Below are 55978 nucleotides of genomic sequence, written 5' to 3' on the forward strand. Positions count from 1 at the left end.
TCGAGGAGAACGCCGCCGCCCGGCACCGGGGACCGCTCGCCCCCGACCACTTCGCCGAGGTCGAACGCCAGCTGGCGGCGCTGCGCACCGCCGCCCGCCGCGACGCCGACCGCCCCCACCGGCCGATGCCCCCGGTCCCGGCCGTCCGCCCCTGACGGGAGTGGTCGGAGCCCTGGTCAGGGGTGGGTGGCGTGTTCCTTGCGGGCCTGGTCGACCAGGTGGGCGGGCATGGGGTCGTAGCGGGCGAACTCGCGGCGGAAGGTGCCGGTGCCGGCGGTCATCGAGCGCAGCTCCACCGCGTAGCGGACCAGCTCGGTGGCGGGCACCTCGGCCCGGACCAGGGTGCGGCCCTCGGCGTCCGCGTCGGGCTCGGTGCCGAGCACCCGGCCACGCCGGCCGGAGAGGTCACCCAGCACCGCGCCGACCGAGGAGTCGGGCACCCGGATGGTCACCTCGTCGACCGGCTCCAACAGCGCCGGCTGCCCCTTCTCGGCGGCGTCGCGCAGGGCGAGGGCGCCGGCGGTCTGGAACGCCGCGTCGGAGGAGTCGACGCTGTGCGCCTTGCCGTCGAAGAGGGTCACCCGCAGGTCCACCACCGGGAACCCGGCGACCAGGCCGCGTTCCATCTGCGCCCGGACGCCCTTCTCCACCGACGGGATGTAGTTGTGCGGGACGGCCCCGCCGACCACCTTGTCGACGAACTCGAAGCCGGCGCCCCGGGGCAGCGGCGCCACCTCGATGTCGCAGACCGCGTACTGGCCGTGCCCGCCGGACTGCTTGACGTGCCGGCCGTGGCCCCGGGCGCCGGCGGTCAGCGTCTCGCGCAGCGCCACCCGCACCGGCTCGGTCTCCAACTCGACGCCGCCCGCGCGCAGCCGGTCCAGCACCACGTCGGCGTGCGCCTCGCCCATGCACCAGAGCACCAGCTGGTGGGTCTCGGCGTTGCGCTCCAGCCGCAGCGTCGGGTCGCCGGCGACCAGCCGGGCCAGGTTCCGGGCCAGCGCGTCCTCGTCGGCCCGGCTCTTCGCCACGATCGCCACCGGCAGCAGCGGCTCGGGCATCTCCCAGGGCGCGATGAGCAGCGGCTCCTCCTTGGCGGAGATGGTGTCGCCGGTCTCCGCGCTGCCCGACTTGGTCAGCGCGCAGAGGTCGCCGGCGACGCACGCGGTGACCTCGCGCAGCTGGGCGCCGAGCGGGCTGTAGATGTGCCCGACCCGCTCGTCGGCGTCGTGATCCGGGTGCCCCCGCTCGGCCATCCCGTGCCCGGAGACGTGCACCACCTGGTCGGGGCGGAGCGTGCCGGAGAAGACCCGGACCAGGGACACCCGCCCGACGTGCCGGTCGACGGTGGTCTTGACCACCTCGGCGACCAGTGGACCGTCCGGGTCGCAGGTCAGCGGCGGTCGGGGCGAGCCGTCCACCCCGGTGACCGCCGGCAGCTCGTGCTCCAGCGGCGACGGGAACGCCGCCACCAGCCCGTCGAGCAGCGCGTCCAGCCCGACCCCGGTCTCCGCGCAGACCGGCACCACCGGGTAGAAGTGCCCCCGGACGACCGCCTTCTCCAGGTCGGTGATGAGCACCTCGGTGTCGATCTCCTCGCCGCCGAGGTAGCGGTCCATCAGGGTCTCGTCCTCGCTCTCCGCGATGATCCCCTCGATCAGCTCGTTGCGGGACTCCACGATCGCCGGCAGGTGCTCCGGGTCCGGCTCGCGCACCGCCGCCGGCAGCCCGGCGGTGTAGTCGAAGACCCGGCGGGTGATCAGCCCGAGCAGGCCGACGACGGACACCCCGTCGTCGCCGAGCATCGGCAGGTACAGCGGGAGCACGTTGTCGCCGAAGACCCGCTGGCAGAGCGCCACCGCCTCGTCGAAGTCGGCGCGCGGGTGATCCAGCCGGGTCACCGCGACCGCGCGCGGCATGTCCACCGCCGCGCACTCCTCCCACAGGGCGGCGGTGGCCGCGTCCATGCCGTCGACGGCGGAGACCACGAAGAGCGCCGCGTCGGCGGCGCGCAGACCGGCCCGCAGCTCGCCGACGAAGTCCCCGTACCCGGGGGTGTCCAGGAGGTTGACCTTGACATCGCGGTGCATCAGTGGGGCACACGCCAGGCTCACCGAGCGCTGCTGGCGGACCGCTGCCGGGTCGTGGTCGCAGACGGTGGTGCCGTCGGTGACGGTGCCGGCGCGACCGATCGTGCCGCTCGCCGCGAGCAGCGCCTCGACCAGGGTGGTCTTGCCCGCGCCGGAGTGCCCCACGAGCACCACGTTGCGAACCCTGGCGGGCTCGGTCACCACCGGCACGCCGCCGGTGACACCCTTCTCCTGATTTTTCTGCGCCATCGCGGCGCACCTCCCTCAGCCGGTGGTGGTGGCGACCGCCGCGCGCGACGGGGAAGCGGGCCCGAACGGGTGCCGCGGCGATATCCTCCGGTGGTCTCCTGGACGACGGGTACTCAACGGGCGGGTCGGTGAGCTCGCTCACCTCCCATACCCGATCTCACACCCGTCATGGACCCGACACAAGACTCCGTCGGGCGGGTCGGACGACCGGCCGTATCGCCGCACGCCGCGGGCCGTTATCGTGGGACCGCCATGGCGAAGATCTTCCAAGTGACGGCCCGCGCGGGGATGACCCGCGTCGTGGAGCCGATCGCGCGCGGCCTGCTCCGCGCCGGCGTGTCCCCCAACGCGGTCACCGTGACCGGCACCCTCGGCGTGCTCGTCGGCGCCCTCGGCTTCGGCGCCCGCGGCCAGCTGGTCGCCGGCGCGCTGATCGTGACGTTCTTCGCGCTCACCGACCTGCTCGACGGGACGATGGCCCGGATGGGCGGCGGGTCCACCCGGTTCGGGGCGTTTCTCGACTCGAGCATGGACCGGATCGCCGACAGCGCCGTGTTCGGCGCGGTCGCGTACTGGCTGGCCACGCAGGGTGACCACGCCGGGACGGCCGCCGCGCTGATCTGCCTGGCCGCCGGCGCGCTGGTCTCCTACGTGAAGGCCCGCGCGGAGGGGCTCGGGATGACCGCCAACGTGGGCGTGGCCGAGCGCACCGAGCGGCTGTTGATCGTCGGGGTGGGCGGGCTGCTCACCGGCATCGGCGTGCCGCTGGCCCTGGAGATCGCGCTGTGGCTGCTGGCCGCCGTCTCGATCTTCACGGTCGGGCAGCGGATGGCCCACGTGTACCGGCAGGCCCAGCGGATCGGCCAGGAGTGAACCTCACCGAGCTCGGCTACGTCGCCGGCTGGCGCCTGGTCCGCGCCCTGCCCCGGCCCGTCGTGGCCGCGGCCTTCCGGGTGGGCGCCGACCGCGCCGCCCGCAACCCCGGCGGCGGTACGGCCCGACTCCGCGCCAACCTGCGCCGGGTGGTCGGCCCCGACGTGCCCGAGGCCGAGCTGGACGACCTGGTCCGGCGCGGCCGGCGCTCGTACGCCCGGTACTGGATGGAGGCGTTCCGGCTGCCCGCCCTGAGCCGGGCCCAGATCCTCGCCGGGTTCCGTCTCGACGGGGCGGAGAAGCTGGCCGCCGACGTGGCCGCCCGCCGGGGTGCGGTGGTGGCGCTGCCGCACGCCGGCAACTGGGACGCGGCCGGCGCCTGGGTGGCGGCGACCGGCTGGCCGATCACCACCGTCGCCGAGCGACTCAAGCCGGAGAGCGTGTTCGAGCGGTTCGTCGCCTTCCGGGAGGGCCTGGGCATGGAGATCCTGCCCACCCACGGCGGCGCCCGGCCGGCCTTCGACGTGCTGGAGGACCGGGTCCGGGCCGGCGCGGTGGTGCCGCTGCTGGCCGACCGGGACCTGTCCGCCCGGGGGGTGGAGGTCGACTTCTTCGGCGGCCGTACCCGGATGCCGGCCGGGCCGGCCCTGCTGGCGATCCGCACCGGCGCGCCGCTCTACGTCGCCTCGCTGTGGTACGAGTCGGACGCCGCGTGCGCCGCCATCGAGGGACCGCTGGCGCTGCCCGACCCGGACAGCGCGCCGCTGGACGAGCGGGTCCGGCTCGTCACCCAGCGGATTGCCGACGGTCTGGCGGCGGGCATCGCCCGGCATCCGGAAGACTGGCACATGTTGCAGCGGATGTGGCTGGACCCGAGGGCGACGACCGACGGCGGGACCGCGGCGGCGCCGCCGGCCACCACCGGGACGATCTGAGGAGGGCGCCGCGGTGACCGCGAGGAGTGCAGCGCAGCCGAGCCCCGCAGGCGCGAACGAAGGACACTGACGTGCGGATCGGCATCGTGTGCCCGTACTCCTTCGACGTTCCAGGCGGGGTGCAGAACCATGTCATGGACCTGGCCGAGGCGCTGATCGGGCTGGGGCACCAGGTGAGCGTGCTCGCCCCGGCGGACGAGGACTCGCCCCTGCCGCCGTACGTGGTCTCGGCGGGCCGGGCGGTGCCGCTGCCGTACAACGGGTCGGTGGCCCGGATCGCGTTCGGGCCGGTCTCCACCACTCGGGTGCGGCGGTGGATCAACCGGGGCGACTTCGACGTGCTGCACGTGCACGAGCCGCTGACCCCCAGCCTGTCCATGCTCGCCGTGCTCTGCGCGCGCGGCCCGGTGGTGGCCACCTTCCACACCGCGATGACCCGCTCGCGGGTGCTCTCCGCCGCGCAGGGGGTGCTGCAGATCCTGCTGGAGCGGATCACCGCCCGGATCGCGGTCAGCGCCCTCGCGCGGAAGGTGCAGGTCGAGCACATGGACGGCGGCGCGGTGGAGATTCCCAACGGGGTCGCCGTGGCGAAGTTCGCCGGGGTCGACCCGTTGCCCGGCTGGCCGGGGGAGTGCGGTCCGGGCACCGGCGGCGCGCTCGGTTTCCTGGGCCGGTTCACCGAGCCCCGCAAGGGCTTCCCGATCCTGCGCGACGCGTTCGTCGCGCTGGCCCGGCACCGCCCCGGGCTGCGCCTGCTGGTGGCCGGTCCGGGCGACCGGGACGACCTGTACGAGCGGTTCCCGGCCGAGCTGCGCGACCGGATCACCTTTCTCGGCCTGGTCTCCGAGGCGGACAAGGCGCGCATGCTGCGCTCCGTGCACCTCTACGTCGCGCCGAACACCGGCGGGGAATCCTTCGGGATGATCCTCACCGAGGCCCTCGCGGCCGGCACCACGGTGGTGGCCAGCGACCTGGACGCGTTCCGCCGGGTGCTGGACGGTGGCCGGGCCGGCCGGCTCTTCCCGACCGGCGATTCCGTCGGGCTGCACGCCGCCCTGGCCGAGCTGCTCGACGACGCCGACGGGCGGGCCGCCCTGACCGCCTGCGGCGACCAGGTGGTGGCGAATTTCGACTGGCCCGTGGTTGCCCGCCGCGTTCAGGAGGTATACGCAGCGGCGATCGAGGCCACCGACGGTCGGGTCATCGACCAGGAATGGGCGGAGATGGGCTGAACTGTGGGGCCGGCGGGGCCGGTGTGACCAGCGTGGCGGCCGCGGCCGCGCCGAACCGGGCGGGAACGGAGCAGCACTACGATGCCGGGCATGTGGTGGGTGGTGGGCACGGCCCTGGTCGTCGGGCTCGTCGCGGCGTACCTGATCTGGACGGCCGGCCGGGTGGAGCGCTTGCAGGCCCGCGCGGAGTCGGCGGCCCGGGCGCTCGACGCGCACCTGCTGCGCCGCGCGGCGGCCGCGGCGGTCCTGGCCGAGCAACGGTTCGGCGTCGAGCTGTACGCGGCCGCCCGGATCGCCCTGGACGCGCCGCCCGAGGAACGGGAGGCGGCGGAGAACGACCTCACCCGGCAGCTGCGCGCGGTCGTCCTGGACCCGACCGACCCCGCCTGCGCGGCCGTGGTGGCGGCCAGCCGGCGGCTGGCGCTGGCCCGGCAGGTGCACACCGACCTGGTGCGGGACGCCCGGACGGCGCGCGGCCGTCCGCTGGTGCGTCTGTTGCGGATGGGACGCCGGCACGAGTGGCCGCGCTACTTCGACGTCGACGACCCCACCCTCGCCGTCCCGGCGGACGTCACCACCGGCTGACCGGTCGTGGACGCGCACAGCGGCCATGATCAGGGGTGATGGGGGCCACAATGCAGGCCACCGTGGGTCTGATTGGCTGTCGGACCGCCGTTGACCCCGTCGTAACATTTCTGCCAGCCACCCCCGAGCACGTCCAAGGAGCGATGACCCGTGCCCGAATCCACCTCCCCGAACGCCAACGCCACGCCCGTCGTCGGCACCGCCCGCGTCAAGCGGGGCATGGCCGAGATGCTCAAGGGCGGCGTGATCATGGACGTGGTCACCGCCGAGCAGGCCAAGATCGCCGAGGATGCCGGCGCCGTCGCCGTCATGGCGCTGGAGCGGGTGCCCGCCGACATCCGCGCCCAGGGCGGGGTGTCCCGGATGAGCGACCCCGACATGATCGACAGCATCATCAACGCCGTCTCCATCCCGGTGATGGCCAAGGTCCGGATCGGCCACTTCGTCGAGGCGCAGATCCTCCAGTCGCTCGGCGTCGACTACATCGACGAGTCCGAGGTGCTGACCCCGGCCGACTACGCCAACCACATCGACAAGTGGGCCTACACCGTCCCCTTCGTCTGCGGGGCGACCAACCTGGGCGAGGCGCTGCGCCGGATCACCGAGGGCGCGGCGATGATCCGCTCCAAGGGCGAGGCCGGCACCGGTGACGTCTCCAACGCCACCACCCACATGCGCAAGATCCGGCAGGAGATCCGCCGGCTGAGCTCGCTGCCGGAGGACGAGCTGTTCGTCGCCGCCAAGGAGCTCCAGGCGCCGTACGAGCTGGTCAAGGAGGTCGCCGCGACCGGCAAGCTGCCGGTGGTGCTCTTCACCGCGGGCGGCATCGCCACCCCGGCCGACGCCGCCATGATGATGCAGCTCGGCGCGGAGGGCGTCTTCGTCGGCTCCGGCATCTTCAAGTCGGGCAACCCGGCCCAGCGCGCCGCCGCGATCGTCAAGGCCACCACCTTCCACGACGACCCGGACGTGCTGGCCAAGGTCTCCCGCGGCCTGGGCGAGGCGATGGTCGGCATCAACGTCGACGAGATCCCGCAGCCGCACCGGCTGGCCGAGCGCGGTTGGTGAGCGCATGAGCGACACGCCGACGATCGGGGTGCTGGCGCTCCAGGGCGACGTGCGCGAGCACGTGGCGGCCCTGGCCGGGGCCGGCGCCGACGCCCGCCCGGTACGCCGTCCGGCCGAGCTGGACGCCGTCGACGGGCTGGTCATCCCCGGCGGCGAGTCCACCACCATCAGCAAGCTCGCCGACATCTTCGAGATGCGCGAGCCGATCGACAAGCGGATCGCCGGCGGCATGCCGGTCTACGGGTCCTGCGCCGGCATGATCATGTTGGCCACCGAGGTCCTGGACGGCCGGCCCGACCAGCGCGGTTTCGCCGGCATCGAGATGACGGTGCGGCGCAACGCGTTCGGCCGGCAGGTCGACTCGTTCGAGGCGCCGGTGGCGATCACCGGGGTCGAGGGCGAACCGTTCCACGCCGTGTTCATCCGGGCCCCGTGGGTCGAGCGGATCGGTGCGGGCGTCGAGGTGCTGGGCCGGGTCACCGACGGGCCGGCCGCCGACCGGATCGTCGCGGTCCGGCAGGGCAACCTGGTCGCCACCTCGTTCCACCCGGAGCTCACCGGTGACCTGCGGCTGCACCGCTACTTCGTGGAGCTGGTCCGCGCCGCCTGAGGGGTCCGGACGGGCCCTCCTCCTGTTGGGAGGAGGGCCCACTCCACGTTCGGTCGGTGCGCGTGTGACACCGCCGGCCGGGACCTCGGTAGGATTGCCGCGGTTCGGCAGGGCCCCTGGCCCGCCGCAGCCCTCCATCCGACCGGCCGCCGGTCCAGGCGGTGGAGCTGGCGCGGACAGTCGACGCAGGGCGTGAGTCAACAGACGGAGGTATGAGATGTCCGGCCACTCAAAGTGGGCGACCACCAAGCACAAGAAGGCCGTCATCGACGCCAAGCGCGGCAAGATGTTCGCCAAGCTGATCAAGAACGTCGAGGTCGCGGCGCGAACCGGCGGCGGCGACCCGGCCGGCAACCCGACGCTCTACGACGCCATCCAGAAGGCCAAGAAGAGCTCCGTCCCGAACGACAACATCGACCGCGCGGTCAAGCGGGGCTCCGGCCTGGAGGCCGGCGGCGCCGACTGGCAGACGATCATGTACGAGGGCTACGGCCCGAACGGCGTGGCGATGCTGATCGAGTGCCTGACCGACAACCGCAACCGGGCGGCGACCGAGGTCCGGACCGCGCTGACCCGCAACGGCGGCTCGCTCGCCGACGCCGGTTCGGTGTCGTACATGTTCTCCCGCAAGGGCGTGGTGATCGTCCCCAAGCCGGGCACCACCGAGGACGACGTGATGATGGCGGTCCTCGACGCGGGTGCCGAGGAGGTCAACGACCTCGGTGAGGCGTACGAGGTGGTCTCCGAGCCGACCGACCTGATCCCGGTCCGCACCGCCCTGCAGGACGCCGGCATCGAGTACGAGTCGGCCGAGTCGTCCCTCCTCCCCAGCATGAACGTGCCGCTCGACGAGGAGGGCGCGCGGAAGATCTTCAAGCTGATCGACGCGCTCGAGGACTGCGACGACGTGCAGAACGTCTACGCGAACTTCGACGTCAGCGACGAGATCATGGCCGCTGTCGGCTGAGGCCGCCTCGCCCCGTCGAGCCGATCAAGGCATTGGCTCGGCGGCGCGCATCCGTATCTGTGCGCCTCGTCGCCGGTCCTACTGAACCAACCCCGCGCGATCAGTCGCGTTTCGCGCGCTCGGCGACGGCTGGCAGGGCCCGCACGAACGAGGCGAGGCTCTTGTACGGTTCACCGCCTAGGACCCGCGCGGCCAGCCCGAACGGGAACGCGGTCACCCGGAGCGCCGAGACCGCCGGGACCCCGGGTGACGTTTCATGTTCGACCCACTCGCCACGATAGGCCCGGATGACCACTTTTCCGATGTAGGCGCCGATCAACTGGGGCGGTCAGGGGCCGCGTTCCACCTTCAACCACCAGTCCGCCTTCCCGAGCAGGCCGACGACCACGACGCTGGACTCGCGGCCGGCGTCCACCGAGACGCAGCGGCTGCCGTAATCGAAATCGGCGACGGCGGTCAGGATGCCGGTCACCGGCCGGCAGTCCGCGCTCCAGCCGTGCGACCGCAGCACCGACCTGACCTCCTCCGGTGACCGGGCCGTCCGGATGACGACCTGCCGGTCGCACAGTGCCCCGTTCGTGCCGCAGTCGGTCCGGCCCCCGTCGGCGACGCGCAGTCCGGACGTCAGCGGGGCGGCGTCGCCGATCGGGATCTGCACCTGGTTGCCGATCAGATTCCGCTGGAAGGCGCCGTAGCCGAGGGAGACGGCCAGGAGTGCCGAGAGCCCTCCGACCACCTGCCACCGCCAGGCGCGGGCCAGGCCCGTCGCCGCGAGGCACATGGCGACGCCGACCGTGACGTACGGCAGCAGCCAGTCGACGGCCGGTGCCGCCGGCCCGTGGCCGAGGACCACCCGCGAGGTCACCAGGCTGGCGAGCAGCACGGCCAGCAGCAGCGCCGAGACCGCCCAGCCCCAGGTGGGCGTGGGCGCGGCGGACGCCCAGAGCAGCGGCGCGGCGAGTACGACGCCGGCGATCACCAGGGCCTAGGGCCTGCTGTCGCTGGGCCACCGGTCCACCAGAGTCAGTACGACCACGACGGAGATGTCCGCCAGGGCAAGGTTGTACCGCCACCTCATCGCCTCACCCCCGATCCGTGCGAGGCATGGTAGCGACCGCCGATTTAACGCCGCCGATGGTAGGGCCGTTTCCCGGCAGTTGTCACTGTCCCCACTTCGACGTCTCCGACGACGTGATGCCCGCCGTCGACGCCTGATCCGGCCGCCCGCTCACCGCTGTGGCGGCCGGGTGTGCGTCACGGACGCTGTGGAGCTGATGTCGTAGCCGAATCACCCGGTACCGCCGGCTGATTCGTTCACGACATCAGCTCCACAGCGTCTGGTGCGAGCATCCACTCCCGCCACCGCGCAGCACCGCCACCAGGCCGTAGCCCGCGGCGCCTCGGCAGCCCGCGGCGCCTCGGCAGCCCGCGGCGCCTCGGCGGCATCGCGGCGAAACCGGGCTGACCGGCCGCCTCGGGTGGCCGTACCCTGCCGGGATGCTCCTGCCCGACCTCCCGCTCCGGACCGACCGCCTCGACCTGCGGCTCTTCACCGCCGACGACTTCGCCGCCCTGCACGCCTACCAGTCCCGTGCCGACGTCACCCGCTACCTCTACTTCCCGCCGAACGACGAGGCGGCCAGCCGGGAGGCGCTGGCCCGCAAGCGCGCTCGCGTGGCGCTGCGCGCGCCGGGCGACGTGCTCAACCTGGCCATCGTGGTCCGGGCGACCGGCGAGCTGGTCGGCGACGTGCTGCTGATCTGGACCAGCGCCGAGCACCGGCAGGGCGAGATCGGGTACGTGCTGCACCCGGACCACACCGGCCACGGGTACGCCACCGAGGCGGCCCGGGAGCTGCTGCGGCTCGGCTTCGACGGGCTCGGCCTGCATCGGATCGTCGGCCGGCTGGACGCCCGCAACGCCGCCTCGGCCCGGGTGCTGACCCGGCTCGGCATGCGCCACGAGGCCCACCTGGTGCAGAACGAGTTCGTCAAGGGGGAGTGGGTCGACGAGGCGGTGTACGCGCTGCTGGCCCAGGAGTGGCGGGTGGGCCGGACCGCCGGCTGACCGGCCGGTCCGGCCCGGCGCCCCGTGCGCGCCGGGCCGGACCGAGACTGCGTCAGGCGTGGTGGCGCCGGGCCTTCACGATGCTGTCGGCGACGTCCCAGACCGTGATCGCGGCGACGACCACGACCGTGACCCGGGCGACGGTGTCGAGGTGTCCGTCCATGCGCAGCCACTCGAACCGCTGCACCAGCTCCCGGTTGAGCAGCCGGTCGGTGAGCAGCAGGACGATGACCGGCACCGCGAACGCCAGGTCGAGGGCGGCGTTCACCGCCACGAGCGGCCAGGTCCATCGCCCGGCCCGGTACTTGGCGACCTCCAGCACCAGGCTGGCCACGAGCACGGCCGCGAGGACCGGCAGCCACGAGCTCCAGAGCGCCGGGTCGAGGAGCGGGACGCGGTCGCCGTCGGTGTCGGAGACCCAGGGCTGGAAGTGTTGCCAGGGCAGGAAGGCGAGGGTGAGCAGCAGCATCGCCACCGACGCGCAGGTGTCGATGAGCCGCACGTCCCGCTCCGCCGGACCCTCCGGGAGTTGGTCGACGCTCCACTCGGGCAGGTTGAGCGAGGTGTCGGTCCGTTCCAGGACCGCGAAGCCCAGGGTGACCCAGAAGGCGATCTGCACCGCCGTCTGGAACGCGCTGCTGATGCCCACGCCGACCGCCCGGCCGGGGTCGTCGCCGACGGTCGCCTCGAGCACGCCCACCACGACGCCGACGGTGCCGGGCACGGTAGCCAGCATCAGCCGCAGCAACCGCTGCCAGACCAGGTAGTACGTCGGGCCGATGAGCTGGAGCCGGCGGTCGGCGTACCGGGCGGCCAGCCGCTCCGGCTGGCCCAGGTCGGTGAGCACCTCGCGTTCGGCGGCCTCGGCGTCCTGCCCGGCGCCGGTCCGGTCGTCGATCATGTCCTCGATGGCGGCGCGCAGCTCGGAGGCGAGCTCGGCGCGGCGGGGCGCCGGCACCGCCCGCAGGGTGGCGGCGAGGTAGCGGTCGGTCAGGGAACTCATCGGTCGTCTCCTTCGATCAGCCCGGCGACGGAGGTCTGCACGGCGGCGAGGTCGTCGAGGAGGCGGGCCAGCACCGTCTCACCCTCGTCACTGATGCGGTAGAACTTGCGCGGCCGGCTCTCCTCGGTGTTCCACTCGCTGGTCAGCAGCCCCTGCTCCTCCAGCCGCCGGAGCAGGGGATAGAGCGTGTTGGCGTCGACCGGGAAGCCGTGCGCCGCGAGGCGTTGCAGCAGCGCGTAGCCGTAGTCGGGGCGGCGCAGGGCGACCAGGCTCGCCACCACCACCGTGCCGCGGCGCAACTCCTGGAGATGGGTCCGCAGGATCTCCTCGCTCACCATGACCCACACGATACTGTGTGGCGCACACTAGTGGCTAACGCTACATCATTGTGCCACTAGACGGCTCTGTGGACGGTCGCGCGCGGCAGGTCCGCCGGGCGGCCCCCGCCGTCTACCGTCGAAGCGGGGACGGGGGTGAGGCGATGGACAGTCCGGGGTGGATCGGCCCGTACCGCATCGAGCGGCTGCTCGGGACGGGGTCCTTCGCGACCGTCTGGCTGGGCCACGACCCGGTCCTCGACTCCCGGGTGGCGATCAAGGTGCTGGCTGAGAACTGGAGCCACGACCTGCGAGTGCGGGAACGGTTCCTGGACGAGGCCCGCCTGCTGCGGCGACTCGACCACCAGCGGCTGGTCCCCGTGCACAGCGTGGGCGAACTGCCCGACGGTCGACCGTACGCGGTGTTGGCCTGGGCGGACGGCGGCAGCCTGCGGGAGCGGCTGGCGCGCGGCCCGATGCCCTTGGCGCCGGCCCTGGACCTGTTGGTGGAGATCGCCGCCGGAGTCGCGGTCCTGCACCGCAACGGTGTCGTGCATCGCGACCTCACACCGGGCAACATCCTCTTCCGCTCGGGCACGAGCGGCGAACGGGTACTGATCGCCGATCTGGGGCTGGCCAAGGCGGTCGCCGCCGCGTCCGGCCTCACCGTCAGGGCGGGCACCCCCGGCTACATGGCGCCGGAGCAGGACGATCCGTTCGGGGTGGTGGACATCCGCGCCGACGTGTTCGGCCTGGGTCGGCTCGCCGTCCGACTTCTCGGCGTCGAGGTGGCGCGGCCGGGCGCGGCGAGCCGGCTACGGGAGGAGGTTCCGCCGACGGTGGCGGCGGTGCTTCGCCGGGCGACCGCACCCCGCCCGGCAGACCGTTACCTCGACGCGGCGGCCTTCGGGTCGGCACTGCGGCGGGCGGCGACGCCCACGGGCGGGTCCGCCGGTGCGGGCCGGTCGACCGGGTGGCAGCCCGTCCGCCGGCACCGGCTCGGCGTCGCCGCCGCGGCGGCCATGGTGCTCGTCGGGCTGGCCGGCACGGCCGGCGACGCCGCGATCGTGCAACGGCCGCGTGCCACCTGGACGAGCGGCCCGCTCACCGTCGCGCTCCCGGCAGGGTGGCGGGCGGCGGGCACCGGCTGGGCGGGCCAGTTCGGCGACGACGGTCGGCTCGAACCGGCGCTGGTGATGTCGCCCGACCCGCAGCGGTGGGCGGCCCACGCCAGCCTGCCGGGTGCCTTCGTCGGTCTCTCCGCCAGCATCGCCGCGCGTACCGGCCCCGAGGGCTTTCTCGCCGAACGCCCGCACGCGACCTGCGCTGCCGCGCCGGTGCGCAGGACCCGTCAGGCGGGAGTTGACTGGGTGGTGGCCCGGTTCGGCTGCGAGCGCGGCAGGCCGGAAATCGTCGAGGCGGCGGGCCTCGGACCGGGCCGCAGCGGGCTGATCTACGTGCAGATCGCACCGCCGGGGGGCAGCGGCGACGACTTCGTCGACACGCTGCTCGCCGGGCTGCGGGTGCGGTAGGCCCGGCGGGCTACCGCACCACCACCGTCACCGTGTACGTCCGGCCGCCGTGCGGGATCGTGACCGCGACCGTCCCGCGACGCAGGAAGCGTACGTTCACGACTCCCGCCTCGTAGCTGGTCGACGCCAGGTCCTTCCGGTCCACGGCGACCTGACCGGGTCCGATCCCCTCGATGCGGAGGACTCCGCCGGTGGCCAGGCAGAGCGAAGTGAGCAGCGCCAGCTCCTGCTCGTCCACCTTGAGGTCGTAGCGGGTCGCCCCGAGACAGGCGGGCGCGCCGGTCGCCGACGGCGTGGCTCGGGGAGTGCCCCGGGTCGCGGACGGCGGGGAGGCGACCGAAGCGGGTCGCGAGGTCGTCGGCGTGCCGGGTGGTCCGGTCGGAGTGACCCCGGTCGCCGCGGTGGGCGGCTGGACCGGAAGTGGCGAGACCGCTTCCTCCCCGCACGCCCCGATGACAGCGATCAGCGCAACGGCCGTGGCCGCGGCCGAGAGCCGGCGTCCAGGGGTGCTGCTTCTCATGGCGGTCCTCCTTCGGTGACTGTGCCCTTCACCGTGTCTGTCGCCGCCACGGCCTGTTCGGTTCGAGGAATCGTGGGTTCATGTCCGGTCGCCTGCCAGCCGTTGGCGGAGCTGCTGGCGGGCCACGTGGATCCGGGACTTCACGGTCCCCTCCGGCAGGTCCAGCAGGGCGGCGATCTCGCGGTAGCTCAGGCCGAGGATGTCGCGCAGGGTCACCGCCTCGGCGAGTTCGGGGCGGACCGAGTCGAGCGCGTCGAGCAGGTCGAGCCGGGTTCCGGCGACCACGCTGGTCCGCCGGGGATCGGGTGGGTCGGGCAGCGGCACGCCACCGGCCTCGACCATCCAGCGCCGGCGCAGTACGCGGTAGGTCGACCGGGCCCGGTTCGCGGTGAGCTGGTACAGCCAGGTGTGGAACGACGACCGCCCCTCGAACCGCGTGATCCCCCTGGCCAGCGCGAGCAGCGCGTCCTGGCACGCTTCCTCGGCGTCCTCTCGGCTGGGCAGCAGGCGGGCGCAGAGCCGCAGCACCTCCGGGCGGACGGCCGCCAGCAGCACGTCGAGAGCTCCGGGGTCGCCGCGCGCGGCGGACCTGGCCAGGTCGTCGATACCCTCCGCGAGGGGCATGACTGCCTCCCGTGCTCGCCCGAGGTGCCGTGCCGTCCAGGCTACGACCGGTCCCGCGGCCTCGGCCCGGCCGAGTCCGGCAGCCGACTCACCGGGCGCGCAGGTCGGTGCGGGAGATCCACGCCACCCTGACGGTGATCTGCCCGCGCGGCTGCTGGAGGTGCCTCGGACGCCGGGGATAGGGTGGGCCGACCGACTTCTCACCACCCATGAACCGACCCGGGGGGGCGCCACGCATGGGCGATTCGTTCGCGCATCTGCACGTGCACACTGAGTACTCGATGCTCGACGGGGCGGCCCGGCTCAAGGACCTCTTCGCCGAGGCCAACCGGCTCGGCATGCCGGCGGTGGCGATCACCGACCACGGCAACATGCACGGCGCGAACGACTTCTACAAGCAGGCGATGGCCGCCGGGATCACCCCGATCCTCGGCGTCGAGGCGTACGTGGCGCCGGAGTCGCGCTTCCACAAGGCGCGGGTGAAGTGGGGCCGGCCGGAGCAGAAGAGCGACGACGTCTCCGGTAACGGCGCGATCACCCACAAGACCATGTGGGCGCGGAACGCCGCCGGGCTGAAGAACCTGTTCACGCTGAACTCGCGCGCCTCCATGGAGGGCCACTACGTCAAGTGGCCCCGGATGGACATGGAGCTGATCGCCGAGCACGCCGAGGGAATCATGGCCACCACCGGCTGCCCCTCAGGCGCGGTGCAGACCCGGCTGCGGCTGGGCCAGTTCGACGAGGCGCTCAAGGTCGCCGCCAGCTACCAGGACATCTTCGGCAAGGAGAACTACTTCCTGGAGATCATGGACCACGGTCTCGACATCGAGCGCCGGGTCCGCGACGGGCTCACCGAGATCGCCCGCAAGCTCGACATCCCGCCGGTGGTCACCAACGACTCGCACTACACCCACGAGGCGCAGGCCACCGCGCACGACGTGCTGCTCTGCGTGCAGACCGGCAGCAACATCGACGACCCCAACCGGTTCCGGTTCGAGGGCGGCGGCTACTTCATCAAGTCGGCCGAGCAGATGCGCGCGGTCGACTCCTCGGAGCTGTGGCAGCAGGGCTGCCGCAACACCCTGCTGGTCGCTGAGAAGGTCGACCCGACCGGGATGTTCGAGTTCCGCAACCTGATGCCGCGCTTCCCGGTGCCCGAGGGGGAGACCGAGGAGTCCTGGTTCCGCAAGGAGACCTTCCGCGGGCTGGCCCGCCGGTTCCCCAACGGCGTCCCGGAGGGCCACGTCGTCCAGGCGGAGTACGAGCTCGGGATCATCATCCAGATGGGCTTCCCGTCGTACTTCCTCGTGGTCGCCGACTTCATCCAGTGGGCGAAGAGCCAGGGCATCGCGGTGGGCCCGGGTCGTGGCTCGGCCGCCGGCTCGCTCGTCGCGTACGCCCTGGGCATCACCGACCTCGACCCGATCCCGCACGGGCTGATCTTCGAGCGGTTCCTCAACCCGGAGCGGGTCTCCATGCCGGATGTCGACATCGACTTCGACGAGCGTCGGCGCGGCGAGGTGATCAAGTACGTCACCGAGAAGTGGGGCGAGGACAAGGTCGCGCAGATCGCGACGTTCGGCACGATCAAGGCCAAGGCCGCGATCAAGGACTCGGCCCGGGTGCTGGGATTCCCGTACGCGGTGGGCGACCGGATCACCAAGGCGATGCCACCGGCGGTGATGGGCAAGGACATCCCGCTCACCGGCATCTTCGACCCGAAGCACCCCCGGTACGCCGAGGCCGGCGAGATCCGGGGCCTCTACGAGTCGGATCCGGACGTGCGCAAGGTGATCGACACTGCCAAGGGCATCGAGGGGCTGATCCGGCAGACGGGTGTGCACGCCGCTGGCGTCATCATGTCCGCCGAGCCGATCATCGAGCACATCCCGCTGATGCGCCGGGACGCCGACGGGGCGATCATCACCCAGTTCGACTACCCGACGTGCGAGTCGCTCGGGCTGTTGAAGATGGACTTCCTCGGCCTGCGCAACCTGACGATCATCGATGACGCGCTGAAGAACATCGAGCTCAACCACGGGCGCAAGGTCGACCTGCTGACCCTGCCGCTGGACGACAAGCCGACCTACGAGCTGCTGGCCCGGGGCGACACCCTCGGCGTCTTCCAGCTCGACGGCGGGCCGATGCGCTCGCTGCTGCGGCTGATGAAGCCGGACAACTTCGAGGACATCTCCGCCGTCCTGGCGCTCTACCGGCCCGGCCCGATGGGCGCCAACTCGCACACCAACTACGCGCTGCGCAAGAACGGCCAGCAGGAGATCACCCCGATCCACCCGGAGCTGGCCGAGCCGCTGGAGGAGATCCTCGGCCCCACCCACGGCCTGATCGTCTACCAGGAGCAGGTGCAGCGCGCCGCGCAGAAGCTCGCCGGCTACAGCCTCGGCCAGGCCGACCTGCTCCGCCGGGCGATGGGCAAGAAGAAGAAGGAGGTCCTCGACAAGGAGTTCATCCCGTTCCGCGACGGCATGCGGAACAACGGCTACTCCGACGAGGCCATCCAGACCCTGTGGGACATCCTCGTCCCGTTCGCCGACTACGCCTTCAACAAGGCGCACACCGCCGGCTACGGCCTGGTGTCGTACTGGACCGGCTACCTGAAGGCGAACTACCCGGCCGAGTACATGGCCGGGCTGCTCACCTCCGTCGGTGACGACAAGGACAAGATGGCGCTCTACCTGTCGGAGTGCCGGCGGATGGGCATCCAGGTCCTGCCGCCCGACGTCAACACCTCGGCCGGGCCGTTCACCCCGGTCGGCCGGGACATCCGCTTCGGCCTCGCCGCGATCCGCAACGTCGGCGCGAACGTGGTCGCCTCGATCATGCGCTGCCGCGAGGAGAAGGGCGACTACGCCGACTTCTACGACTTCCTGTCCAAGGTGGACGCGGTGGTCTGCAACAAGAAGACCATCGAATCGCTGATCAAGGCGGGCGCGTTCGACTCGCTGGGGCATCCGCGAAAGGGCCTGCTCGCCGTGCACGCCGACGCCATCGACGCGTACGCCGACGTCAAGCGCAAGGAGGCCGTCGGTCAGTACGACCTGTTCGGCGCCGGTTTCGGCGACGCCGACACCGGTGGCAGCACCACGGTGATGCCGACCATCGGCGACAGCGAGTGGGACAAGCGGGACAAGCTGGCCTTCGAGCGGGAGATGCTCGGCCTCTACGTCTCCGACCACCCGCTCTTCGGCCTGGAGCACGTCCTGGGCGCGGCGGCCGACACCACCATCGCCGCGCTCGCCGAGGAGGGCGGGGTGCCGGACGGTGCGGTGGTCACCCTGGCCGGCATCCTCTCAGGGGTGCAGCGCCGGGTCACCAAGCAGGGCCGGGCCTGGGCCTCGGCCACCCTGGAGGATCTGGCCGGCGGGGTGGAGACGCTGTTCTTCCCCAACACCTACGAGGTGATCGGGCAGTACATCGCCGAGGACGCGATCGTGGTGGTCAAGGGTCGGGTGGACCGCCGCGACGACACCCCGCGGATCATGGCGATGGACATGTCCATGCCGGACGTCACCAGCAACCCGGCGAACAAGCCGGTCACCCTCACCATCCCGGTGCACCGCTGCACGCCGCCGCTGGTGGAGCGGCTCAAGGAGACCCTGGTGCTGCACCCCGGCGACACCGAGGTGCACGTCAAGCTGCTCAACGGCGGCAAGGTCACCACGCTGCGGCTCGGCCCGTTCCGGGTGGCGGCCACCACCGCGCTGATGGGTGACCTGAAGAGCGTCCTGGGCCCCGCCAACGTCAGCTGACCGGGGGCGGGGCGGTCAGGGCCGGTGCCCGCCCAGCACGTCCCCGGCGGCCTCCGCGGTCTCCAGCACCACCGTGTGGTAGCTCTCGATCCGGGAGAGGATCGCCTCCCGCGGCCCGTCCCGCCAGGCCGCGCTGCCGTAGAACGCCGCCTCCCGCACGTCGCGCTCGGCGAGCGAGGAGAAGGCCCGGATCAGGTACGCCTCCTCGTGGCCGTCCTCGCGGACCAGGGACGGCCCGGCGGCCACCACCCGGATGCCGGCGCTCGCCAGCAGCGGGGCCGCCTCCTCCCGCATCACCCGGACGAACTCGTCGATCGTGCCGGGCCTCAGACGGTAGGTGCGGATCTCGAGAATCATCGCCAACCTCCCGGAATGGGTGTGCGGCCGACGCTATCCCGCACCGGCCGCCGTCACCACGCGGAGCGGGAGCCACCACCGCGGGATTGGCGACTGACGGGCCGTCCGCCCCCGCACTAGCGTCGGCGTCATGGACTGGGACGTCGCGAAGAAGCTGTGGCAGCCGGAGCCGGGCTGGCTGAACACCGCCAGCTACGGCCTGCCGCCCGATCCGGCCTGGGCGGCACTGGAGGAGGCTCTGGCGGACTGGCGAGTGGGCCGGATCTCCTGGGAGGTGTGGGGTGGGTCCGTTGAACGGTCCCGGGCCGCCTTCGCCGCCCTGGTCGGGGTGGCGGCGGCGGATGTGGCGATCGGCAGCACGGCGTCGCAGCTGCTCGCCCCGGTGGCGGCCGCCCTGCCGCCGGGAGCCACGGTGGTCGTCCCGGAGGTGGAGTTCACCTCGAACCTCTTCCCCTGGCTGGTGCAGGAGGAGCGGGGCGTCACGGTACGCACGGTCCCGCTGGCCGGGCTGGTGGACGCGATCGACGCCGACACCGACCTGGTCGCGTTCAGCCTGGTGCAGTCGGCCGACGGCGCGGTCGCCCCGTACGACGAGATCGTCGCCGCGGCCCGGGCGCACGGCGCGCTCGTCGCGGTGGACGCCACCCAGGCCTGCGGCTGGCTGCCCTTCGACGCGGGCCGGGCCGACGTGGTGGCGGTCGCGGCGTACAAGTGGCTGATGGCGCCGCGCGGTGCGGCCTTCGCCTACCTGGCCCCGGCGCTGCGCGACCGGCTGCGTCCGGACGCCGCCGGCTGGTACGCGGGCGCCGACCCGCACGCCTCCTACTACGGTCCGCCGCTGCGGCTGGCCGGCGACGCCCGGCGCTTCGACATCTCCCCGGCCTGGTTCTCCTACGTGGGCGCGGCGCCCGCCCTGGAGCTGCTCGTCGAGATCGGGCTGCCCACGATCCGGGACCACGACGTCGCGCTGGCCAACCGGTTCCTCGCCGGCCTGGGCCGGCCGCCGGGTGACAGCGCGATCGTGACCGTCGAGGTGCCCGACGCGGAGGAGAAGCTGGCGCGGGCCGGGGTGCGGGCGGCGGTGCGCGCCGGTCGGGTCCGGGCCTCCTTCCACCTCTACTCCACTGAGGCCGATGTGGACACCGCCCTCGCGGCGCTGACCGGCTGAGCCGACTCAGGTGAAGCCCGAGCCGGATCAGGCGTCGGTCCGCGCTCAGGCCAGGTGGCCGCCGATCTTCGTGTAGCCGCGCAGCAGGTCGCGGGAGATGATCAGCCGCTGCATCTCGTCGGTGCCCTCGAAGATCCGGTAGAGCCGCACCTGCCGGTACCAGCGCTCGATCGGCAGCTCCCGGGTGTAGCCCATGCCGCCGTGGATCTGGAGCACCCGGTCCACCACCCGGTTGACCATGCCGGCGCCGTAGAGCTTGCCCATCGAGGAGGCGTGCCGCGGGTCCAGGCCCTGGTCGACCGTCCAGGCGGAGCGCAGCACAAGCCAGCGGGCCGCCTCCAGCTCGGTCTCCGAGTCGGCGATCATCCACTGGATGGCCTGGTTGGTGCCGATCTTCGCGCCGAAGGTCTCCCGGGTGTTGGCCTGGTCGATCGCCATCTGCAGGGCCCGCTCGGCGATGCCGATGGCGTGCGAGGGGATGGTGTAGCGCCCCTTGCCGATCCACTGCATGCCCAGCGCGAAGCCCTGCCCGACCTCGCCGAGGATGTTGCGGTGCGGCACCCGGACGCCGTCGAAGATCAGCGAGGCCGGCCCGCCCTCGCCCATGGTCTGGATGAACTCCGAGCGCCAGCCCATCGCCCGGTCCACCAGGAACGCGGTGGCGCCGCCGTTGCGGGCGCCCTTCTCCCGGTCGGTTACCGCCACCACGATGGCGAAGTCGGCGTCGTTGCCTCCTGTAATGAAGGTCTTCTCGCCGTCGAGGATCCAGTCGTCGCCGTCCCGCCGGGCCGACAGCCGGATGTTGGCCGCGTCGGAGCCGGCGCCCGGCTCGGTGATCGCGAAGCAGGAGATCCGTTCCCCCTCGATGGTGGGGATGAGGAACTCCCGCTTCTGCTCCTCGGTGGCGTGGAACAGGATGTTGTCCGCCTCGCCGCCGAAGCGGAACGGCACGAAGGTACGCCCGAGCTCGGTCCAGATCAGCGACTGCAGGACCGCGGGCAGGTCCATCCCGCCGTACTCCTCCGGGGTGGCCAGCCCCCAGAAGCCGAACTTCTTCGCCTTGAGCTGGAGTTCCCGCAGCTCGGAGCGGTCGAGCCCGGGCCGGTGGGCGCGCTCGCGGCGCAGCACCTCCTGCTCCAGCGGCATCACCTCCCGGCTGATGAACGACCGGACGGTGTCCCGGACCGCCCGTTCCTCGTCGGTGAGTGAGAAATCCACGGTGGTCCCCCTGCGTCGGCGCGGCGTTGGATCGCCCTCAAACTAGCGGTGTAAGTTTTCATCCGTCCAGACCCCGCGGCCACCCGCCCGGGGACGGCCCGTCCGGCGCCGGCGCGGCTAGGGTGCACGGGGACCGCCGGCCGACCGGCGACGGCCACGAGGGAGAGACACCGGTGCCCCGACCCCGCCAGGCGCTGCTCACCCGGGACCGGATCGTGGCCACGGCGCTCGCGCTGATCGACGCCGACGGGCTCGCCGCCCTCTCCACCCGCCGGCTGGCCGCCGCGCTCGGCGTCCAGGGGCCGTCGCTCTACAACCACTTCGCCACCAAGGACGCCATCCTCGACGCGGTGGCCGACAGCGTCACCGCCACCGTGGACACCGGCTGGTTCGCCCGGCACGACTGGCGGGAGGCGCTGCGCCGGTGGGCCTGGTCGTACCGGGAGGCCCTGGCCGCGCACCCGAACGTCGTGCCGTACCTGGCGCAGGGACCCGGCCGGCGGCCCGCCGCGCTGGCCATGGCCGACGCGGTCTACGGCGGTCTGGTCCGGGCCGGCTGGCCGCCCGCCCGCGCCACCCACATCGGCGCGGCGCTGCGCTACTTCGTCGCCGGCTCCGCGCTCGGCTCGTTCGCCCGCGGCTTCGTCGAGGACCCCGAGCTGTACGCCGCGCACTACCCGCACCTCACCCAGGCGCACCGGCTCGCCGGACGCCAGCGCAGCGTCGACGAGGGCGCCTTCGCCCTCGGCCTGGACGCGCTCCTGCACGGTCTGGCCGCCGAGTACCAGCGGACCGTCGGACCGCTCGCTCCGCTGGAGCCGGCCGGAGGTTCGGAGTAGCGTCCAAACTCCCAGCGCTAGTTTCCCCGCCTCCCCACGAAGGACGCCATGGATCTCGCCGCCGCGCCGCCCGCCCTCCTGGTCCGTCGCCACCTGCACGTCGGCGGCGAATGGGTCGACCCCGCCGACGATGACGTCATCCCGGTCGAGAACCCGGCCACCGGTGACATCGTCGGGCAGGTCCCCGGCGGCACCCCGGCCGACGTCGACCGGGCCGTCGCCGCCGCCCGGGCCGCCTTCCCCGGCTGGGCGGCCACCGCCCCCGCCGAACGCGCCGCCCACCTGGACCGGCTGCACGCCGCGCTCGCCGCCCGCGCCGACGAGATCGCCCGCACCGTCACCCTCGAACTCGGCACCCCGCTCAAGCTCGCCGCGCGGGTGCAGACCGGCCTGCCGCTCACCGTGCTGCGGAGCATGGTCGACCTCGCCGCCCGGCCGGCCGCCGAGGAGACCGTCGGCAATTCCCTGGTGGTCCGCGAACCGGTCGGCGTGGTCGGTGCCATCACCCCGTGGAACTATCCGCTGCACCAGGTCGTCGCCAAGGTCGCCCCCGCCCTGGCGGCCGGCTGCACGGTGGTGCTCAAACCGAGCGAGCTGACCCCGCTGACCGCGTACCTGCTCTTCGACGCGATCACCGAGGCGGGGCTGCCGGCCGGGGTGGTCAACCTGGTTCCCGGCACCGGCCCGGTCGTCGGCGAGGCGCTCGCCGCCCACCCGGACGTGGACCTGGTCTCGTTCACCGGCTCCACCGCCACCGGCCGCCGGATCGCCCACCTCGCCGCCGACCGGATCGCCCGGGTGGCCCTGGAGCTCGGCGGCAAGTCGGCCAACCTGATCCTCGCCGACGCCGACCTCGCCACCGCGGTGAAGGTCGGTCTCGGCAACGCCCTGCTCAACTCCGGGCAGACCTGCACCGCGTGGACCCGGATGCTGGTGCACCGGGACCGTTACGCCGAGGCGCTCGACCTGCTCGCGGCGGCGGTCGGGGCGTACCGGCCGGGGGATCCGTTCGACTCGGCGACCCGGCTCGGCCCGCTGGTCTCCGCCGCCCAGGCCGCGCGGGTCCGCAGGCACGTCGAGCGGGCCCTCGCCGACGGGGCACGACTCGTCGCCGGTGGCCCGGACATCCCGCTCCCGCCGCGCGGCCACTTCGTCGCCCCGACCGTCCTCGCCGACGTGCATCCGGACAGCGCGCTCGCCCAGGAGGAGGTGTTCGGGCCGGTCCTCGCGGTCATCCCGTTCGCCGACACCGACGAGGCGGTGGCGATCGCCAACAACTCCCGCTACGGGCTGGCCGGCGCGGTCTGGTCCGCCGACGAGGAGGTGGCCCTCGCGGTCGCCCGGCGGCTGCGCACCGGCCAGGTGGACGTCAACGGCGGCGGGTTCAACCCGCTCGCCCCGTTCGGCGGCTACAAGCAGTCCGGCCTCGGCCGGGAGTTGGGCGCGTACGGCATCGACGAGTTCCGCGAGATCAAGGCGATCCAGCGGTGAGGGCGCTGGTCGCCCGCGGCCCCGGTGCGCCGCTGCGCGTGGAGGAGGTTCGCCTGCCCGCCCCCGGTCCCGGCCAGCTGCGGATCCGGATCCGGGCCGCCGGCATCTGCCACTCCGACCTGTCCATGGTCAACGGCACCCTCGCGCCCGCGTACCCGCTGGTGCTGGGGCATGAGGCGGCCGGCGTGGTCGCCGAGGCCGGCCCCGGGACCCGGCTGCCGGTCGGCGCCCCGGTGGTGCTCAACTGGGCGCCCGCCTGCCGGGACTGCTGGTTCTGCCGCCACGACGAGCCGTGGCTCTGCGCCGCGAACACCGCCCCGGCGGTGGCCCGGGGCGAGACCGCCGACGGCGTTCCGCTGCACGTCACCCTCGGGCTCGGCGCCCTCGCCGAGGAGGTGGTGGTGCCCGAGCACGCCGCCGTCGCGGTCCCCGCCGGGCTCCCGCCGGCGCAGGCCGCGCTGCTCGGCTGCGCGGTGCTCACCGGCACCGGCGCGGTCCGCAACACCGCCCGGGTGCGCGCCGGCGAGTCGGTCGCGGTGATCGGCCTCGGTGGGGTCGGGCTCGCCGTGCTCATCGCGGCCCGGGCCGCCGGCGCCGCACCGGTGGTCGCGGTCGACGTGGCCGAGGCCAAGCGGGAGCTGGCCCTCGCGGCCGGCGCCACCGACTTCCTGCTGGCCGACGACCGGCTGACGAAGGAGGTCCGGGCGCGTACCGAGGGCCGGGGCGTCGACCACGCCTTCGAGTGCGTGGGCCGCTCGGCCACCATCGGATCGGCCTGGCGGCTCGCCCGGCGCGGGGGAGCGGTCACCGTGGTCGGCATGGGCGGCAAGGACGACCTGGTCAGCCTCGCCGCGCTGGACATCTTCCACTCCGCCCGCACGCTGCGCTCCTCGGTCTACGGCTCGTCCGACCCCGACCGGGAGGTGCCCGAGCTGGCCCGGTCGCTCGCCGCCGGCACGCTGGACCTGCGCCCGCTGGTCAGCGGCACCCTCGCGCTGGACGACGCGCCGGCCGCGTTCGACCGGCTGGCCGGGGGCGAGGGCGCCCGCTGGGTGGTCACCTTCCCCGACTGAGCCCGTCGAGCAGCGTGGCGTAGCCGTCCAGCATGCTGCGCAGGCCGAACTCGAAGACGGTGTCCAGTTCGAGGTCCACCGCCCCCTCGGCCTGCAGCGCCGCCAGGCTGGGATGGCGGCCATTGGTGATCAACTGCTGGAAGGCGGCCATCTGGCGGGCCACCCACTGCTCGTCGGTGAGGCCGGTGTCCTGCTCGGCCTGGGCCCGCATCTCCAGGTTGGTGGCGATGCCGCGCACGTACGCGATCAGGGTGAGCGCGAGGTGCCAGCGCAGGTGCCGGTCGAGGCCCAGGCCGGCGGTGGCCCGCACCGCCCACTCGGTGTGCGCCATGCCGCGCGGCATCGGCTGGGGTCGGGAGATCGAGATGACGTGCGGCAGCCAGCGGTGTCGCCGGTAGACCGCCCACTGGGCCCGGGCGAGCAGCTCCAGCCGGGGCCGCCAGCCGTCCGGCGGCAGCGCCGGCAGCGGGGCCTCGGCCAGCGCCTCGTCCGCCATCGCCAGGATCAGCTCGTCCCGGCCGCGCACGTGCCGGTACAGCGACATGGTGGCCACCCCCAGCTCGGCGGCGAGCTGCCGCAGGGAGACCGCGGCCAGGCCGCCGGCGTCGGCGAGCGCCATCGCCGTCCGGATCACCCGGTCCCGGCTCAGCTCGGCGTCCGCGCCGGCCGGGCGCGCCGCGGGGGCCGGCGCGCGGTCGCCGGCGACCACCGTGCCCGCCCCGGGCCGGGTCAGCACCAGCCCCTCCTCGCGCAGCAGCGCCAGCACCCGGGTCGCGGTGGCGATCGCCACGCCGTGCTCGCGGGTGATCTGCCGGGCCGACGGCACGGCGTCACCGGGCCGCAGCTCTCCGAGGTCGATCCGGCGCCGGATCTCCGCGGCGATCCGCCGGTACGGCGGCGGCGAGTTCTCGCGGGCCACGGGGCGCCTCCCGGCCGAGCGTACTAGTACGAGGCGTCGCCGACGGCGTCCGCGCGCGCAGCGTACTAGTTCGCCGCGGGCGCGGGGAGCGCCGCGCGCCCTACCGTCGCGGCGCGGGACGCACCTGCCGGCCCGCGCCCGGCGCCGCCGGGCTCGACGGTGTACGCACGACCACGGGAGCACTGCGGTGACCAACAGGACTGTTCTCATCTCCGGCGCCGGCATCGCCGGTCCCGCCCTCGCCTTCTGGCTGCATCGGCACGGCTTCGCCGTCACGGTGGTGGAGCGCGCCCCCGCGGTCCGGCCGGGCGGGCAGGCCGTCGACATCCGGGGCACCGCCCGCGAGGTGGTCGGGCGGATGGGGCTGACCGCGCGGATCCGCGCCGAGTGCGTGGCCGAACACGGCATGGCGTACGTCGACGACGACGGCCGGGTCCGGGCCCGGATGCCGGTGCACGCCTTTGGCGGCGAGGGCATCGTCGCGGACATCGAGATCGAGCGGGGTGACCTGGCCCGGCTGCTGTACGAGGCGACCCGCGACGACGTGGCGTACGTCTTCGACGACTCGATCGAGACGCTGACCGAGACCCCCGACGGGGTACGGGTCACCTTCGCGCGGTCCGCCCCGCGCACCGTCGACCTGGTGGTGGGCGCCGACGGGATGCACTCGCGGACCCGGGCGCTGGCGTTCGGGCCGGAGTCGGCGTACGTCCGGCCGCTCGGGGCGTACGTGGCGTACTTCAGCACGCCGTACCCGGACGACGAGGGCTGGTTCCTGCTGCACAACGCCCCCGGTGGCCGGGTGGTGGGCACCCGGCCGACCCGCCACGGCCGCACCAGCGCGCTGTTCAGCTTCCTCTCCCCGCCGCTGGACGTGGACCGGCGGGACGTCGCCGCCCAGCAGCGCCTGCTCGCCGCGCGCTTCGCCGACGTCGGCTGGCGCACCCGGGAACTGCTGGCTGCCATGCCCGACGCGGCCGACTTCTACTTCGACCTGTACGGCCAGGTGCGCACGGACCGGTGGAGCCGGGGCCGGGTGGCGCTGCTCGGCGACGCGGCGTGGTGCCCCTCTCCGATCACCGGCCAGGGCACCAGCCTCTCCCTGGTCGGTGCGTACGTGCTCGCCGGTGAGCTGGCCGCCGCCGACGGTGACCACGCCCGCGCCTTCCCGCGATACGAGGCGGCGTTGCGCGCGCATGTGCAGAAGGGCCAGGAGTTGCCCGGCGGCGGGCTCTCCGGCTTCCTGCCGGCCAGCCGGGCGGCGATCCGGCTGCGCGACGCGTCGATGCGGGCGATGACCTCCCGCCCGCTGCGGCGGCTGACCACCCGGCTGTTCTTCTCCCAGGCCGACGGCCTGGCCCTGCCGGAGTACGCCGCCACCCGCTGAGGTCCGGTGGGGCCACCACATGTCGTCGCTGGTCGGTGGTCACCGATTCCGTACGGTGACCCCCGGCGGGGGCTGGCGGACCCGCCCCTATGGGGGGCGGGCCCGCCCGACCCGAGGCGAATGTGTGGGGTACCGACATGGTTGCACTCCGGCGGTGCGCCGTAGGTTTCCTCCACGCGACGGCCCTGTGACCACAGTCACCGACCGGTCGTCGCCGGTGACCTACGGAGGATGTGGCGATGGCCGGGCAAGCGCTCCTGTCGGCCCGCGGGCTGACCCGCGACTTCCGGGGCTTCCGGGCGGTCGACGGCGTCGACCTCGACGTGGCACCGGAGACCGTGCACGCCCTGGTCGGCCCGAACGGCGCCGGCAAGACGACGCTGTTCAACCTGCTCACCGGGTTCCTGCCGCCCACCGCCGGGCGGATCGAGCTGGCCGGCCGGGACATCACCGGACTGCCGCCGGAACAGGTCGCCCGGCTCGGCGTGGCCCGGTCGTTCCAGATCACCAGCCTCTTCCCGCAGCTCGGCGCCCGCGAGCACGTCGAGCTGGCGTTGCAGTCGCCGAGCGGCCTGGGCTGGCGGTTCTGGCGGTCGGCGAAGCTGATGGGCCGCTACCGGGAGCGCGCCGACGAACTGCTGGCCATGGTCGGCCTCGCCGAGCTGGCCGAGGCGCCCGCCGAGGCCCTCGCCTACGGGCGCAAGCGGGCCCTGGAGCTGGCCATCGCCCTCGCCCTGGACCCTAAGGTGCTGCTGCTCGACGAGCCCACCGCGGGGATGGGGCTGGAGGACGTCGACCGCACCGTCGACCTGATCGCGAAGGTCCGCAAGGGCCGGACCGTGGTGATGGTCGAGCACAACATGAGCGTCGTCGGCCGGCTCGCCGACACCGTCACCGTGCTCCAGGCCGGCAAGGTCCTGGTCGAGGGGCCGTACGAGCAGGTCCGCGCCGACGAGCGGGTCATCACCGCCTACCTGGGAGCCGCTGATGCTGCGCATTGAGAACCTCTCCGCCTTCTACGGCGAGGCGCAGGTGCTGCGGGAGGTGAGCCTGGAGGTCGCCGCCGGCGAGGTGGTCACCCTGGTCGGCCGCAACGGCGCCGGCAAGTCCACCCTGCTGCGCTGCGTGATGGGGCTGCATCCCGGGCAGCGCGGCACGGTCAGCCTGGACGGCCGGGACCTGACGAAGCTGCCGGCGTACAAGCGGGCGCGGCTCGGGCTCGGCTGGGTCCCCGACGACCGTGGCGCGTACGCCACCCTCACCGTCACCGAGAACCTGACCCTGCCGCCCCGGGTCGGCCCCGACCCGTGGCCGCTGGAGCGGGTGTACGAGGCGTTCCCCGCCCTGTACGCCCGGCGTGACTCGGCGGCCACCATGCTCTCCGGCGGCGAGCAGCAGATGCTCGCTCTGGCCCGGGTGCTGCGGATGGGCGCTCGGCTGCTGCTCTGCGACGAGCCCACCGAAGGGCTCTCCCCACTGCTCGTGCAGCAGGTCGGCGACCTGCTGCGGGAGGCCAAGCAGCACGGCGTGACCGTGCTGCTGGTCGAACAGAACCTGCACTTCGCCACCGGCGTCGCCGACCGGCACTACCTGCTGGCCGAGGGACGCATCGCGGAGGCGATGGACAACTCCGAGGTGCGCTCGCGGGAGCGCGAGCTGCTGGCGTACCTGGGGATCTGAATGTCATCGACGGCTGACCCGCGCGAACCGCGCGGTACGAAAGGGATGGACATGCGTAGGAGCGTGGGTGTGGCCGCCGCCTCGGCGGCGGTGCTGTTGGCGGCCGGCTGCGGCGGCGGTGGGCCGGCCTCGGGCGGCGACGAGAAGCTGACCGGCGACAAGATCGTGCTCGGGGTGCTCAACGACCAGTCGGGGGCCTACTCGGAGCTGTCCGGCAAGAACTCGGTCAAGGCCGTGGAGATGGCCATCGCCGACTTCAAGGCCAAGTACGGCGACAAGGCGGTGACCAAGGACATCACCGTGGAGACCGCCGACCACCAGAACAAGCCGGATGTGGCCAACAGCAAGGCCGCCGAGATGTACGACCGCAAGGGCGCCGACATCATCCTCGACGTGCCGACCTCCTCGGCGGCGCTCAAGGTCGCCGACGTGGCGAAGGAGAAGAAGAAGCTCTACTTCAACATCGGCGCGGCGACCACCGACCTGACCGGCAAGAGCTGCAACAAGTACACGTTCCACTACGCGTACGACACGTACATGCTGGCCAACGGCACCGGGAAGACCACCACCGAGCAGGTGGGCAAGAACTGGTACATCCTCTACCCGAACTACGCCTTCGGTCAGGACATGGAGAAGAGCTTCTCCGCCGCGATCACCAAGGCCGGTGGCCAGGTGGTCGGCAAGGACGGCGCGCCGTTCCCGAACACCAGCGGTGACTACTCCACCTTCCTGCTCAAGGCGCCGACGCTGAACCCGAAGCCGCAGGTGCTCGGCACCATGCAGGCCGGCGCGGAGCTGGTCAACGTGGTCAAGCAGTACAACGAGTTCAAGCTCCGGGACAAGGGCATCGGCCTCGCGGTGGGCCTGATGTTCATCACCGACATCCACTCGCTCACCCCGGCGGCGCTGGCCGGCACCACCTACACCGACGCCTGGTACTGGAACTTCGACCAGCAGAACCGGGCGTTCGCCGACCGGTTCCAGAAGGAGACCGGCACCCGGCCCTCGTTCGCCCACGCGGCCAACTACTCCGCGGCGATGCAGTACCTGGAGGCCGTGCAGGCCGCCGGCACCGACGACGCGGACACCGTGGTCAAGGGGCTGGAGGGCAAGGAGATCAACGACGTCTTCCTGCGCAACGGCAAGATCCGCGCCGAGGACCACCGGGTCATCCACGACGCGTACCTGGCCCAGGTCAAGCCGCAGGCCGAGGTCACCGAGCCGTGGGACTACGTGAAGGTCCTCAAGACCATCCCGGCCGCCGAGGCGTTCCGCGCCCCGTCGGCCGACTGCAAGATGTGACGGGACGATGTCTGGTTTTGCGCAGAACACGTTCAACGGGCTGGTGAGCGGGGCGTTCTACGCCCTGCTCGCCCTCGGGCTCGCGGTCATCTTCGGCATGCTCCGGGTGGTGAACTTCGCCCACGGCGCCTTCTACATGCTCGGCGCCTTCGGGGCGTACGTGCTGCTCACCGAGGCGGGGGTGCCGTTCTGGGCGGCGCTGGTGATCATGCCGCTGGCCCTCGGCCTGCTCGGCATGGCCCTGGAGCGGGCGGTGATCCACCGGCTGACCCGGCTCGACCCGCTCTACAACTTCCTGCTCACCTTCGGCCTCACCCTGATCCTGCAGGACCTGGTGAAGACCCGGTACGGCGTGCAGTCCAGCCCGTACGCCACCCCGGCGGCGCTCAGCGGCTCGGTCGACTTCGGGCTGTTCGACTTCCCGACCTACCGGGTCTTCATCCTCGGCTTCACCGTGCTGCTCTGCGTCGGGGTGTGGTGGGTGCTGAGCCGGACCCGGATCGGCATGGTGGTCCGGGCGGCCACCGAGCGGCCGGAGCTGACCCGGGCGTTCGGCATCGACGTGGGGCGGTGGGTGACCCCGGTCTTCGGCTTCGGGATCGGGCTGGCCGGACTGGCCGGCGTGCTGGCCGCGCCGATGCGGGCGGTGAACCCGCTGATGGGCGCCGACCTGATCATCGTGGTCTTCGCGGTGGTGGTGATCGGCGGCCTCGGCTCGATCTTCGGCTCGGTCGCCGCCGGCTTCGGCATCGGCCTGGTCCAGGCCTGGGGGGAGTCGTACCTCTCGGACTTCCCGATCGTCTCCCAGACGATCGTCTTCATCGTGATGGCCGTCGTGCTGCTCTGGCGCCCGGCCGGCCTGTTCGGCCGTGAGGAGGCACCGGCATGACCAGCGCCGTCGACACCCCCGCCGACGCGGCCCGCCCGGCACCTCCGTCCGGGCTGCTCACCGTAGCCCGGGCCCCCGGCTGGGTCCGGTACGCGCTGCTCGCCGCCGGCCTGCTGGTGGCGTTGTGGCTGCCCAACGGCCTCTACCCGGCGGTGGCGGTGGACATCCTCTGCTGGGCGCTGTTCGCCGTCTCGGTGGACCTGCTGCTCGGCTTCACCGGGCTGATGTCCTTCGGGCACGCCGCGTTCTGGGGCACCTCGGCGTACGTCACCGGCCTGGTGGCGATCCACGCCGGGCTGCCGTTCCCGGCGGCCGTGCTGGCCGGGGCGCTCGCCGCGGCGGTGCTCGCGGTGCCGATCGGCTACCTGGCGGTCAAGCGCACCGGGATCTACTTCGCGATGGTCACCCTGGCCTTCGCGCAGCTGGTCTACTACGTGGCCAACGAGTGGCGGTCGGTCACCCGGGGTGAGAACGGCCTCCAGGGCGTGCCCCGGGAGTTCTTCGGGATGGACCTGACCGACGACTTCTACTTCTACTACGCGATCCTGCCGATCGTGCTGCTCGGGCTGGCCGCCGCCTGGCGGATCGTGCACTCGCCGTTCGGCCGGGTGCTGGTCGGTATCCGGGACAACCCGGCCCGCGCGCGGGCGCTGGGCTACCCGGTGCACCGCTACAAGCTGACCGCGTTCGTCCTGTCCGGCTTCATCGCCGGGCTGGGCGGCGGGCTCTTCGCCGTCGGCCACCGCTTCGTCTCCCTCGACGTGCTGCACTGGACCACCTCCGGCAAGGCGGTGATCGTGGTGGTGCTCGGCGGCATCGGCACGCTGTGGGGCGGCGTGCTCGGCGCGGCGATCGTGGTCCGGCTGGAGGACTGGCTGTCGTTCTCCGGATTCGAGGCCATCGGCCTGGTCACCGGCGGCATCTTCGTCCTCGTCGTGCTGCTGTTCCGGCGGGGGATCTGGGGCAGCGTGGCCGCCCTGGCCCGACGCTGGGGAGTCGCCCGCCGCCGATAGATTCTCCCGACGGCGCAGCCGACAGCCGCCGTCCCGACGAACCCCCTGGTAGTGAACGTCTACCCGGGGGTACGTCTGGTGCCGACGGTCCCGGGCGGACCCGGCCACGGGGCGGGTCCGCCCGGGCGTGAGCTGGACCACAAACGATACGAACCGGTTCCGTATCGAAACCCCTTCACCTACGCTCGGCAGCGTTACGAGTCTGCCCCGTATCGTATTTCGACGCGGGTGAGTCGGGGGGAGAACCGGACATGGAACCGCACGAGAACACCGGACATCCGAGGAGGTGGGCGATCCTCGGGGTGCTGGTGATCAGCCTCCTCGTGGTCGTCCTCGACAACACCATCCTCAACGTCGCGCTGCGCACCCTCGCCGATCCGGTGCACGGCCTCGGCGCCAGCCAGGGCGAGCTGGAGTGGTCGATCAACTCCTACACGCTGGTCTTCGCCGGCCTGCTCTTCACCTTCGGCGTGCTCGGCGACCGTGCCGGGCGCAAGCGTTTCCTGATGATCGGCCTGGTTCTCTTCGGCCTCGCCTCGCTGCTGTCGGCGTACGCCCAGGACCCGGCCCAGCTCATCGGCGCCCGCGCCCTGATGGGGGTCGGCGGCGCGGCGATCATGCCGGTGACGCTCTCGATCATCTCCAACGTGTTCGACCCGCGGGAGCGAGGCCGGGCGATCGGCGTGTGGGCCGGCGCGGTCGGCCTCGCCGTGGCCATCGGCCCGATCCTCGGCGGCGCCCTGCTGGAGCACTACTGGTGGGGCTCGGTCTTCCTGATCAACGTGCCGGTGGTGGTGGCCGGCGTGGTGCTGGTCGCGGTCCTGGTGCCCGAGTCGCGCGACCCGAACCCGGGTCGGGTCGACCTGCTCGGCGTGCTGCTCTCGGTGGTCGGCCTGGTCGCCCTCACCTACGGCATCATCGACGGGGGCGAGCACGGCTTCGGCCGGCCGCTGGTCTGGGCCTCGATCCTCGGCGGCCTTGCGGTGCTGGGCTGGTTCATCTCCCACGAGCTGCGCAGCGACCACCCCTCGCTGGACGTCCGGCTGTTCCGGGTGCCCCGGTTCGCCGCCCCGGTCGCGCTGGTCGGGCTGGTCTTCTTCGCCGCCATGGGCGTGATGTTCTTCAACGCGTTCTACCTCCAGCTGGTGCGCGGCTACAGCCCGCTGGAGACCGGCCTGCTCTTCCTGCCCTTCGCCGCGGCGCAGCTGGTCTTCGCGCCGCGCAGCGCCGCGATGGTCCGTCGCTACGGCGGCCGGGCGGTCGCGGTGGTCGGGCTCGTGCTGACCGCGGTGGCGCTCGGCGCGTTCGTCTTCGTCGACGAGGTCACGCCGATCTGGGTGGTCCTGGTCCTGACCTTCCTCCAGGGCACCGGCATGGCGAACATCATGCCGCCGGCCACCGAGTCGATCATGTCGGCGCTGCCTCGGGAGAAGGCCGGCGTCGGCTCGGCGGTCAGCAACACCGTCCGGCAGGTCGCCGGCGCGCTGGGCGTCGCGGTGCTCGGCTCGGTGCTCTCCGCGGTCTACCGGGGAGACATCGCCTCGGCGCTCGCCGGGCTGCCCGGTCCGGTCCGGGACGCCGCCGACGAGTCCATCTCCGGCGCGTACGCGGCGGCGGCCCAGCTCGGGCCGGCGGCGCCCAGGCTCATCGCGGCGGCCAACGACTCGTTCGTCTCGGCGATGCACTGGGCGGCCGGGCTCTCCGCGGTGGTGGCCGCGCTGGGCATCCTGATCGCGCTGCGCTGGCTGCCGGGCCGCTCGGCGGCCGGCCCCACCGAGGCTCGACCGGTCGTCGAGCCGGAGTTGGCCGGGACCGCCTAGGTTCGGCGACAATGTCTGACATGACTTCCACCGCCGATGCTCCGCGGTCGCCCGGGCGACCGCGGAGCGTCCGCGCGGACGAGGCGATCATCGAGGCCACCCTCGACCTGCTGGCCGAGGGCAGCACGATCGAGGCGCTCTCCATCGAGGCGATCGCCGCCCGCGCCGGGGTCGGCAAGGCCACCATCTACCGGCGCTGGCCCGGCAAGGACGCCCTGCTGCTCGACGCGCTGCGCCGGCTCAAGGGCGTCCTGCCCGACCCGGCCGGCCACTCCGTCCGGGACGACCTCGTGCTGCTGGTCGGCGCGGTCGGGCACAACATCGACCCCCGGGCCGCGAAGATCATGCCCTGCCTGGTGCCCGAGGTGAACCGCAGCCCGGACCACTTCCAGCTCTACCAGAACATCATCGAGCCCCGGCGGAAGCTGATGCGCGAGGTGCTGCAGCGCGGCGTCGCCAGCGGCGAACTGCGGGCCGACCTCGACATCGAGCTGACCATGGCGCTGCTCACCGGGCCGATGCTGATCCAGCGGATGCTGCGCTGGCACCCCGAGCTGGACGGCCGCGTCCTGCCCGAGCGGGTCGTCGACACCGTCCTCGAAGGCGTCCGCGCCCGCTGACGGCCTGCTGGGGTCAATCCCCTGCGCCCGCTCCCGCCGCGATCAGCGGCGGAGCGGGTGAGCGGGTGAGCGCAGGGAAGTCCTGACCCCGATCCGCCGGCTCGATCGCGGTGGCGGCGGCGAAGGCCCAGGCCAGCGCCGTCTCCCTCGACATGCCATCGAGACCGTCGGACGGGCGGGCCGGGCGCCGGGTCAGCCGGTGGACGTGCGCAGGCGGTGCAGGCGCAGCGCCAGCTGCACCTCCAGCGCCCGCTCCGGCTTCTGCCAGTCGGCGCCGAGCAGCTGCCCGACCCGCTCCAGCCGCTGGGTCACCGTGTTGACGTGCACGTGCAGCAGCTCCGCCGCCCGGGCCAGGCTGCCGCCCACCCCGAAGTACGCCTCCAGGGTCTTCACCAGCGCGGTGCCCCGCCGAGCGTCGTAGTCGACCACCGGCCCGACCGTCGTGGTGAGGAACCGGGCCACGTCCCGGTCGCCGGAGTCGCCGACCGCGCCCAGCAGCAGACCCACGAAGCCCAGCTCGGCGGTGCTCGCCCCCTGGCCGGAGCGGCCCAGCGCGCCCAGCGCGGTGAGGCAACGCTCCGCCTCGGCGAAGGTGGTGGCCAGCGACGCCGGGCCGCTGGACGGGCCGCTCGCCCCCGCCGTCACCGGCCGGCCGGTCACCCGGGACAGGTCCCGGGCCACCGCCCGGGCGCTGCCGCCGGCGTCCCGTCCCGGCAGCATCAGCACCACCCGGCCGTCGCGCGCCGCCGCCAGACCGCCCCGGGTCGAGGCGTACGTGGTGGCCCAGGAGAGCACCCGCTGCCGGGCCGAGCCGGTCGCGGCGATCGCGTCGTCGCCGACCGCCACCAGTACGTGCGGGGCGTCCAGGTCCACCCCGAGGCGGCGGGCCCGGTTGCGCAGCGCGTCGGCGTCGCGCAGCGGGCGGGCGATCAGGTCGTCGAGCAGCTCGCCCCGGACCCGCCCCTCCGCCTCGGCGACGGTCCGGCGGAACAGCAGCAGCAGCGCGGTCACCAGCGCCGCCCGTTCCAGGATCCGCTGGTCGGCGTCGACCAGCTCGCCGTCCGGGCGCAGCACCAGCGCGCCGAGGTTCTCCGCGCCGGCGACCACCGCGGCGTACCAGAGCGGGCCGCGGCGCACGCTGCGCCCCTCGGTACGCGACGCGGCCACCGCCTCCACCATGTCGGCGCGGTCCGGCTCGGCGATCTGCCCGACCCGGGCGAGCTGACGTCCCTCGGCGTCCAGCGCCAGCAGCGCCCCGCCGAGGACGTCGGTCACCGCGGCCGCCACGTCCTCCACCCCGCCGCCCCGCAGCACCAGCGCGGTCATCCGGTCGTGGGCCGCGGCGGCCCGCTCCACCGAGCTGCTGTGCGCCCGGATGGTGCTGTTCGCCGCGGACAGCTCCGCCAACGCCGAGCGGGTCTCCGCGAGCAGCCGGGCGGTGTCGATCGCCACCGCCGCGTGGGCGGCGAGCGACACCAGCAGCGACACCTCCTCGCGGGCGAACGGTCGGGCCGACCGGTTCGCCGCGTACAGCACGCCGATCACGCTGGAGCCCAGCCGCAGCGGCACGCCGAGGATGGCCACCAGGCCCTCCTCGCCGACCCCGCCGTCGATCTCCCCGGTGTGCTTGAACCGGTCGTCCTCCTGATAGTTCGAGGTGACGTACGGCGTGCCGGTCTGCGCCACCAGGCCACCCAGCCCGTCGCCCATCTCCAGGCGCAGCCGCTGGAACCGCGCCGAGATCGACCCGTCGGTCACCCGCATGTACGTGTCGCCGCGCTCGTCGTCGTTGAGCGTCATGTACGCCACGTCGGTGCCGAGCAGGATGCGGGCCCGGTGCACGATCGCCCGCAGCACGTCGTCCAGGTCGCGCAGGCCGGCCAGGTCGCTGGCCGTGTCGTACAGGCCGGAGAGCTCGATCTCCCGGCGGCGCCGGCGCTCCAGCAGCGCGCGGACCCGCAGCGCCACCACCTTCGCCTGCTCCAGCTCGGCGAGCCGCTCGGCCGGCAGGCCGGCGGCCCGGGCGGCCACCAGCGGGCCCTCGAACTCGACCGCCGCGGCCTCCCGGGCCAGCAGTTCCAGGAACTCGACCGGAGACGACATGAGCGACATTGTGCGCGAGGCCACTAGTTGGCCGTCCAGCCCCCGTCGAGGGCGATCGACGCGCCGGTGATGAAGGCGGCCGGCGGGGAGCACAGGTACGCCACCAGTTCCGCCACCTCCTCCGGCTCGATCAGCCGCTTGATCGCCGCCCGGGCCAGCATGATCTTCTCGACCACCTCGTCCTCGCCGATGCCGTGGGTGGCCGCCTGGTCGGCGATCTGGCTCTCCACCAGCGCGGTCCGCACGTACGCCGGGTTGATGCAGTTGGCCGTCACCCCGTGCGCAGCGCCCTCCAGCGCCACCACCTTCGACAGCCCCTCCAGGGCGTGCTTGGCCGACACGTACGCCGCCTTGTACGGCGAGGCGCGCAGCCCGTGCACCGAGGAGATGTTGACGATCCGCCCCCAGCCGTTGGCGTACATGTGCGGCAGCATCCGCCGGATGAGCAGGAACGGCGCCTCCACCATCACCCGCTGGATGTACTCGAAGCGCTCGGTGGGGAAGTCCTGCACCGGCGCGACGTGCTGCAGCCCGGCGTTGTTGACCACGATGTCCACGTCGGCGTCGAGCCGGTCCACCGCCGCCGGGTCGGCGAGGTCGATCCCCTCGGCCCGACCCCCCGCCTCGGCGGCCACCGCCTTGGCCGCCTCCACGTTGCGGTCCACCACCAGCACGGCCGCACCGGCCGCCGCCAGGCGCAGCGCGCAGGTCCGGCCGATGCCGCTACCACCACCGGTCACCAGGGCGCTACGACCGGAGAGGTCGACGCGTACGACGTGGGGGACCGCCACGGGTTCTGCCGTCATGGCGCAAGAAGTTACGAGCTGTATGGCCGGCGGCACATGGGGCGGCGACACATACTCCGCCCACCCGGTGTGTGGGGCGGTCCGATCGGTGGGGCGGCGTGGGGCGCGGCGCCCACCAGCGGTCCCGCCGGGACGGAAGCTCGGGCGTGCTGTCGGTGGCTGGTGCCACACTCGCTCCCGGACGGGCTGCCGTCGCACCGTGCCGGCCGGCCGCCGGCTCACCCGACGGGACGTGAGACGGCGATGGTGGACGCGGTGACGTTCGAGGCGACCCTGGTCCGCTGGGCGGGGGCGGGCGGCTGGGTGTTCGCTCCCGTGCCGGCGGAGCACGCACCGGACCGGGCGGGTCCCTTCGGCCGGGTGCCGGTCACCGCCATGGTGGACGGCCGGACCTGGTCGACCAGTGTCTGGCGGGACCACCGAGCGGGTTGGCTGCTCGCCGTGCCGGCCCGGATCCGCGCCGGCAAGGACCACGGTGACGTGGTCCAGGTGGCGATCGAGGTCGACCCCGCCCGACGGTAGGAACGCCGTCGGCGTGTCCGCCGAAGTGGCCGCGGGCCCGGGCCAGTAGGGTGTCGAACACACGTACTGCTGGCGGCTGGGGGAGGAGGCGGCGTGCGGGTGCTCGGCGTCGACCCGGGGCTGACCCGGTGCGGGGTCGGCGTGGTCGAGGGCGTGCCGGGGCGGCCCTGCACGCTGGTCGCCTACTACGTCGTCTACACCGATCCCGGCGACGACCTGCCGCTGCGCCTGCTGCACCTGGACCGTTCCCTCACCGACCTGGTCGCCGAGCACCGGCCGGACGCGGTCGCCGTGGAGCGGGTGTTCAGCCAGCACAACGTCCGGACGGTGATGGGCACCGCCCAGGCCAGCGGGATCGCCGTGCTCGCCGGGGCGCGGGCCGGGCTGCCCGTGCAGACCTACACCCCGAGCGAGGTGAAGGCGGCGGTGACCGGCTCCGGTCAGGCCGACAAGAAGCAGATGACCACCATGGTGACCCGGCTGCTGCGGCTGCCGGAGCCGCCGAAGCCGGCCGACGCCGCCGACGCCCTCGCCCTGGCCATCTGCCACGTGTGGCGCGGCGGCACCCGGTCCAAGCTGGCCGCGGCGGCGGAGCGGGTACGACGAGGAAGGAGGGACCAGTGAAGGTCACCCGGATCGCGTACTCCACGGGCCTGAACGCGGGCAAGTATGCCGCCCTGGTGGAGCAGGCCCGTCGGTTGGGTCGAATTCGCAGTGAGGTGTGGCAGCGCTACGGCTCAATCGGCGGTGTCGGGTCCGGCCTGCGGGATCGGCAGGTGCGGGACCACTGGCTGGCTGACGGCACGCACGTGCGGTTCGGGGTGCTCGCGAATGCGTGGAAGGAGACCGTCCGCGACGCGATGGCCGACATCGGAGCGAACCTGGCCTCGGCCAAGGTGCAGGTGCGTCGGGCGATCAACCGGCGCACCAACGATCCGGTCGAGCGCAAGCGGATGCTGGCCGCGCTGAAGGCCGACCGGTGGGCCAGTGACCCGTTCCTGGCTCGGCAGATGCGCAAGCACTGGAAGCGGGGCCGCAACCGCACGCACGATCAGATCGTGGTGCGCGCCGACCGACACCACACCGTCATCGACGCGCGCGGCCGCTTGTGGCTTGCGGTCCCGGGCCTGGAACGCCGCAAGATGGTCAAGATCCCGCTGTCGTCGACCGTGGCCCCGACTGGCACGCTGCGGCTGATCCTGCGCGGCGGCCGGGTGGAGGTGCACTACCAGCTCGACGCGTCGCAGATGCGCTCGTCGCAGCGGCCGTGCGGGGACCGGACGATCGGCGTGGACAAGGGTTACAGCGAAGCCCTGACCGACTCCGACGGCGGCCGCCACGGCACCCGCCTCGGTGAGCTGCTGGCCGGTGAGTCGGACCGGTTGAAGGAGCGTAACCGCCGTCGGGCGAAGCTGCGCTCGATAGCGAACACCGCTTTCCTGCGTGGTGACCACGCGAAAGCGCTCCGGATCAGGTCCCACAACCTCGGGACCGTCAAGCGGGACCGGCAGGCCGCCCGGCACCGCGCACAGGTGCGAACGGAGATCTTCACCGCGGTGCACCGCGCCGTCGACAAGGCCGCCACCGTGGTCGCCGAAGACCTCACCAGAAGCTTCGCCGGGCGTAAAAGGCTCGGCAAGAACGTCAACCGGCGCCTCGCCGCGTGGACCAAAGGGGTCACCGCCGAGGCCCTCACAAGCGTGTCGGAGCGCAGAGGTTCTGCGCTCGTGCGCGTCAACGCCGCCTACACCTCACAAGCCTGTCACCGCTGCGGCCGGCTCGGCCGACGCGACGGGGATCGGTTTCACTGCACCTGGTGCGGGGTGGTGTGGCAGGCCGACGTGAACGCCGCGATCAACATCCTGCAGCGAGCAGGCGACCCCGACATCGCCCTGCACACCCCCTACCACGCGGTGAAGCAGATCCTGCAGGACAGGACCGATCGCCACCGGACCAGACTGCCGGTCCAGGACTCCAGCCCGGCAATAGCCGAACGGAGAGCGAATTATCCGAACCGCTCAGCAATGAGCAACCAGGAGGAAGCAGGAGCGCGATGATCGCCAGCGTACGCGGCACGGTGACCGCGACCGGTCCGGACCACGCGGTGGTGGAGGTCGGCGGGATCGGCCTGGCGGTGCAGTGCGCCCCGGGCACCCTCGCCGAGCTGCGGGTCGGCCAGCCGGCCCGGCTGGCCACCAGCCTGGTCGTTCGGGAGGACTCGCTCACCCTCTACGGCTTCGCCGACGACGACGCCAAGCAACTGTTCGAGCTGCTGCAGACCGCCAGTGGGGTCGGCCCCCGGCTGGCCCAGGCGGTGCTCGCCGTGCACACCCCGGACGCCGTCCGCAAGGCCATCGCCAACGCCGACACCGCGGCGCTGACCCGGGTGCCGGGCATCGGCAAGAAGGGCGCCGAGCGCCTCGTCCTCGAGCTGCGCGACCGGATCGGCCCGGTGCCGATCGGCGTCGACGGCGCGGCCGGGGTGACCGCTGGCGCCTGGCCCGAGCAGGTCCGGCAGGCGTTGGTCGGGCTCGGGTGGTCGGGCGCCCAGGCGGAGCAGGCGGTGGCCGCCGTCGCGGAGAGCGTCGACGGGGAGACCCCGCCGGTGCCGGTGCTGCTCAAGCAGGCCATCCGTCTCCTGGGCCGGACGCGATGACCGATCCGGACGGCAACCTGGTCTCGGCGTACGTCAGCGACGCCGAACTCGACGCGGAGGCCACCGTCCGGCCGAAGCGCCTCTCGGAGTTCATCGCGCAGGACAGGGTCCGGGACCAGCTCGACCTGCTGCTGCAGGGCGCGATGCGGCGCGGCTCCCCGCCGGATCACATCCTGCTGTCCGGACCTCCTGGCCTCGGTAAGACCAGTCTGGCCAACATCGTCGCCGCCGAGCTCGGCACCGCCATCCGGGTGACCAGCGGCCCGGCGATCGAGCGCTCCGGCGACCTGGCGGCCATCCTGACCAGCCTCGCCGAGGGCGACGTGCTCTTCATCGACGAGATCCACCGCATCGCCAAGCCGGCGGAGGAGCTGCTCTACAGCGCGATGGAGGACTTCCGGGTCGACGTGGTGGTCGGCAAGGGCCCGGGCGCCACCGCCATCCCGCTGGACGTCGAGCCGTTCACCCTGGTCGGCGCGACCACCCGGTCGGGTCTGCTGACCGGGCCGATGCGGGACCGCTTCGGCTTCGTCGCCCACCTCGACTTCTACGCGCCGGCCGACCTGGAGACGTTGCTGCGCCGCTCCGCGCGGATCCTCGGCGTGCCGATCACCGCCGACGGCGCGGTGGAGATCGCCGGCCGCTCCCGGGGCACGCCCCGGATCGCCAACCGGCTGCTGCGCCGGGTCCGGGACTTCGCCGAGGTCCGGGCCGACGGTGTGGTCACCCTGGAGACCGCCCGGGCGGCGCTGACCGTGTACGACGTCGACGCGCTCGGCCTCGACCGGCTGGACCGGGCGGTGCTGACCGCGCTGGTCGACTCGTTCCGGGGCGGCCCGGTCGGCCTCTCCACCCTGGCCGTCGCGGTGGGGGAGCAGCCGGACACCGTCGAGGAGGTCTGCGAGCCGTTCCTGGTGCGGGCCGGCCTGCTGGCGCGCACCCCGCGGGGTCGGGTCGCCACCGAGGCGGCCTGGCGCCATCTGGGGCGGACACCACCCAATGGTACATTTGGTGTGGATGCCCCTTCCGTGCCCGATCTCTTCTCCATTGCGCCCGAACAGCCGTGATCCGAACGTGATCTGTGCCGCATTCGGTGTTCCCAGGCGCAGGGATTAGACTTCGCCGCGGTCTGTACAGGACGTGAGATTCCGCCTCCGCTCCGGCGCCCCTCGTGCCGGTCAGAGGCCAATGGGAAGGTCGACAACCGTGCTTTACCTTGCAGCGGGTGGTGGAGGAGCCGGCGGTCTGACGCCGATCCTGATGATCGCCCTGCTCTTCGCCGTCATGTACTTCATGATGATCCGCCCCCAGCAGAAGCGGCGCCGTGAGGCCGAGCAGATGCAGTCCCAGCTCGGCCCGGGCGACGAGGTGGTGACCATCGGCGGCCTCTACGGCACGGTCACCGAGGTGGACGACGACATCGTCATGCTCGAGGTCGCTCCGGGCGTCCAGACCCGGTACGCCCGCCCGGCCATCGCCCGGGTGACCACCCGGGCCGAGCGCCCCGAGGCGACCGAGCCGGTGGCCGAGGAAGCCGACGCCGTCAAGGAGTGACCCACCGCCCCGACGGGGCAGCGGATTCGTTCCCACAAGTGGATAGTTGGGTCGGCGCCCGACGCCGACACGCGAGACTCCCTCCGACGCCGCCGCGTCGCGACGCGGAGGCGTGTCGGTCGGCGGCGTCGACCCGCCAGAGCAGTCGGCCGGACATCCCCGGCCCGACTTTCGCCGCCGCTGCGCCGGCGGCGCGACCGTACAGGGAGACAGGGAAGCCGTGGCACCACCTCAGGGACAGATGCGCCCCGGACGGCAGCTTGCCGTTCTCGGGCTCGTCTTCGTCGTCCTCTATCTTTTGGTGTTCTTCTCGGGCGGCGCCAGCGGTGGCTGGAAGGATCGGCTGGAGCCGCGGCTCGGCCTCGACCTGATCGGCGGCACCCGGCTGACGATGGAGGCCACCAACAGCGTGGACGGCAAGCCACCGACGGCCGCCAACCTCGAAGAGGCGCGCCAGATCATCGAGAACCGGGTCAACGCGTACGGCGTGGCCGAGGCCGAGGTGGTTACCGAGGGCAACCGCAACATCGTCATCTCCCTGCCCGGTGAGAACCGGGACCTGACGGACGTCGGCACCGCCGCCGAGCTGCGTTTCCGCAAGGTGCTCAAGGCGACCGACGGCAGCGGCGCGACCGCCGCCCCGGCCCCGAGCCCCAGCGCGACGCCGGCCCCGTCCGGCAGCGCCTCCCCGGCCCCGTCCGGCAGCGCCGCCCCGAAGCCCTCGGCCAGCGCTCCCAAGGTCACCGCCTCGCCGAGCGCCGGCGGGCAGGGTGGCATGGCCCCGACGCCGAGCGCCAGCGCCGCCGCGCCGACCCCGTCGGCCTCGGCGAGCGCCGCCGCGCCGTCACCGAGCGCCAGCCCCGAGGCGGTGCCGCAGAGTGTCGAGCAGCAGCGCAAGGCCGTCGAGCAGAAGGTCGGCCCGGCCGCCTGGGCCGCCGCCAACGGACTGAAGGCCCCGGCCGACGTGTCCGCCGACCCGACGCTGGCCGCGAAGCTCAAGCCGTTCGGCGATCTCTCTCCGCAGGAGATCGCGGTGCTGCCGGTGGACATGCAGTTCAACGTCCCGACGATCACCTGCGCCCAGCTGGACACCCGGCCGCCGGCGTCGATCAAGGACGAGAAGCAGCGGGCTGTCGCCTGCGAGAGCGGCGCGAAGTACCTGCTCGACGTGGCGAAGGTGGTCGGCACCGACGTCAAGGACGCCTCCGCCCAGCTGGACCAGACCAGCTCCTGGGTGGTCAGCCTGCAGTTCACCGGCAAGGGCCAGGAGCACTGGACCAACCTGACCCGCGAGGCGTTCAACAACGAGGGCCAGGCCTGCGACCAGACCGCGCTCGGTTCGGACGGCAAGTGCCGGGTGGCAGTCGTGCTTGACAACCGGATCGTCTCCTCCCCGGAGATCCAGGGCGTGCTCACCGGCGACTCGCAGATCACCGGCAGCTTCGACAACAAGGCCGCGAACGCGCTGGCCAGCCAGCTGCGCTACGGCGCGCTGCCGGTGACCTTCGTGCCGCAGGAGCAGCAGAACGTGACCGCGACGCTGGGTGACAGCCAGCTGCGGGCCGGTCTGCTCGCCGCCGGCATCGGCATGCTGCTGGTCATCATCTACTCGTTCTTCTACTACCGGCTGCTCGGTTCGGTGATCTTCCTGAGCCTGGTTCTCTCGGCGCTGCTCGTCTTCGGCGCGCTGGTGGTGCTCGGCCGGTCGATCGGCTTCACCCTCACCCTCGCCGGCATCGCCGGCATGATCGTCTCGCTCGGTGTGGCGGCGGACTCGTTCGTCATCTACTTCGAGCGGCTCAAGGACGAGATCCGGGAGGGACGCAGCCCGCGCAGCGCGGTGCCGCGTGCCTGGATCCGGGCTCGCCGGACGATCATCTCGGCGAACGCCATCACCCTGATGTCCGCCGTGGTGCTCTACATCGTCTCGGTCGGCACGGTGAAGGGCTTCGCGTTCGCGCTCGGCCTGGCGACCGTGCTCGACCTGCTGGTCGTCTTCCTCTTCCGTCACCCGATCATGACGATGTTCGCCCGGACCCGGGCGTTCCTGTCCCCGCGGGTCAGCGGCCTTGGCCGGGCCCTGCCGGCCCGGTCGGCCGAGCAGGCCACCGCCCGTAACCCGCGCGTCAAGGAGGCCTGAGATGGCTAAGAGTGGTCTGGCGTCCCGGCTCTACCGGGGCGAGGCCGATCTCAACATCGTCGGCCGGCGCAAGCTGTGGTTCGGCGTCGCCGCCGCGCTGGTGCTGGTCGCGGTGCTGAGCTTCGCGGTGCGGGGCTTCAGCCTCGGGATCGAGTTCGCCGGCGGCACCGCCCTCCAGGTGCCGGCCAGCGTCGGCACTCTGGACGATGTCGAGCGGCAGGTTGACGAGGTGCTGAAGGCCAAGGGTGGCGGCGCCGAGGTGGCGACCGGGCAGCAGGTCGGCGGCGCCGGTAACGACATCTACGAGCTGAAGACCTCGGAGCTGACGCCCGATCAGTCGAACGCGGTGAAGACGGAGATCGCCCAGCGGTTCGGGCTGAACTTCGATCAGGTCGGTGCCAATCAGGTCAGTGCGTCGTTCGCCGGCCAGGTGACCGAGCGGGCCCTGCTCGGGCTGCTGATCTTCCTCGCGGTGGTGGCGATCTACCTGATCCTGCGCTTCGAGTGGCGGATGGCCGTCGCCGCGATCGCCTCGCTGTTCATGAACCTGATCCTCACCGCCGGCATCTACTCGCTGGTCGGGTTCGACGTCACCCCGTCGACGGTGATCGGCTTCCTCACCATCCTGGGCTTCGCGCTCTACGACGTGGTGGTGGTCTTCGACAAGGTCCAGGAGAACACCCGGGGCATCACCGCGAACAACAACCAGACGTACGGCGAGGCGTCGAACCTCGCCCTGAACCAGTCCCTGATGCGGTCGCTGAACACCTCGGTGGTCGCCCTGCTCCCGGTCGGCGGCCTGCTCTTCATCGGTGCCTTCCTGCTCGGTGCGGGCACCCTGAAGGACCTGGGTCTGGTGCTCTTCGTCGGTATGGCGGTGGCGTTCCTGACCTCGATTCTGCTCGCCACCCCGCTGCTGGTGCTGCTGAAGAACCAGGACCCGCGGATCAGCGCGCACAACAAGCGGGTGCTGGCCCGCCGCGGCGCCATCGCCCGGGGCGAGCTGGCCCCGAAGGGCACGCCGCGGGCGGCCGAGGCCGGCGCGGAGAGCATCGACCAGGAGGCGGCGGCCCTGGCCGGCGCGGCACCGAAGGTGGGGGCCCGACCGGCCGGCAAGCGCCCGACCGGCACCCGGGGTGGCCGCCCCAGCGGTGGTGGCGGGAACCGGCCGGGCGGCGCCAAGCGCCGCTGACCGGTCCGCCGGACCCGGTAGCGATCGACCTGAGGGCGTCCGCCATGCTGTGCGAGCAGCATGGCGGACGCCGTCGTCGTTGGAAGGGAAGCGGGACAACCGTGACGGAGACCCACAGCACCGGGGTACGGGGAGACAGCGGGCCGCAGGTCGCCCAGCTGGTGGCCAGCCGGGTCCTGGACGTGCCGGACTTCCCGAAGCCCGGCGTCATGTTCAAGGACCTGATGCCGCTCTTCGCCGACGGTGCCGTGTTCCGCGAGGTGATCGACGGGATCGTCGCGCACCACGGGCGGGACGCGTTCGACGCGGTGGTCGGCATCGAGGCGCGGGGTTTCGTGATCGCCGCCGCCATCGCGTACGCCACCGGGGTCGGCGTGGTGCCGGTGCGCAAGGCCGGCAAGCTGCCCCGCCCGGCGTACTCGGCGTCCTACGGGCTGGAGTACGGCGAGGCGACGCTGGAGGTGCACCAGGACGCCTTCACCGCCGGCCACCGGGTCCTCGTGGTTGACGACGTGCTCGCAACCGGTGGCACGGCCGAGGCCACCCTCGACCTGGTGGAACGGGCCGGCGGAACGGTCAGCGGCTTCACCGTGCTGCTGGAGCTGGCCTTCCTCGAGGGGCGCCAGCGGCTGGCCCCGCGTCCGGTCCATGCCCTGCTGACCGTTTGATCCTGCGGCCGTCGGGCGGACCCCGCCCGGACCGTCCGGCGGAGCGGCGGGGCACCGTGCGTACGGGTAGCATTGCCCTTTGCTGACCGGGCGGGTGACCGTCCGGCGGTGGGAACACCGCCGGCCGCGGGTCGGCGCGGAACAACACCGGCCCCGTGGCCGGTTGCAACGAACGTCGGCCGGACGGTCGGCGCATCCCGGCGAGCGGTGAGGAGGCCGGTGTCCCACGATGTCGTCCCTCCGGTGGAGGGCACGGTGCACCCGACAGGCGACGCGGATGGCTCGGTGACCGAGCGGAGCGGCAACCCGCCCGCCCGGGTGACGGGCTCTGGCAGCGGCGTCGGTCCCGACGTCGGCCCGGACAGCGCGTCGCCCGGCGGCGCGATCGTGGTGCCGTTCCCGAGCGACGGCTCGGCCGAATCCTCGCCGAGCGGCGGCTTCGCCCTGTCCAACGCGCCCACCGGTCGACGGGTACGCGCCCGTTTGGCCCGGTTCAACGCGCCGTGGCAGACCTCGCAGGTCAGCGAGGTGCTCGAGCCGCTGATCGCCACGCACCGGGAGAACCACCCCAAGGCCGACGCCCGGCTGCTCCAGCGGGCCTTCGACACCGCGGCGCGCTGGCACTCCGGTCAGTACCGCAAGTCCGGTGACCCGTACATCACGCACCCGCTCGCGGTGGCGACCATCCTGGCCAACCTGGGCATGGACACCACCACCCTGGTCGCCGCGCTGCTGCACGACACGATCGAGGACACCGAGTACACCCTCGACCAGATGCGCGCGGACTTCGGCGGCGAGGTCACCCTGCTGGTCGACGGCGTCACCAAGCTCGACAAGGTCAAGCTCGGCGACGCGGCGAAGGCCGAGACGATCCGCAAGATGGTCGTGGCGATGGCCAAGGACCCTCGGGTCCTGGTGATCAAGCTCGCCGACCGGCTGCACAACATGCGTACCCTCACCTTCCTGCCCCGCCCCAAGCAGGAGCAGAAGGCGAAGGAGACGCTGGAGATCCTGGCCCCGCTGGCGCACCGCCTGGGTATGAACACGATCAAGTGGGAGCTGGAGGATCTCGCCTTCGGGACCCTCTTCCCGAAGCGGTACGAGGAGATCAACCGCCTGATCGGGGAGCACCAGCCGCAGCGCGAGGCGCTGCTGCGGCAGGTGACCCAGAAGGTGTCGACCGACCTGAAGGCCGCCAAGATCAAGGCGGAGACCACCGGGCGGCCCAAGCACCTCTACTCGATCTACCAGAAGATGATCGTGCGGGGCCGCGACTTCAACGACATCTACGACCTGGTGGGTGTGCGGATCCTGGTCGACACGGTGCGGGACTGCTACGCGGCGCTGGGGGTCATCCACGCCAACTGGCAGCCGGTGCCGGGCCGGTTCAAGGACTACATCGCGATGCCCAAGTTCAACATGTACCAGTCGTTGCACACGACGGTCATCGGGCCCACCGGCAAGCCGGTGGAGATGCAGATCCGCACGTACGCGATGCACCGCACCGCCGAGTTCGGCATCGCCGCGCACTGGAAGTACAAGGAGCACAAGGGCACCCAGATCGTCGGCCCGCCGGCGCACATCGACGAGATGACCTGGCTGCGCCAGCTGCTGGACTGGCAGCGGGAGGCAGCGGACCCGAGCGAGTTCCTCGACGCGCTGCGCTTCGACCTGTCCAGCCAGGAGGTGTACGTCTTCACCCCGAAGGGTGACGTCATCCCGCTGCCGACCGGGTCGACGCCGGTGGACTTCGCGTACGCGGTGCACACCGAGGTCGGGCACAAGTGCATCGGCGCCCGGGTCAACGGCAAGCTGGTGCCGCTGGAGTCGACGCTGTCCAACGGCGACGTGATCGAGATCTTCACCTCGAAGTCCGAGACGGCCGGCCCGACGCAGGACTGGCTCGGCTTCGTCAAGAGCCCGCGCGCCCGCACCAAGATCCGCCAGTACTTCAACAAGGAGCGGCGCGAGGAGGCGATCGAGGCCGGCAAGGACTCGATCGTTAAGGCGATGCGCAAGCAGGGCATGCCGTTGCAGCGGATGCTCACCTCGGACGCGCTGATGGCGATCGCCCGGGACCTGCACCTGGCCGACGTCGCCTCGCTCTACGCGGCGGTCGGCGACAGCCAGGTCTCCGCCCAGTCGGTCGTGCAGAAGCTGATGGCCACCTACGGCGGCGAGGAGGGCGCGGCGGAGGACATCGCCGAGACCGCCGTCGCCACCCGGCCGCCGCGCAGCCGGCAGAGCAGCAGCGACCCGGGCGTCGTGGTCCGCGGCGTCAGCGACGTCTGGATCAAGCTGGCCCGCTGCTGCACCCCAGTGCCGCCGGACGCGGTCTTCGGCTTCGTCACCCGCTCCGGCGGGGTGAGCGTGCACCGGGACGACTGCGCCAACGCCGAGGACCTGCGGGCGCAGAGCGAACGGGTGGTCGAGGTCAGCTGGAAGCTCACCTCCGCCTCCACCTTCCTCGTCGCCATCCAGGTCGAGGCGCTGGACCGGCACAAGCTGCTCGCCGACGTCACCCGGGTGCTGTCGGAGGAGCGGGTGAACATCCTCTCCGCCACCGTCACCACCACCCGGGACCGGGTGGCGGTGAGCCGGTTCAGCTTCGAGATGGCCGACCCGAAGCACCTGGGCCACCTGCTGGCCGCGGTGCGCAAGGTCGACGGCGTCTTCGACGCGTACCGGGTCACCTCAGGCGCCTGAGGCACGCACCCGAAAGCGCCCGCCGGCTCCAGCCGGCGGGCGCTTCGTCGTCGTACGGGCGGGGTCAGCCCTGGATGTCGCTCATCGCCAGCTTGTTGATGACGATCTCCTTCTTGGGGTGGCCGCCGCCGGCCTGCTGCGCGAAGGCCTTGTCGTCACCGGCCGCCGCGACCTGCTTGACCACGTCCATGCCGCCGGTGATGGTGCCCAGCACGGTGTAGTTCGGGTCGAGCTGCGAGTCGCCGTACACGATGAAGAACTGGCTGCCGGTGCTGCCCGGCTGGCCGGAGTTGGCCATCGCGATGACACCCTCCGGGTACGCCGGACGCTTGTCGGTCGGCAGGTTCTCCTCGGCCAGGTTGTAGCTCGGGCCGCCGGTGCCGTCGGTCTCCCGCCAGCCCTTGCCGGTCGCGCTCGGGTCGCCGCACTGCAGCACCTTGATGCCCTCGGTCACCAGGCGGTGGCACTTGGTGTTGTCGAAGAAGCCCTTGCTGGCCAGGTGGGTGAAGCTGCCCGCGGTGCAGGGCACGGCCGCCCGGTCGATCTTCGCGGTGATCGGCCCCAGATTGGTGTCCATCGTCATCGTCTGGGTGCCGGCGTTCTTCTGTTGCGCCTCCGGCAAACCGACGTCCTTGACCTGCTTGGTGCGCCCCTCCTTGGGGACCTCGGTGTAGCCGCACTGGACGGCCCCGGCCGGCGTGGCCGCCTGCTTCTTGTCGTCGTCGCCACCGAGCGTGCTGGCCAGCCAGACGGTGCCGGCGACCACCAGCAGCAGGACCGCACCGGCCCCGACGATCGCCTGCGTCTGCCGGCGCTTGCGGGCGCGGGCCGCGCGCTCGGCCATCTCCCGCTCGAGTCGGGCCCGCGCCGCCGCGCGCTGCCGCTCTCTCGTGGACGTCACGGTCACTCCTTACGAAACTACTCGGGCGCGGACGCTGCCGCTGCGGTGGATGGGCGGCCGGGTCAGCCGGCGCTGGGGCTGGCCGTGGGCGCGCCGGTGGTCGGCGCGCCGACCGTGAGGCTCTGGATCACCACGTCGGTCTTCGGCTTGACCTTGGCCCCGCTGCCATTGTCCACGGTCGGCAGGGCGCCGATCTTCTCCACCACGTCGAGCCCGGCGGTCACCTTGCCGATGACCGGGTAGGCCGGCTTGTCCGGGTTGAAGTCCTTGAAGAAGATGAGGAACTGGCTGCCGTTGCTGCCCGGCGGGTTCGCGATCATGGCGACCGTGCCCTTCGGGTACGCCGCGGGCTGACCAGCGGCCGGCTTGCCGGACGGGCTCGGCGCCGGGGTGGGGACGTTCTCGTCGTAGAACGAGTACGCCGGGCCGCCGATGCCGGTGCCGCTCGGGTCGCCGCAGCGCAGCGCGCCCTCGCTGGTGATCTCGTGGCACTTGGTGTTGTCGTAGAACGACCTGCCGGCCAGGTGGGCGATGCTCGCCCCGGAGCACGGCGCCGCGGCCAGGTCGAGCTCGGCGCTGATCGGGGCGCCCTGGTTGGTGGTGATGGTCATCGCCCGGGTGCCGGAGGTCGGCAGGCCGGTGGTTTCCGGGGTGCCGACGTCCTTGAGGTTGGTGTTCGCGCTGGCGTCCTGCGGGGTCCACACGCAGACGTCCTCGGCCGCCTTCTGCGCGGGCTTGGAGTCGAACGCCCCCAACGCCCAGGCCGAGCCGACCACGATCAGCGCGAGCACCACGGCGGCGCCCACGCCGGCCTGGATCTGCCGGCGGCGTTTGACCGCGGCGGCCCGCCGGGCGAGCTGCCGGTCGAGCTTGGCCCGCGCCAGTTTGCGCTGCCGGTCCCTGCTGGAAGCCACTCGTGCTGCCCTTCCTCTGCCCTGGTCGTCGCCTGCGCCCGGGCGTCGTCCGCCCGTCGGGCGGCAGTGCGCCACGCCACACGCCCGCCAGAGTGTACGGGTAGCCGCTGTGAAAGTGGTGTACGAGGTCCGGCCTGGGTTTATCGGGGTATGTCACTGTGCCGGACGGGACGGACGGGACGGCTGGGTCGCAACAACGCGCTCGCCTGGCCGACTAGGCTGCTGGGCGGAGACGACGACTCGACGGAAGGGGAGCGGACGTGCTCGTGGCCGGCTTTCCCGCGGACGCCTTCGGCACCAACTGCTACGTGGTGGCGACCGCGCCGGGGGAGCAGTGCGTGGTGGTCGACCCCGGCATCGGGGTGCTCGACCGCCTGGACGCCCTGCTCGCCGAGCACCGCCTGCACCCCGCCGCGGTGCTGCTCACCCACGGCCACCTCGACCACACCTTCTCCGTGGCGCCGGTGTGCGGGGCGCGCGGCATCCCCGCGTACGTCCACCCGGACGACCTCGAGCTGCTCGCCGACCCGGCCAAGGGGCTCTCGGCGGACCTCAACCAGCTGTTCGGCGGCCGGCTGTCCTACACCGAGCCCGACGACGTCGCCGAGCTGACCGACGGCGCGACCCTGGCCCTGGCCGGGTTGGAGATCACCGTCGACCACGCCCCCGGCCATACCGGCGGGTCGGTGCTGTTCCGGTTGCCCGGCGCCGGCTCGCCCTGGGAGGCCGAGCAGCTCTGCCTCTCCGGTGACGTGCTCTTCGCCGGCTCGATCGGCCGCACCGACCTGCCGGGCGGCAGCATGCCCCGGATGCTGTCCAGCCTGCGGGAGAAGGTTCTCCCGCTCGCCGACGACACCGTCGTCCTGCCCGGCCACGGCCCCGCGACCACCATCGGCCGAGAGCGCGCGACCAACCCGTACCTGATCGAGGTGGCGGAGACCGGGGGCGCGCGCCCGGCCGCGCCCACCCGCGGCTGGTAGCCGCACCCACGACCTGCCCGCGCCGTCCGCGTGGGACGCAAGGAGTACGCCATGAGCAAGCCCACGCCCATCTCCGGCTTCCCGGAGTGGACGCCCGCGCAGCGGATGATCGAGCAGTTCGTCCTCGACCGGATCCGCGCCACCTTCGAGCTGTATGGCTTCGCCCCGCTGGAGACCCGCTCGGTCGAGCCGCTGGACCAGCTCCTGCGCAAGGGGGAGACCTCGAAGGAGGTCTACCTGCTGCGCCGGTTGCAGGCCGACACCGACGGCCCCGCCGGCGACGACGCGCTCGGCCTGCACTTCGACCTCACCGTGCCGTTCGCCCGGTACGTGCTGGAGAACGCCGGCAAGCTGCAGTTCCCGTTCCGCCGCTATCAGATCCAGAAGGTGTGGCGGGGCGAGCGCCCGCAGGAGGGGCGCTACCGGGAGTTCCTCCAGGCCGACATCGACATCGTCGACCGGGACACCCTGCCCGCCCACTACGAGGCGGAGATGCCGCTGGTCATCGGCGACGCCCTGCGGTCGCTGCCGATTCCGCCCGTGCGGATCCAGGTGAACAACCGCAAGATCTGCGAGGGCTTCTACCGGGGCATCGGCCTGACCGACCCGGAGGCGGCACTGCGCGCGGTCGACCGGCTCGACAAGATCGGCCCCGCCAAGGTCGCCGAACTGCTGGCCGAGACCGCCGGGGCGAGCGAGGCGCAGGCCAAGGCGTGCCTGGCGTTGGCCGAGATCTCCGCCCCGGACGCCTCCTTCGCCGACGCGGTGCGCGCGCTCGGGGTGAGCGACCCGCTGCTCGACGAGGGCATCACGGAGCTGACCGCGGTGGTGGAGACCGCCGCCGCGCACTCGCCCGGCCTCTGCGTCGCCGACCTGCGGATCGCCCGTGGCCTGGACTACTACACCGGCACGGTCTACGAGACGCAGATGGTGGGCTACGAGCGGTTCGGCTCGGTCTGCTCCGGCGGCCGGTACGACAACCTGGCCAGCTCGGGCAACGTCCGCTTTCCGGGGGTCGGCATCTCCATCGGGGTGACCCGCCTGCTCGGCCTGCTCTTCGGTGCCGGCGAGCTGTCGGTCTCCCGCAGCGTGCCGACCTGTGTGCTGGTGGCGGTCAGCACCGAGGACGACCGCCCGGCCAGCAACCGCATCGCCGAGGCGTTGCGCTCCCGGGGCATCCCCACCGAGGTGTCGCCGAGCGCGGCCAAGTTCGGCAAGCAGATCCGGTACGCCGAGCGGCGTGGCATCCCGTACGTCTGGTTCCCGGGGGCCGAGGGCGACGAGGTGAAGGACATCCGCTCCGGCGAGCAGGTCGCCGCGGCGGCGGGGGAGTGGACGCCGCCCCGCGAGGACCTGAAGCCACTGGTCAATTAGCCGCATTACTCGCGCGTACGGCTGAGAGGACCTACGGTGGCGTAAGTTACGCCACCGTAGGGAGACTCGCATGACTGCCGCCCCGCTGAGCCAGACCGCCCTGCTCCTCGAACTCGAAGCCGTGGTGGAGAAGAACCTCGACCGGCACCTGTCGATGGCGAAGGAGTGGTTCCCGCACGAGTACGTCCCGTGGAGCGAGGGCCGCACCTTCGACGGCCCGCTCGGCGGCGAGGCGTGGTCGCCGGACGATTCCGGCATTCCCGAGGTGGCGCGGACCGCGCTGATCGTCAACCTGCTCACCGAGGACAACCTGCCCTCGTACCACCACGAGATCGCCACCCTCTTCGGCCGGGACGGGGCCTGGGGGACCTGGGTGCACCGGTGGACCGCCGAGGAGGGCCGGCACGGCACCGCGATCCGTGACTACCTGACGGTGACCCGGGCGGTGGACCCGGTGGCGCTGGAGCGGGCCCGGATGATCCACATGTCCGAGGGCTACGTCAACGTGCACAACGACGAGGTGCTGCACTCGCTGGCGTACGTGTCGTTCCAGGAACTGGCAACCCGGATCTCGCACCGCAACACCGGCAAGGCGACCGGCGACCCGGCCTGCGAGGCGCTGCTGGCCCGGGTGGCCGCCGACGAGAACCTGCACATGGTCTTCTACCGCAACCTGCTCGCGGCGGCCTTCGAGCTGGCACCGAGCCAGGCCATGCGGGCCGTCGCCGACGTGCTGGCCGACTTCCAGATGCCCGGCGTCGGCATCGACGGCTTCGCCCGTAAGTCGGTGGCGATCGCCCTGGCCGGCATCTACGACCTGCGCCAGCACCGCGACGAGGTGGTCGTCCCCGTGCTGCGCCAGTGGGACGTGTTCAACGTGACCGGCCTGAACGCCGACGGCGAGACGGCCCGGGAGGCGATCGCCGCCCACCTCGACACCCTGGAGGCCGCCGCCTCCCGCTTCGAGGAAAAGCGCGCCGCCCGCGCCGCCCGCCTCTCCGCCACCCGCTGACCCCACCCACGCGCTACGGCACGCGGGACGGCCGCTCTCTCTTGGAAGGAGTGGCCATTCCGCGTGCCATGGCCACTCTTTCCCGGCACGTGCGCGGGACTCGGGCACTTGTGCGGTGAGTGCCGGCGGGGTCGGAGTGCGTAGGGCGGGGCGGGCGCGCTGTCAGGCGGGGGTGTCGAGGGCGAAGAGGAGGCAGCTGGAGGTGGCGTGGGCGATGAGGCGGCCCTGGGCGTCGGTCAGCTTCGCCTCGGCCAGCGCCGTACGGCGACCGCGCTGCAGGACGGTGCCCTCGCAGCGCAGGGTGCCGCTGGCCACCGTCACCGGGCGGAGGAACTTCACGTTCAGATCCAGCGAGGTGTAGCCGACGCCGGCGGGCAGCGTGGTGTGCACCGCGCAGGCGGCGGCGGTGTCGAGCAGGGTGGAGATGACCCCGCCGTGGACGGTGCCGAGCGGGTTGTAGTGGAACTCCTGGGGCACCAGCTCGACGGCGACCCGGCCCTCGTCGGCCTCCATCCGGGCCATGTCGATCAGGTGCATGATCGGCGGCGCGGCCAGCTCGCCGGCGATCATTGCGCGGAGCAGCTCCAGGCCGCCGCGCCGGCCGACGTGGGCCGCGCCGGCGGCCGGGTCCGACCAGGAGAAGGTACGGCTGCGCGTCGCGTCCTGCGTCTGAGTCATGGACTCAGCCTGGCAGCGCGTTGCTGAGTCTGTCAATCAGACCTAGCCTGGTCCGCATGAGACCCGCGGCACTGGACTGGTCGGTCGAGAACTGCACCATCGCCCGGGCGATGGAGGTCCTCGGCGAGCGGTGGACCCTGGTCGTGCTCCGCGAGGTCTTCAACGGCATCCGCCGCTTCGACGACATGCGGGTACGCACCGGCATCCCCCGGCAGGTGCTCACCAACCGGCTCGCCACCCTGGTCGAGCAGGGGGTGCTGCGCCGGGAGCCGTACCGGGAGCCGGGCAGCCGGGTGCGCCACGAGTACCGGCTCACGGAGAAGGGCCTCGACCTCTGGCCGGTGCTGGTGGCCGTGCTCGGCTGGGGCGACCGCTACCTCGCCGACCCCGAGGGCTCGCCGCTGCGGGTGACCCACCGGGACTGCCGCGCCGAGGTCCACGTCGAGCTGCGCTGCGCCGCGGGGCACGAGGTGGCGGACCCGCGGGACGTGGTGCCCCGACCCGGCCCCGGGGCGCGCCGCCGGGTCGACTGACCGGCGGCGTCCGCTTCCGGTACGCCGGAACGGGCGCGGGCCGGCGCGCGGACGGCGGACCGCCCGCGCGCCGTGGGGGTGGCTACCAGCCGAAGCCGTTGGCGTACGAGATGCTGGCCAGCACCGCCTGGCCGCTGGTGTTGGGGTGGAAGTAGTCCCAGCCGGAGACCTGGCTGAGCACGAACGGGTAGCTGAACACCGCGTTGTCGTCGAAGTCGCAGTTCGCCCCGTACGCGGCGCAGGCCTGGGCGAGCTGGGTGTTGTAGTCGATCACCCGCTGCCGGACCCGGGCCCGCCGGTCGACGTCGGCCTGGGCGGTGGACGTGGGGTTGGCCAGCATCGACTGGCAGATGCCGAAGCTCGACCAGGCGCTCAGCGCGCTGAAGTTGCTCCGGCCGATGTACCAGAGGCGGTAGATGTCCGGCACGCTGAGCACCGCGACCCGGGCGTTGGGCAGGCCGGCCCGGAGGCGGTTGAGCGCACTGTCGATGTTGGCCCGGTACGTGCTGACCGGGGTCATGGTGGCTTCCGAGCTGGTGCAGGCGTCGTTGGCACCGATCATCACGGTCACGTACTCGACACCCTGGCTGACCGCGGTGCCGGCCTGGCCGTACATGTCGGCGGACTTGGCGCCGCTGCGGGCGTCGTTGTGGTTGCGGCCCTGGATGTTCGGGTTGACCGCGCGGATCCGCAGGTAGTGGCTGTTCACCGTGGAGTAGTCGCCGGTGCTGAACGAGCGCGAGGTGCAGTCGACGTACCAGCCGCAGGCATTGAAGCCGCGGGTGATGGAGTCGCCCATGCTGGCCATCGAGTTGGGCGGTGGGGTGGTGGCGGCGCTGGCCGGGTCGGCGGCGAGCAGGACGAGGGCGGTGAGGCTGGCGAGGGTGGCCAGCACGCGTCGGGAGATGGTCATCGTGGCCTCCGGTGCACGGGTGCCGGTATTGCGACAGTGACCGGGATCGTATAGATGACAATCTGTGTCCACAATGTTGCGGAGCCGTTACCTGTGGCCGGCGGGTGA

General features: G+C 72.6%; 54 protein-coding genes (1 of these 54 only partly in view). 37 read left to right on the forward strand and 17 right to left on the reverse strand.

Annotated features, from left to right (window positions below):
• Positions 1-155 carry the final stretch of an aldo/keto reductase gene (locus tag I8N68_RS11870; RefSeq protein ID WP_200209971.1) on the forward strand. The gene continues 904 nt to the left of window position 1, outside the view, so the window shows 155 of its 1059 coding nt (coding positions 905-1059); its start codon lies beyond the left edge, outside the window; it ends in the stop codon at positions 153-155.
• Between the two features lie 21 nt (positions 156-176).
• Here the strand turns inward: I8N68_RS11870 and I8N68_RS11875 are convergent, their stop codons facing one another.
• Positions 177-2339 (reverse strand): elongation factor G-like protein EF-G2, encoded by a 2163-nt coding sequence (locus I8N68_RS11875; protein ID WP_200209972.1) that lies wholly within the window; start codon positions 2337-2339, stop codon positions 177-179.
• Positions 2340-2591: 252 nt separating this feature from the next.
• Here I8N68_RS11875 and pgsA point away from each other — a divergent pair, with 252 nt between their 5' ends.
• The 7 genes from pgsA (at position 2592) to I8N68_RS11910 (ending at position 8609) form a co-directional block, all read left to right on the forward strand.
• Positions 2592-3212 carry a phosphatidylinositol phosphate synthase gene (gene pgsA / locus I8N68_RS11880; protein ID WP_200209973.1) on the forward strand — a complete coding sequence of 207 codons (621 nt, stop codon included), beginning with the start codon at positions 2592-2594 and terminating at the stop codon, positions 3210-3212.
• Positions 3209-4147 carry a phosphatidylinositol mannoside acyltransferase gene (locus tag I8N68_RS11885; RefSeq protein WP_200209974.1) on the forward strand — a complete coding sequence of 313 codons (939 nt, stop codon included), beginning with the start codon at positions 3209-3211 and terminating at the stop codon, positions 4145-4147. The genes pgsA and I8N68_RS11885 overlap by 4 nt, the downstream gene beginning before the upstream one ends.
• Before the next feature lie 71 nt (positions 4148-4218).
• Complete coding sequence (locus tag I8N68_RS11890; protein WP_200209975.1) at positions 4219-5379, forward strand: glycosyltransferase family 4 protein; 1161 nt, start codon at positions 4219-4221, stop codon at positions 5377-5379.
• A gap of 81 nt (positions 5380-5460) precedes the next feature.
• Positions 5461-5964, forward strand: a complete 504-nt coding sequence (locus I8N68_RS11895; protein ID WP_200209976.1) for a hypothetical protein — start codon at positions 5461-5463, stop codon at positions 5962-5964.
• Positions 5965-6114: 150 nt separating this feature from the next.
• Positions 6115-7032, forward strand: coding sequence for a pyridoxal 5'-phosphate synthase lyase subunit PdxS (gene pdxS / locus I8N68_RS11900; RefSeq protein ID WP_200209977.1), 918 nt, complete (start codon positions 6115-6117; stop codon positions 7030-7032).
• Between the two features lie 4 nt (positions 7033-7036).
• Positions 7037-7642, forward strand: a complete 606-nt coding sequence (gene pdxT, locus I8N68_RS11905; RefSeq protein WP_200209978.1) for a pyridoxal 5'-phosphate synthase glutaminase subunit PdxT — start codon at positions 7037-7039, stop codon at positions 7640-7642.
• A 217-nt stretch (positions 7643-7859) separates the two neighbouring features.
• Positions 7860-8609, forward strand: a complete 750-nt coding sequence (locus tag I8N68_RS11910; RefSeq protein WP_200209979.1) for a YebC/PmpR family DNA-binding transcriptional regulator — start codon at positions 7860-7862, stop codon at positions 8607-8609.
• A gap of 100 nt (positions 8610-8709) precedes the next feature.
• Here I8N68_RS11910 and I8N68_RS11915 read toward each other — a convergent pair whose 3' ends face one another.
• Together I8N68_RS11915 and I8N68_RS11920 are read right to left on the reverse strand one after the other, a co-directional pair.
• Positions 8710-8928: a hypothetical protein gene (locus I8N68_RS11915; protein ID WP_200209980.1), complete on the reverse strand. Its 219-nt coding sequence runs from the start codon at positions 8926-8928 to the stop codon at positions 8710-8712.
• 9 nt (positions 8929-8937) lie between these two features.
• On the reverse strand, positions 8938-9588 hold the full coding sequence (locus tag I8N68_RS11920) for a hypothetical protein (RefSeq protein WP_200209981.1): 651 nt from the start codon (positions 9586-9588) through the stop codon (positions 8938-8940).
• A 518-nt stretch (positions 9589-10106) separates the two neighbouring features.
• Here I8N68_RS11920 and I8N68_RS11925 point away from each other — a divergent pair.
• Positions 10107-10676, forward strand: coding sequence for a GNAT family N-acetyltransferase (locus I8N68_RS11925; RefSeq protein WP_200209982.1), 570 nt, complete (start codon positions 10107-10109; stop codon positions 10674-10676).
• Between the two features lie 52 nt (positions 10677-10728).
• On the opposite strand, the gene I8N68_RS11930 is transcribed toward I8N68_RS11925, so the two are convergent.
• Both I8N68_RS11930 and I8N68_RS11935 read right to left on the reverse strand, forming a co-directional pair.
• Complete coding sequence (locus tag I8N68_RS11930; RefSeq protein ID WP_200209983.1) at positions 10729-11679, reverse strand: permease prefix domain 1-containing protein; 951 nt, start codon at positions 11677-11679, stop codon at positions 10729-10731.
• A complete protein-coding gene (locus I8N68_RS11935; RefSeq protein WP_200209984.1) occupies positions 11676-12017 on the reverse strand; it encodes a PadR family transcriptional regulator in 342 nt (113 codons plus the stop codon). The genes I8N68_RS11930 and I8N68_RS11935 overlap by 4 nt, the downstream gene beginning before the upstream one ends.
• Positions 12018-12160: 143 nt before the next feature.
• Here I8N68_RS11935 and I8N68_RS11940 point away from each other — a divergent pair, with 143 nt between their 5' ends.
• Positions 12161-13528 carry a serine/threonine-protein kinase gene (locus I8N68_RS11940; RefSeq protein WP_200209985.1) on the forward strand — a complete coding sequence of 456 codons (1368 nt, stop codon included), beginning with the start codon at positions 12161-12163 and terminating at the stop codon, positions 13526-13528.
• Positions 13529-13538: 10 nt separating this feature from the next.
• Here the strand turns inward: I8N68_RS11940 and I8N68_RS11945 are convergent, their stop codons facing one another.
• Both I8N68_RS11945 and I8N68_RS11950 read right to left on the reverse strand, forming a co-directional pair.
• A complete protein-coding gene (locus I8N68_RS11945; protein WP_200209986.1) occupies positions 13539-14048 on the reverse strand; it encodes a hypothetical protein in 510 nt (169 codons plus the stop codon).
• Positions 14049-14126: 78 nt separating this feature from the next.
• Complete coding sequence (locus I8N68_RS11950) at positions 14127-14672, reverse strand: RNA polymerase sigma factor (protein WP_200209987.1); 546 nt, start codon at positions 14670-14672, stop codon at positions 14127-14129.
• A 236-nt stretch (positions 14673-14908) separates the two neighbouring features.
• On the opposite strand from I8N68_RS11950, the gene dnaE reads away from it, so the two are divergent.
• Complete coding sequence (gene dnaE, locus I8N68_RS11955) at positions 14909-18442, forward strand: DNA polymerase III subunit alpha (RefSeq protein ID WP_200209988.1); 3534 nt, start codon at positions 14909-14911, stop codon at positions 18440-18442.
• Between the two features lie 15 nt (positions 18443-18457).
• On the opposite strand, the gene I8N68_RS11960 is transcribed toward dnaE, so the two are convergent.
• On the reverse strand, positions 18458-18799 hold the full coding sequence (locus I8N68_RS11960) for an NIPSNAP family protein (RefSeq protein ID WP_200209989.1): 342 nt from the start codon (positions 18797-18799) through the stop codon (positions 18458-18460).
• 130 nt (positions 18800-18929) lie between these two features.
• Between I8N68_RS11960 and I8N68_RS11965 the strand changes: the two genes are divergently transcribed.
• Entirely contained in the window at positions 18930-19967 is a 1038-nt protein-coding gene (locus tag I8N68_RS11965; protein ID WP_200209990.1) for an aminotransferase class V-fold PLP-dependent enzyme, read from the forward strand.
• Positions 19968-20012: 45 nt separating this feature from the next.
• Here the strand turns inward: I8N68_RS11965 and I8N68_RS11970 are convergent, their stop codons facing one another.
• Positions 20013-21185: an acyl-CoA dehydrogenase family protein gene (locus tag I8N68_RS11970; RefSeq protein ID WP_200209991.1), complete on the reverse strand. Its 1173-nt coding sequence runs from the start codon at positions 21183-21185 to the stop codon at positions 20013-20015.
• A gap of 173 nt (positions 21186-21358) precedes the next feature.
• Between I8N68_RS11970 and I8N68_RS11975 the strand changes: the two genes are divergently transcribed.
• The 3 genes from I8N68_RS11975 to I8N68_RS11985 are packed head-to-tail and all read left to right on the forward strand — an operon-like array spanning position 21359 to position 24588.
• Positions 21359-22024 (forward strand): TetR/AcrR family transcriptional regulator, encoded by a 666-nt coding sequence (locus tag I8N68_RS11975; protein ID WP_200209992.1) that lies wholly within the window; start codon positions 21359-21361, stop codon positions 22022-22024.
• 48 nt (positions 22025-22072) lie between these two features.
• Positions 22073-23515 carry an aldehyde dehydrogenase family protein gene (locus I8N68_RS11980; RefSeq protein WP_200209993.1) on the forward strand — a complete coding sequence of 481 codons (1443 nt, stop codon included), beginning with the start codon at positions 22073-22075 and terminating at the stop codon, positions 23513-23515.
• On the forward strand, positions 23512-24588 hold the full coding sequence (locus I8N68_RS11985) for a zinc-binding dehydrogenase (RefSeq protein ID WP_200209994.1): 1077 nt from the start codon (positions 23512-23514) through the stop codon (positions 24586-24588). The genes I8N68_RS11980 and I8N68_RS11985 overlap by 4 nt, the downstream gene beginning before the upstream one ends.
• On the opposite strand, the gene I8N68_RS11990 is transcribed toward I8N68_RS11985, so the two are convergent.
• A complete protein-coding gene (locus I8N68_RS11990) occupies positions 24572-25507 on the reverse strand; it encodes a TetR/AcrR family transcriptional regulator (protein ID WP_307812795.1) in 936 nt (311 codons plus the stop codon). The two genes, I8N68_RS11985 and I8N68_RS11990, sit on opposite strands and share 17 nt — an antisense overlap.
• 187 nt (positions 25508-25694) lie before the next feature.
• Between I8N68_RS11990 and I8N68_RS11995 the strand changes: the two genes are divergently transcribed.
• From I8N68_RS11995 to I8N68_RS12030, 8 genes are all read left to right on the forward strand, one after another.
• Entirely contained in the window at positions 25695-26894 is a 1200-nt protein-coding gene (locus I8N68_RS11995) for an FAD-dependent monooxygenase (protein ID WP_200209996.1), read from the forward strand.
• Positions 26895-27133: 239 nt separating this feature from the next.
• Entirely contained in the window at positions 27134-27895 is a 762-nt protein-coding gene (locus tag I8N68_RS12000) for an ABC transporter ATP-binding protein (protein WP_200209997.1), read from the forward strand.
• Positions 27882-28574, forward strand: a complete 693-nt coding sequence (locus I8N68_RS12005; RefSeq protein WP_130334222.1) for an ABC transporter ATP-binding protein — start codon at positions 27882-27884, stop codon at positions 28572-28574. Before I8N68_RS12000 ends, I8N68_RS12005 begins: the two co-directional genes overlap by 14 nt.
• 45 nt (positions 28575-28619) lie before the next feature.
• Complete coding sequence (locus tag I8N68_RS12010) at positions 28620-29876, forward strand: ABC transporter substrate-binding protein (RefSeq protein ID WP_200209998.1); 1257 nt, start codon at positions 28620-28622, stop codon at positions 29874-29876.
• 7 nt (positions 29877-29883) lie between these two features.
• The gene (locus tag I8N68_RS12015) at positions 29884-30765 is read left to right on the forward strand and encodes a branched-chain amino acid ABC transporter permease (RefSeq protein WP_200209999.1); all 882 of its coding nucleotides are present in this window, start codon (positions 29884-29886) and stop codon (positions 30763-30765) included.
• Positions 30762-31778 carry a branched-chain amino acid ABC transporter permease gene (locus I8N68_RS12020; RefSeq protein ID WP_200210000.1) on the forward strand — a complete coding sequence of 339 codons (1017 nt, stop codon included), beginning with the start codon at positions 30762-30764 and terminating at the stop codon, positions 31776-31778. Before I8N68_RS12015 ends, I8N68_RS12020 begins: the two co-directional genes overlap by 4 nt.
• A gap of 251 nt (positions 31779-32029) precedes the next feature.
• Complete coding sequence (locus tag I8N68_RS12025) at positions 32030-33598, forward strand: MFS transporter (RefSeq protein ID WP_200210001.1); 1569 nt, start codon at positions 32030-32032, stop codon at positions 33596-33598.
• 11 nt (positions 33599-33609) lie between these two features.
• A complete protein-coding gene (locus I8N68_RS12030) occupies positions 33610-34218 on the forward strand; it encodes a TetR/AcrR family transcriptional regulator (RefSeq protein ID WP_200210002.1) in 609 nt (202 codons plus the stop codon).
• 13 nt (positions 34219-34231) lie between these two features.
• Here the strand turns inward: I8N68_RS12030 and I8N68_RS12035 are convergent, their stop codons facing one another.
• The 3 genes from I8N68_RS12035 to I8N68_RS12045 are packed head-to-tail and all read right to left on the reverse strand — an operon-like array spanning position 34232 to position 37127.
• Complete coding sequence (locus I8N68_RS12035) at positions 34232-34372, reverse strand: hypothetical protein (RefSeq protein WP_200210003.1); 141 nt, start codon at positions 34370-34372, stop codon at positions 34232-34234.
• 38 nt (positions 34373-34410) lie between these two features.
• Positions 34411-36330 (reverse strand): helix-turn-helix domain-containing protein, encoded by a 1920-nt coding sequence (locus I8N68_RS12040; RefSeq protein ID WP_200210004.1) that lies wholly within the window; start codon positions 36328-36330, stop codon positions 34411-34413.
• Between the two features lie 14 nt (positions 36331-36344).
• On the reverse strand, positions 36345-37127 hold the full coding sequence (locus tag I8N68_RS12045) for a 3-hydroxybutyrate dehydrogenase (RefSeq protein ID WP_200210005.1): 783 nt from the start codon (positions 37125-37127) through the stop codon (positions 36345-36347).
• Positions 37128-37382: 255 nt separating this feature from the next.
• Between I8N68_RS12045 and I8N68_RS12050 the strand changes: the two genes are divergently transcribed.
• From I8N68_RS12050 to I8N68_RS12095, 10 genes are all read left to right on the forward strand, one after another.
• Positions 37383-37649, forward strand: a complete 267-nt coding sequence (locus I8N68_RS12050) for a DUF1905 domain-containing protein (RefSeq protein WP_200210006.1) — start codon at positions 37383-37385, stop codon at positions 37647-37649.
• 93 nt (positions 37650-37742) lie between these two features.
• Positions 37743-38273: a crossover junction endodeoxyribonuclease RuvC gene (gene ruvC / locus I8N68_RS12055; RefSeq protein WP_200210007.1), complete on the forward strand. Its 531-nt coding sequence runs from the start codon at positions 37743-37745 to the stop codon at positions 38271-38273.
• Positions 38270-39706, forward strand: a complete 1437-nt coding sequence (locus I8N68_RS12060) for an RNA-guided endonuclease TnpB family protein (RefSeq protein WP_200210008.1) — start codon at positions 38270-38272, stop codon at positions 39704-39706. Before ruvC ends, I8N68_RS12060 begins: the two co-directional genes overlap by 4 nt.
• Positions 39703-40305: a Holliday junction branch migration protein RuvA gene (ruvA, locus tag I8N68_RS12065; protein ID WP_200210009.1), complete on the forward strand. Its 603-nt coding sequence runs from the start codon at positions 39703-39705 to the stop codon at positions 40303-40305. The genes I8N68_RS12060 and ruvA overlap by 4 nt, the downstream gene beginning before the upstream one ends.
• A complete protein-coding gene (gene ruvB / locus I8N68_RS12070) occupies positions 40302-41372 on the forward strand; it encodes a Holliday junction branch migration DNA helicase RuvB (protein WP_200210010.1) in 1071 nt (356 codons plus the stop codon). The genes ruvA and ruvB overlap by 4 nt, the downstream gene beginning before the upstream one ends.
• A 121-nt stretch (positions 41373-41493) precedes the next feature.
• Entirely contained in the window at positions 41494-41859 is a 366-nt protein-coding gene (gene yajC, locus I8N68_RS12075; protein WP_234039453.1) for a preprotein translocase subunit YajC, read from the forward strand.
• A 220-nt stretch (positions 41860-42079) separates the two neighbouring features.
• Positions 42080-43999 carry a protein translocase subunit SecD gene (secD, locus tag I8N68_RS12080; RefSeq protein WP_200210012.1) on the forward strand — a complete coding sequence of 640 codons (1920 nt, stop codon included), beginning with the start codon at positions 42080-42082 and terminating at the stop codon, positions 43997-43999.
• A 1-nt stretch (position 44000) separates the two neighbouring features.
• The gene (secF, locus tag I8N68_RS12085; protein ID WP_200210013.1) at positions 44001-45191 is read left to right on the forward strand and encodes a protein translocase subunit SecF; all 1191 of its coding nucleotides are present in this window, start codon (positions 44001-44003) and stop codon (positions 45189-45191) included.
• Positions 45192-45292: 101 nt separating this feature from the next.
• Positions 45293-45859: an adenine phosphoribosyltransferase gene (locus I8N68_RS12090; RefSeq protein WP_200210014.1), complete on the forward strand. Its 567-nt coding sequence runs from the start codon at positions 45293-45295 to the stop codon at positions 45857-45859.
• 243 nt (positions 45860-46102) lie between these two features.
• On the forward strand, positions 46103-48565 hold the full coding sequence (locus I8N68_RS12095; RefSeq protein WP_200210108.1) for a RelA/SpoT family protein: 2463 nt from the start codon (positions 46103-46105) through the stop codon (positions 48563-48565).
• Positions 48566-48629: 64 nt separating this feature from the next.
• Here the strand turns inward: I8N68_RS12095 and I8N68_RS12100 are convergent, their stop codons facing one another.
• Positions 48630-49466, reverse strand: coding sequence for a peptidylprolyl isomerase (locus tag I8N68_RS12100; RefSeq protein ID WP_200210015.1), 837 nt, complete (start codon positions 49464-49466; stop codon positions 48630-48632).
• 62 nt (positions 49467-49528) lie between these two features.
• On the reverse strand, positions 49529-50380 hold the full coding sequence (locus tag I8N68_RS12105; protein WP_200210016.1) for a peptidylprolyl isomerase: 852 nt from the start codon (positions 50378-50380) through the stop codon (positions 49529-49531).
• A gap of 260 nt (positions 50381-50640) precedes the next feature.
• On the opposite strand from I8N68_RS12105, the gene I8N68_RS12110 reads away from it, so the two are divergent.
• The 3 genes from I8N68_RS12110 (at position 50641) to I8N68_RS12120 (ending at position 53746) form a co-directional block, all read left to right on the forward strand.
• Positions 50641-51360 carry an MBL fold metallo-hydrolase gene (locus tag I8N68_RS12110; protein ID WP_200210017.1) on the forward strand — a complete coding sequence of 240 codons (720 nt, stop codon included), beginning with the start codon at positions 50641-50643 and terminating at the stop codon, positions 51358-51360.
• A 51-nt stretch (positions 51361-51411) separates the two neighbouring features.
• Positions 51412-52734, forward strand: a complete 1323-nt coding sequence (gene hisS / locus I8N68_RS12115; RefSeq protein WP_200210018.1) for a histidine--tRNA ligase — start codon at positions 51412-51414, stop codon at positions 52732-52734.
• Positions 52735-52804: 70 nt separating this feature from the next.
• Positions 52805-53746, forward strand: coding sequence for an acyl-ACP desaturase (locus tag I8N68_RS12120; RefSeq protein WP_200210019.1), 942 nt, complete (start codon positions 52805-52807; stop codon positions 53744-53746).
• A gap of 162 nt (positions 53747-53908) precedes the next feature.
• On the opposite strand, the gene I8N68_RS12125 is transcribed toward I8N68_RS12120, so the two are convergent.
• The gene (locus tag I8N68_RS12125) at positions 53909-54424 is read right to left on the reverse strand and encodes a PaaI family thioesterase (RefSeq protein ID WP_200210020.1); all 516 of its coding nucleotides are present in this window, start codon (positions 54422-54424) and stop codon (positions 53909-53911) included.
• 56 nt (positions 54425-54480) lie between these two features.
• Here I8N68_RS12125 and I8N68_RS12130 point away from each other — a divergent pair, with 56 nt between their 5' ends.
• A complete protein-coding gene (locus I8N68_RS12130; protein WP_200210021.1) occupies positions 54481-54957 on the forward strand; it encodes a winged helix-turn-helix transcriptional regulator in 477 nt (158 codons plus the stop codon).
• 82 nt (positions 54958-55039) lie between these two features.
• Here the strand turns inward: I8N68_RS12130 and I8N68_RS12135 are convergent, their stop codons facing one another.
• The gene (locus I8N68_RS12135) at positions 55040-55870 is read right to left on the reverse strand and encodes an SGNH/GDSL hydrolase family protein (RefSeq protein ID WP_200210022.1); all 831 of its coding nucleotides are present in this window, start codon (positions 55868-55870) and stop codon (positions 55040-55042) included.
• Positions 55871-55978 lie beyond the last annotated feature (108 nt).

Source organism: Micromonospora coerulea, assembly GCF_016598485.1.
Taxonomy (GTDB): domain Bacteria; phylum Actinomycetota; class Actinomycetes; order Mycobacteriales; family Micromonosporaceae; genus Micromonospora; species Micromonospora coerulea.

Excerpts from the sequence above, each read along its gene's own strand:
- I8N68_RS12035 (WP_200210003.1), bottom strand. The coding sequence starts at position 34,372 with ATGTCGAGGGAGACGGCGCTGGCCTGGGCCTTCGCCGCCGCCACCGCG.
- I8N68_RS12135 (WP_200210022.1), bottom strand. The coding sequence starts at position 55,870 with ATGACCATCTCCCGACGCGTGCTGGCCACCCTCGCCAGCCTCACCGCC.
- I8N68_RS12120 (WP_200210019.1), top strand. The coding sequence starts at position 52,805 with ATGACTGCCGCCCCGCTGAGCCAGACCGCCCTGCTCCTCGAACTCGAA.
- I8N68_RS12040 (WP_200210004.1), bottom strand. The coding sequence starts at position 36,330 with ATGTCGCTCATGTCGTCTCCGGTCGAGTTCCTGGAACTGCTGGCCCGG.
- I8N68_RS11980 (WP_200209993.1), top strand. The coding sequence starts at position 22,073 with ATGGATCTCGCCGCCGCGCCGCCCGCCCTCCTGGTCCGTCGCCACCTG.
- I8N68_RS11895 (WP_200209976.1), top strand. The coding sequence starts at position 5,461 with ATGCCGGGCATGTGGTGGGTGGTGGGCACGGCCCTGGTCGTCGGGCTC.
- I8N68_RS11950 (WP_200209987.1), bottom strand. The coding sequence starts at position 14,672 with ATGCCCCTCGCGGAGGGTATCGACGACCTGGCCAGGTCCGCCGCGCGC.
- I8N68_RS11925 (WP_200209982.1), top strand. The coding sequence starts at position 10,107 with ATGCTCCTGCCCGACCTCCCGCTCCGGACCGACCGCCTCGACCTGCGG.
- I8N68_RS12005 (WP_130334222.1), top strand. The coding sequence starts at position 27,882 with ATGCTGCGCATTGAGAACCTCTCCGCCTTCTACGGCGAGGCGCAGGTG.
- I8N68_RS12010 (WP_200209998.1), top strand. The coding sequence starts at position 28,620 with ATGGACATGCGTAGGAGCGTGGGTGTGGCCGCCGCCTCGGCGGCGGTG.
- I8N68_RS12000 (WP_200209997.1), top strand. The coding sequence starts at position 27,134 with ATGGCCGGGCAAGCGCTCCTGTCGGCCCGCGGGCTGACCCGCGACTTC.
- I8N68_RS11875 (WP_200209972.1), bottom strand. The coding sequence starts at position 2,339 with ATGGCGCAGAAAAATCAGGAGAAGGGTGTCACCGGCGGCGTGCCGGTG.
- I8N68_RS12045 (WP_200210005.1), bottom strand. The coding sequence starts at position 37,127 with ATGACGGCAGAACCCGTGGCGGTCCCCCACGTCGTACGCGTCGACCTC.
- I8N68_RS12030 (WP_200210002.1), top strand. The coding sequence starts at position 33,610 with ATGTCTGACATGACTTCCACCGCCGATGCTCCGCGGTCGCCCGGGCGA.
- I8N68_RS12020 (WP_200210000.1), top strand. The coding sequence starts at position 30,762 with ATGACCAGCGCCGTCGACACCCCCGCCGACGCGGCCCGCCCGGCACCT.
- I8N68_RS12015 (WP_200209999.1), top strand. The coding sequence starts at position 29,884 with ATGTCTGGTTTTGCGCAGAACACGTTCAACGGGCTGGTGAGCGGGGCG.
- hisS (WP_200210018.1), top strand. The coding sequence starts at position 51,412 with ATGAGCAAGCCCACGCCCATCTCCGGCTTCCCGGAGTGGACGCCCGCG.
- I8N68_RS11935 (WP_200209984.1), bottom strand. The coding sequence starts at position 12,017 with ATGGTGAGCGAGGAGATCCTGCGGACCCATCTCCAGGAGTTGCGCCGC.
- I8N68_RS11945 (WP_200209986.1), bottom strand. The coding sequence starts at position 14,048 with ATGAGAAGCAGCACCCCTGGACGCCGGCTCTCGGCCGCGGCCACGGCC.
- yajC (WP_234039453.1), top strand. The coding sequence starts at position 41,494 with ATGGGAAGGTCGACAACCGTGCTTTACCTTGCAGCGGGTGGTGGAGGA.
- I8N68_RS12125 (WP_200210020.1), bottom strand. The coding sequence starts at position 54,424 with ATGACTCAGACGCAGGACGCGACGCGCAGCCGTACCTTCTCCTGGTCG.
- I8N68_RS11930 (WP_200209983.1), bottom strand. The coding sequence starts at position 11,679 with ATGAGTTCCCTGACCGACCGCTACCTCGCCGCCACCCTGCGGGCGGTG.
- secF (WP_200210013.1), top strand. The coding sequence starts at position 44,001 with ATGGCTAAGAGTGGTCTGGCGTCCCGGCTCTACCGGGGCGAGGCCGAT.
- pdxT (WP_200209978.1), top strand. The coding sequence starts at position 7,037 with ATGAGCGACACGCCGACGATCGGGGTGCTGGCGCTCCAGGGCGACGTG.
- ruvA (WP_200210009.1), top strand. The coding sequence starts at position 39,703 with ATGATCGCCAGCGTACGCGGCACGGTGACCGCGACCGGTCCGGACCAC.
- dnaE (WP_200209988.1), top strand. The coding sequence starts at position 14,909 with ATGGGCGATTCGTTCGCGCATCTGCACGTGCACACTGAGTACTCGATG.
- I8N68_RS12025 (WP_200210001.1), top strand. The coding sequence starts at position 32,030 with ATGGAACCGCACGAGAACACCGGACATCCGAGGAGGTGGGCGATCCTC.
- I8N68_RS11940 (WP_200209985.1), top strand. The coding sequence starts at position 12,161 with ATGGACAGTCCGGGGTGGATCGGCCCGTACCGCATCGAGCGGCTGCTC.
- ruvB (WP_200210010.1), top strand. The coding sequence starts at position 40,302 with ATGACCGATCCGGACGGCAACCTGGTCTCGGCGTACGTCAGCGACGCC.
- I8N68_RS11910 (WP_200209979.1), top strand. The coding sequence starts at position 7,860 with ATGTCCGGCCACTCAAAGTGGGCGACCACCAAGCACAAGAAGGCCGTC.
- I8N68_RS11965 (WP_200209990.1), top strand. The coding sequence starts at position 18,930 with ATGGACTGGGACGTCGCGAAGAAGCTGTGGCAGCCGGAGCCGGGCTGG.
- pgsA (WP_200209973.1), top strand. The coding sequence starts at position 2,592 with ATGGCGAAGATCTTCCAAGTGACGGCCCGCGCGGGGATGACCCGCGTC.
- I8N68_RS11960 (WP_200209989.1), bottom strand. The coding sequence starts at position 18,799 with ATGATTCTCGAGATCCGCACCTACCGTCTGAGGCCCGGCACGATCGAC.
- I8N68_RS12130 (WP_200210021.1), top strand. The coding sequence starts at position 54,481 with ATGAGACCCGCGGCACTGGACTGGTCGGTCGAGAACTGCACCATCGCC.